The following is a 57,671-nucleotide window of genomic DNA, read 5'->3' on the forward strand; positions in this document are numbered from 1 at the left end:
GTCAATAACGTGCCTAAGGTGGATCCTAAGAAGGATGTGACCCTGACTCTAGATCCAGCCGATACCAATAACCTTGACGGTCAGAGCGTAGCGCTCAACCAAGTCTTCAACTACCGTCTGATCGGCGGGATCATTCCGGGCAACCGCTCGGATGAGCTGTTTGAGTATAACTTCTATGATGACTATGACCAGACAGGGGATCAGTATACCGGACAATATAAGGTCTATGCCAAGTCTGACATCACCCTTAAGGATGGGACTGTGATCGCAGCGGGAACGGATGTGACCGGTTATACGACGGCAGACGTCAATGAAGCTGAGGGGCTCATTGTCATCAGATTCCAGGAAAGCTTCTTGCGTTCGGTTTCGCTGGCCTCTAGTTTCCAAGCGGAAAGCTACATCCAGATGAAGCGGATAGCTGTCGGAACGTTTGCGAACACCTATATCAATACGATTAACGGTGTAACTTACAGTTCGAATACGGTTAAGACAACGACACCGGAGGATCCGGCTGATCCTACGCCGCCGGCACCAAATCGTAACCGTCTGCCGCTAACTGTGAGCTATTACCTTGAGGACGCAACACCGCAGCCAGCGAAGGCCAGTCTTTTACCACAGACGGGCAGCAAGGAGAGTGCTTATCTGCCGCTTTTAGGCTTGAGTGCGATTTTAGCTAGTCTTGGTTTGGCAGGGATGCGTCGTAAGAAGGAAGCATAATGGCTAGAAGTTATTAGGAGCTAGTCTTGGCTCATATACGATAAGACTGTATAAAAAGCCCTCGCTGGGATTAAACTCAGCGAGGGCTTTTTGGGTGTGTGTCTACTGCAGTAGGTGACCTATCTTAATATCTAGCTAGACGTAAAAAGTAGTGGGAATAAGATGAACAGCGTTCATCACATGAGATGAGATCCGGAGAACTTTTTGAGGTTAGAGAAAGGGGGTAGGACAAAAGTCCAACCTCTTTTATTCTATAATCAGCATCCCTTCCTTGATAGCGAAAGGGTCTTTTTCGTTGATACGGTCGTAGAACATAATCCCGTTAGTGTGGTCAATCTCATGTTGAACAACCATGGAATTATAGCCGCGCAATTTTATCTTTTGTTTATCGCCATTTTTATCGTTATATTCAACGGTTACGCGCGAGTGCCGAATGACATAGCCGGGAACCTCACGGTCGACAGATAGGCAGCCTTCCCCGTCAGCCAAAGCCGCATCCTGAACAGAGTGGGAAAGGATTCTCGGATTATACATAATCTCTTGGAGGCTATAGGGCTGAGCTGGTGGATTGCCTTCCTCGTCTTCTGGATTTGGCACCAAAACAGCGATGATTCGTTTGGAAATATCTAGCTGAGGAGCAGCGAGGCCAACACCTCCGCGCAGTCCCATCTTTTCGGCCATCACTGGGTCTTGGGAATTTTTAAGGAACTGCATCATCTTTTCTCCCAGAATAATATCCTCATCTGATAGGGGCAGTTCAACCTCAGCTGCCTCTTGGCGCAAGGTCGGATTACCCTCGCGGATAATATCAGACATATCAATCAAATGACTGGGTTTGATAAGTTTATCTTGTATAGACATGAAAATGTGAACCTCCTTCAAGAAAAACAGCCCCTTCTAGCTAGAGAAGGCGGTCTTTCTGACTCTTTTTAGTTAAATGAAAACCAAAACCAGATATGGCGTCAAAGTCAGCGCTAAGAAGCTAAATTAAGGCAAGAATTTTAATATCAGCCATATAGTTTTGAATTTCAAAGAATATTATGCTTGTGCCTTGATAAGATTAGTATAGCACGAAAAATTTTAGAAATAAAGCTACCAATCTGCTAGTTCTGAATCACTAGACTTTCTAACTCCAAGCGTTCTCGAATACGGTACGTTTTAAAAGCAGTCCTTTCAATGATTCCCTGATCCAGAAGCTGTTTGACCACCCGTCCTAAATGACGATAGGAGGTTCCAAAAGCATCAGCCAAGACACTGGGCTGCAGCTGGAAAAATCCCTCCTTTTCATGGCTCAGAATGTAGGTTGCTAAACGTTCCTTGACGGAGTATGAGATATTGGTTGAAGAGATAATGTTTTGCTGTTCTAATTTTTGGGCCAGCTGGCGGCCAATCTGATAGAGCAGGAGTGGATCTTGATAAACCTGCTGCCGATTCTTGAGCGGCAGTTGAACGACTCGGCTGGTTTCCAGAGCAATGACTGACGATACACTATCTTGATTGCTCATCAATTCAATATCGCCAATTAATGTAGGCTTGGTCTGCGTTTCTAGGATATGTTCTTTGCCGTTAAAGAGTCGCCTGACAATCTTTATATGTCCTTCGATAAAATAAAAAAGGTGCCCCAGTGTCTGCCCTTGCTGGCAGATGGCTTGCCCTTTCTTGTAGGTGACCAGCTGCAACTGACTGATATAGTGCTCAGGAAAGATCTGATAAAGCTTATATTTTGTTAAATAGTATTTTAGTTGATTATCTGCCACCCTAGCCTCCATTTTAGGACGGATGTCCTATTTTTTAAGTCCGCTTTTCATTATACTGGAGAGGTTAAAGTTTTTCAAGAATGGAGTTAGCATGAAATTTACGATGGAGAAAATCAGCCTTCTGGCCTTGTCCTTGATGCTGGTATCAACCTATGCCATTTCCCCAGCCTTACCGGCAATGATTAAAGCTTACGGGAGTCAGGGTATCAGTTCTGATAAAGTAGAGTTATTAATTTCTTTACCCTCCTTTGCCATTATTGCTGTTTTGCTGATGACGCCTTGGCTGAGCCGCCTTTTATTTGAACGCTTGACGATTGTAGCGGGCCTCTTATTGCTGTCCCTAGGTGGTATATTTCCCATTTTTAATCAAAATTATAGCTTAGTCTTTTTGTCCCGCCTAGTTTTGGGGGTTGGTATCGGTCTTATCAATGCGCGTGCTATCAGCATCATCAGCCAGCGTTTTACGGGGCGAGAGCGTATTAAAATGTTGGGATTGAGGGGATCTGCAGAAGTGCTAGGTTCTGCTCTTTTGACCTTTATTGCTGGTCAGCTTTTGACGCTGTCATGGTCGGCTGCCTTTGCTATCTACGCCTTGGGATTTATCATCATGGGTCTTTACCTGCTTTTTGTCGGTCCAGATAAGTCCAGCCAAGAATCAGATTTACCTAAGGAAAGAACCGCTCCCAGTTCTCCTCTCTCTTGGCGGCAGCTAATCTATATTCTCTCCCTTGCTCTTTACGCTGGCTTCGTTATTTTAATCAATTCTGCTAACACCCTGCGTATTCCAGTGATAGTGTCTGCTTTTAGGCTCGGGACTGCCCAAGATGCCAGCTTGATACTCAGTTTGATGATGCTGATGGGAATTGTAGCAGGTGCCTTGTTTAGTAGTCTGGTTGTCTATTTTAAACGGTCTCTGCTGACTCTTGTTCCTCTTGTTTTAGGGCTGGGTCTCTTGGTAATGTGGCTGTCTCACAATCTTTTCTTCCTTAGTTTAGGCGCTCTGCTGACTGGCTTTGTCTACAGTTTAGGAGTGACCTATGTCTTCAACCTCCTGTCGGAAACGATCCCTAAGCAACAGCTGCATACAGCTACGACTCTAGTGCTGCTGGGCTGTAATCTTGGCGGAGCCTGTGCCTCCCTAGCTCTGCGTGTAATCGCTTATCTGACACCTTCACTGACAGCAGCCTTTGCTGTTTTGGGTTTGCTCAGCCTGGGATTAGCGACCCTGCTGTTTCTAATAAGGCATGTCAGACCTGTAAACTAGCTCTATATGCCAATAATCTCGTATGGTTGACGCTGTCTGGCTAATTTGTTAGAATAGAGAGGTCGCAAAGACAAACTAACTTCTTCTTGGTTGTAGGAAGGCCAAAACCTACCACTCGGATGAAGCAATAAAAGGAGAAAAGATATGGCAATTTCAAAAGAGAAAAAAAATGAAATTATTGCTCAATATGCTCGTCACGAAGGTGACACTGGTTCTGTAGAAGTTCAAGTAGCAGTGCTGACTTGGGAAATCAACCACCTCAACGAGCACATTCAGCAGCACAAAAAAGATCATGCAACTTACCGCGGTTTGATGAAAAAAATCGGTCACCGTCGTAACCTTTTGGCCTACCTTCGTCGTACTGATGTTAACCGCTACCGCGAATTGATTAAATCACTGGGACTTCGTCGTTAAGATAAGGTCTTTGATCTAAAGATAAGGGTTGGGCAAAGTCCCAGCTCCTTAAAAAGTGGCTGTCTTATTCAAACCCTAACTTTAAGATAGACGCTCGGACTCTCTAGAAATAGAGGGTCTTTTTTTAACTATTTACTAAGTCTGGTCATGCTTTTGTGTTTAAACAGCTTTAAAGATGGGGCCCTAAACCACTATCGAAGGTGCTGGATTTGTTTGGCTAAAGTGCTATCTCAAAAAAATGTGATTTTTTTCACAAAAAAGCTTGACATTATTCTAAAATAAGGTAAACTTAATAAGTGAAGAAAGTCACAAACTTTTGAGAGAGTAAATTTTCAAAAAGTTTCCGAGACATTCTTTTTAGAAAAACACTAATCATTTGGAGGAGACCTTAATGGCTAAAGAAACAAAGGTAGCAGCAGAAAAAGTTGAAGAACTAGCGCAGGAATACACCAGTTCCCTCATCGACAAAGCCTTAAAAGCTGAGCAAGAATATGCGACCTACACCCAAGAACAGGTTGATAAAATTATTGCAGCGATGGCTCTTGCTGGTTCAGAAAGTTCTCTGCAACTGGCCAAAGAAGCCGTCGAGGAAACGGGTCGTGGTATCGTTGAAGATAAAGATATAAAAAACCATTTTGCTACTGAAAATATTTACGAATTAATTAAACATGAAAAAACAGTAGGCATTATCGGCGAAGATAAGGTTAAAGGTCAGGTTCACATTGCGGCTCCCCTAGGTGTTATTGCGGGGATTGTCCCAACAACAAATCCCACTTCAACAACCATGTTCAAGAGTTTGGCAGCCTTAAAGACACGCAATGCTATTGTCTTTGCCTTCCACCCATCAGCTCAAAGTTGTTCTGTTCATGCAGCTCAAATTATGTATAAAGCTGCCATCAAGGCTGGCGCACCTGAAAATATTATCCAATGGATTGAAACACCTTCTATTGCCAACACAAACGCCTTGATTACCAATAAGAAAATTGCTGCAATCTTAGCAACAGGCGGCCCTGGTATGGTCAATGCGGCTCTTAAATCAGGTAACCCTTCAATGGGGGTTGGTGCTGGTAACGGTGCAGTCTATGTTGATGCGACGGCTCATATTGACCGTGCTGTCGAAGACCTTCTTATGTCAAAACGCTTTGATAACGGTATGATTTGTGCGACAGAAAACTCTGCTGTTGTTGAAGCTCCAATCTATAAGGAATGGCTCAAGAAAATGCAAGAAAAAGGTGCCTATTTGGTGCCTAAGAAGGACTACAAGAAACTGGAAGAATGCGTCTTCAATGACCATCATGGAGTTAATGGACCAGTAGCCGGTATGTCTGCCCGCTGGATTTGTGAGCGCGCTGGTGTGGATCTACCAGAAGGCAAAGATGTTCTCTTGTTTGAATTAGACGCCAAGAATATCGGTGAAAAGCTGTCCTCTGAAAAGCTATCCCCTCTGCTTTCTGTATACAAGGCTAAAGACCGTGAAGACGGTATTGAAATTGTTGAAGCCCTTCTTGACTACCAAGGTGCTGGACACAATGCGGCAATTCAAATTGGTTCTCAGGCTGACCCATTTGTAGCTGAATACGGTGATCGCGTAAAAGCGTCCCGTGTTCTGGTCAACCAACCGGATTCCATCGGTGGTATCGGTGATATTTATACGGACGCCTTGAAGGCAAGTCTGACATTGGGAACAGGATCATGGGGGAAAAATTCATTGTCACACAATCTATCAACTGGCGACCTCTTGAATGTTAAAACAGTCGCAAAACGTCGTAACCGCCCTCAATGGGTACGCCTGCCGGAAAAAACTTACTATGAAAAGAATGCTATTTCCTATCTACAAGATGACTATGAACCAATGCGGCGTGCTCTGATTGTAGCAGACCCTGGTATGGTACAGTTCGGTTTCGTTGACACGGTTTTGGGGCAATTGGCGCTTCGCGATGAAAAGGTAGTTACCTCTCTTTATGGCACGATCAAACCAGACCCAACTCTGGGACAAACGATTGAAATCGCTAAGCAAATGCGCGACTTTAAGCCAGATACTGTTATTGCTATCGGTGGTGGTTCAGCTATTGATGCGTCTAAGATTGCCCGTTTGATTTATGAAACATCATTGGACCGCGAGCCAGACTTCTTGGATAGCTATGAGCAAGTCAGTGCCTTCTTCCTTGAGTTGCAACAAAAATTCATCGATATCCGTAAACGTATCGTTAAGTTCAAACACCAAACGGAGACCCGTCTCTTCTGTATTCCAACGACATCTGGTACAGGAGCTGAGGTTACACCGTTTGCCGTTATCACAGACGACTTTACTCATGTTAAATATCCTCTGGCTGATTACGAGCTTGTGCCACAGGTTGCTATTGTTGACCCAGAATTTGTTATGACAGTGCCTAAACGCACAGCAGCCCTCTCAGGACTCGATGCTCTCTCCCACGCTTTGGAATCTTACGTCTCTGTCATGGCTTCTGATTTTACCCGCCCATGGTCGCTTGAAGCTATTAAGCTGATCATTGAAAATCTGGAAGATGCCTACAACTACGATCCGAAAAATCCGACACTTCGTGGGGAACAAGCCAAAGAAAACATGCATTATGCGTCAACAATTGCTGGTATGGCCTTCGGTAATGCCTTCTTAGGAATCAACCACTCGCTTGCCCACAAAACAGGTGGTGAGTTCGGTCTGCCTCACGGTTTAGCCATTGCCATTGCTATGCAGCATGTTATCCGCTACAACGGTGTTGCAGGCAACGTGAAACGTTCTGTCTATCCGCGTTATGAGGAATACCGCGCTCAGCGTGACTATGCTGATATTGCCCGTGCTCTTGGTCTTAAAGGCAAAACGGATGAAGAGTTAGTTGAAGCGCTGTGTCAGCGGATTGACAAACTGATGAAGGCTATTGACGTTGAACCTAAATTGTCGGCTAATGGTGTTAGTAAGAAAGACTTTGAAGCAGCTCTTGATCGCTTAGCGAGTCTGGCTTATGATGACCAATGTACACCAGCTAATCCGCGTCAGCCATACATTGAAGATATGAAACAACTTTTGATTGATCAATTCTAATCAAAATTACTAGCACCTAAAGAAATAGCTTAAAGAATTAGTATTCCTTTTAGAAGGTCCAGTGGACCTTTTAAGGGGTTGCTAGTGAGTGCAGAAAAAAATAATAAGAGAAGCAAGGATCTTGCTCTACTCCCTCATATAGTGAATAGTGAAAATCTAAAATTCACAGGCACTCTGGGGGAGTTTTCTTATGCTCAAAAACAATGTGAGATTGAGCAAAAACGCGTCCAGTATCTCTGTCTTGGAACCAACTCTTGGTGCAGTGGTTGGGAGAAAGACTTGTTGGCGATGACAACTTAATCTTACCCTTGCATAATCCATTAAGCGCTTTAGCACCAATGAATCACTGCTGACTGGCTTCCTTTTGCCAGCAGGTTAAGACAAAAAAACGAAACGAATGGGGGCACCGTTAATCTTATTTCCATTCCCTATATCCTAATGGTATCTATTTACTGGGTGCTATAACACTGAGGTGTGCTATAATAAGTCCATGTTATTTTATTTTATAGTGGGCTTGATTTTACTGATGCCGGTTTTAGGCCTCGTTTTTATCGGTCTAGCTGTCAGCCCGAAAGTAGGTAATATCAGGTGGGTGATGCTAATTGGTTTGCTACTGTTTGCCCTGTCTTTCTATAGTCTCTACTTGAAAATTAATGTCCTCTTTTTTAGTTTCTTTGCACTAGGTCCCTTTTTATTTGGCTTGGGTCTACCCGTCAGTCTGTCGTCAAGCAAACGTCTTCAGGCCGGTCTATCCGGTCTTGGTTTGCTTCTCCTTTTTCTGGGAATGCTCCTTATTATTGCTAATATGCTTAACCATATCTAGGAGAGTGGGATTCAATCGGTAAATCGTAATAAAATTGCGATTTCGATTTTCTTCGCTCTCTCATTTTAAGGCTCAGACCTCTGACACTTTCCTGTTTTTAGGTGGCAGGCGTTTGGCAGTCTATCCCCAGACTGCCAAACGCCACTGGAACATTTTGACACTTGCAAAGTTCATGGTATTAGATAACCTGAGGTTGCGACAAAAGTTCTCAACCTTATTTATTTGGTTAATTTATTCGCTAAGCGCAGTGGTTGGTTGGATATCCTTATCCCATGCTCTACAAGTGATAGCTCCAACAGTTTGGGGAACTGTTGGAGGATATCCAATTCTATGAACGTTAGTTCAGGTCAATCCCTAACCAACTTTGCGGAGGTGGGACAACGAAAGCAAATTCTCCAAATTATTGATTTCTGTCCCACTCTCAGCTATCATTTGCGTGGTCGTTAAACAGTCCAATGGACTACCTAAGAGGTACCTGAAAATGGGACTGCGCCTCACGATAAGGACTGCCAACCGCTGCGTCAATGGAATATGCTAAAGAGTTTGGATTTTTGTCTCAGCCCTTTTTCTTCACCCTAAAAGCCTTAAACATATCGATAACCTTATCATTAGTCACTATTTGTGGTAAAATAGAAACGATTCTAATTCTGGTAAAAGAGGTACTCTAATGGCGAAACAAACCTTCCAAATGACCTTTGCAGGGCAACCCTTGGTGGTGGAAATAGGTCAGGTAGCCAAGCAGGCTAACGGCGCTGCTGTCATCCGCTATGGCGAATCAACGGTGCTCAGTGCTGCCGTCATGTCCAAAAAGATGGCAACGACAGATTTCTTTCCCTTGCAGGTTAATTATGAAGAAAAAATGTATGCGGCCGGAAAGTTTCCGGGTGGCTTTATGAAGCGGGAAGGTCGCCCGCCAGCAGAGGCGACACTAACAGCCCGCCTTATCGACCGACCTATTCGGCCCATGTTTGCGGAAGGTTTTCGCAATGAGGTGCAGGTGATTAATACAGTTCTATCCTATGATCCTGATGCTAGTGCTCCTATGGCGGCCATGTTTGGAAGCTCTCTTGCCCTGTCAATTTCTGATATCCCTTTTAATGGCCCCATTGCCGGTGTACAAGTTGCCTATATTGATGGTGAATTCATCATTAATCCTTCTGCTCAGCAGAAAGAAAATTCTTTGCTGGAACTAACAGTTGCTGGGACAAAGGAAGCCATTAATATGGTAGAATCTGGCGCTAAGGAATTGCCGGAAGAAATTATGTTAGAAGCTCTTCTTGAGGGGCATAGTGCGATTCAGGAGCTGATTGCCTTCCAAGAAGAAATTATCACTGCTGTCGGACAAGCAAAAGCTGATATCGAGCTCTTGCAGGTAGATGAGGCTCTCAAGTCTGAAATCATTAAAGAGTATAATCCTGCTCTGCAAAGAGCTGTTCAAGTAGAAGAAAAACTAGCGCGTGAAGAAGCGACTCAGGAAGTCAAAGATAAGGTTATAGCGGCTTATGAAGAGCGCTATGCAGATCATGAAGATTATGAGCGTATCATGCGGGATGTCGCTGAAGTTTTAGAGGAAATGGAACACGCAGAGGTGCGTCGCCTCATTACACAGGACAAGATTCGTCCTGATGGCCGTCGTATTGATGAGATTCGTCCTTTAGAAGCGGATATAGACTTTCTGCCGCAAGTTCACGGTTCTGGTCTCTTTACTCGCGGTCAGACGCAGGCCCTGTCAGTTCTGACCCTAGCACCTATGAGTGAGACCAAGATTGTTGACGGTTTGGATCCCGAATATCGCAAACGCTTCTTGCATCACTATAATTTTCCGCAGTATTCAGTTGGCGAAACCGGCCGCTACGGTGCTCCCGGCCGTCGTGAAATTGGCCACGGAGCCCTAGGCGAGCGTGCGCTAGCACAGGTCTTGCCTAGCTTTGAAGACTTTCCTTATGCCATCCGTTTAGTTGCAGAAGTCCTAGAGTCCAATGGTTCTTCCTCCCAAGCTTCTATCTGTGCTGGGACCTTGGCACTCATGGCTGGAGGTGTCCCTATCAAGGCGCCGGTGGCTGGAATCGCTATGGGCCTTATTTCAGATGGCAGCGATTACACAATTCTGACTGATATTCAGGGGCTTGAGGATCACTTTGGTGATATGGACTTTAAGGTAGCAGGGACGCGCCAAGGAATTACTGCCCTGCAAATGGACATTAAAATCTCAGGAATCACGCCGAAGATCCTGCAGGAAGCTCTTGCTCAAGCAAAAAAAGCCCGCTTTGAGATTCTTGATGTCATTGAGACTACTATTTCAGAACCCCGTCCAGAATTGGCACCGACAGCTCCTAAAATCGATACCTTAAAAATTGATGTGGATAAGATTAAGGTGGTCATCGGTAAGGGAGGCGAAACCATTGATAAGATTATCGAGGAGACCGGTGTTAAAATTGATATTGATGAAGACGGCAATGTTCAAATCTACTCATCAGATTTAGCAGCCATTGAGCAAGCTAAGAAAATTATTACTGATCTAGTACGTGAGGCTAAAGTTGGTGAGGTCTACCACGCTAAGGTCATCCGCTTAGAAAGCTTTGGAGCCTTTGTCAATCTTTTTGAGGGGACGGATGCCTTGGTGCATATTTCAGAGCTGGCTTGGCAGCGTACGGAAAGGGTCGAAGACGTTGTCAAACTTGGCGACGAAGTCGATGTTAAAATCATCAAAATTGATGATAAAGGGCGCGTCAATGCTTCGATAAAAGCCCTGCAGCCAAGGCCCAAAAAACAAGAAGAAGCTACTGAAAGCAAGAGATTTCACCGCAAGAAACACCGTGGTCATGAGGAACATGGTCATCCAGCCACCTCTCTCCAGTCAGCAGAAAACCGAGAACAAGAAGGTAAGCATCATGAATAAATTTAACTCAGAAATTGATTTTGCTCTGCGCAATTTCATCGCTAATCCGGAAAATTTTCTAGACGGTTTAACCTTGGTCAACAGTCTCCACTCTATTCCTGTAATTGCCAGTAGCCAGCCTTATGCTATTGCAATTGAAGGACAGAAGGTTGTTCCAGTTTTCACTAATAAGTCAGATTTGGATCGCTTTAAAAAAGAGCATCCTAGCGCCAAACAGCAGGAATGGGTTGAGCGTCTCAGTATAGAAATTTTAGAGGAAGCTGTTGTTAACCGTCTTCATGGCCTGGTTTTCAATATTAAGAAAGCTGGTGACTTTGCAAATTCAACAATCTTTAAAAGTAGCGAAATGATCCAACTGATTAACACCTACACGACCCTGCTCAACGATGTTTTAGGTGAGGAAAATCAAAGTCGTCAAGAGTTGGAGCGCCGCTACTTTGTTCCAGTAATTATTTTGGCAGATGAGACCGGCGGCTATCAGCGTAGTTATCCAGCCTTAGCTATTGAAGGAGCAGATTACATTCCAGCCTTCTCCAGTATTCCTAGCTTTGCCAAATGGTATAATAATGGTGAGTTGGGCTACCCTTTTCGCGCTGCCAAGGGGATGGTAATGACGTGGACGATAGACGAAATTGCTCACCCTGCTCAAGGAGAAAGCGGCGTGGGAAATACGCGTGGTGTAGTCCTCGATCCTCTCAATGAAATGCAAAGACTCGTGGACTGGACAAGCTGATTAGTGCTCATGAGAAGGTGCAAGGGAAAGTCTCGCTGTCTCTGTATTTAGATAGGAGATTTTGAGTGCTGTTTCTTCATATTTATTGATGAATCTGGTCAAAAGTGGCTCAGCTGTTAATGATTTTAGTACTTACAGATTGTAAGATTCTGAGATGAGCCCCTTGTCTGGATGAAAAGAAAATATTGTTGTCAAGACTCCTCCTTTTTAGGCTTGCTTGATGGTTTAGTGTCTCTATTTGAACATGTTTAAAAACTCAAAAATAAAGTGCCTTGCCTTTAGAGAGATAGTCCTGTCCCCTTGTAATCTTATTTGCTCTTTACAGGCTTTGTAGCTTGTGAAATTTAGCCTGCACTTTTTCCCTATCTGAAAAATTTATAGTTTACTCGGTAGGGATATTAGTTTTCTTTAGAGTATTTGAGGACTTAGTATCTTGTGAAAGGATGTGTTTATGGGCTGGTGGAAGGAAACTATTGATATTGTAAAGCGCCAAGACCCAGCTGCCCGAAGTTCCTTGGAAGTTCTGTTGACTTATCCTGGAATTAAGGCGCTGGCAGCTCACCGTTTATCACACTTTCTGTGGCGGCACCATCTTAGACTGCTGGCTCGTATGCACAGTCAGTTTTGGCGCTTTTGGACGCAAATTGAAATTCACCCAGGAGCGCAGATTGCCGAAGGAGTTTTTATCGATCACGGTTCTGGTTTAGTTATTGGTGAAACAGCCATTGTCGAGAAAGGTGCCATGCTTTACCATGGGGTAACCTTAGGAGGAACGGGAAAGGATGTGGGGAAACGGCATCCGACTGTCCGCGAAGGTGCTCTTATTTCCGCTCATTCTCAGCTAATTGGTCCGATTGAGATTGGTAAGAATGCTAAGGTTGGGGCAGCTGCAGTTGTTCTGTCAGATGTCCCGGCGGATGTCACTGTTGTCGGTGTCCCTGCTAAGGTCGTCCGAGTTCATGGACGAAAGGATGAGCAAGCTATCCGTACGCTCCAGGAAGCACGGGAGGCTAGCTACCATTCATCGCATTTGTAGTTGTCCATAGCGGTAAAAATGCAAATCGGCGAATTTTTAGAATTGGTCTAGTTGTTTAAATGAGCCACACTTGTTTTTATGCTAGTTCATATTAATCTTATTAGGCAAGGTTCTTGGGTTTACATGAAGCAGGTGGTAAATGGCTTTCGCTACCCTAAATTTATAACTAAAAGCGATGAGTTTGGGAATTGATAATGAAAATTCTGCGTCTATTTATATGAACAGAAAATAAGCGAAAATGAATAAAGGAGACAAGGTGATTAAAATCTATGATACTATGACCCGCAGCCTGCGGGATTTTGTGCCAATTCATGAGGATACGGTCAATATGTATGTCTGCGGTCCGACTGTCTATAACTATATCCATATCGGCAATGCCCGCTCCAGCGTAGCTTTTGACACTATTCGCCGTTATTTTGAATACCGCGGTTATACTGTCAACTATATCTCAAACTTTACTGATGTTGACGATAAGATTATTAAGGCAGCTGCAGAAGCTGACATGCCCCCTAAAGCCTTGGCGGATAAATTTATCGCTGCTTTCATGGAAGATACCAGAGCACTAGGGATTAAGCCAGCTACCCAAAACCCCCGTGTGATGGATTACATGGACCAGATCATTGAGTTTATTGAAATCCTGCTTGCTAAGGGCTTTGCTTATGAGTCCGCTGGGGATGTCTATTTCCGTGTCCAAAAGTCAGAAAATTATGCTGCCCTAGCCAATAAAACATTGGCTGATTTGGAGATTGGAGCCAGCGGTCGTACCGATGCCGAGACCGATCGTAAGGAGGATCCTTTGGATTTTGCCCTCTGGAAATCGGCCAAAGCTGGTGAGATTTCTTGGAATAGTCCTTGGGGACAGGGGCGTCCAGGTTGGCATATTGAGTGTTCGGTTATGTCAACCACGATTCTTGGTGATACAATTGATATCCATGGCGGTGGTACTGATCTGGAGTTTCCTCACCACACCAACGAAATTGCCCAGTCTGAAGCCAAGACAGGACAAACTTTTGCTAATTACTGGATGCATAATGGTTTTGTCAATGTAGACGATGAAAAAATGTCCAAATCACTTGGGAATTTTGTGACTGTCCACGATCTTTTAAAAACAGTGGATGGTCAGGTTCTGCGTTTCTTTCTTGCTAGTCAGCACTATCGCAAACCTATTAATTTTACAGATAAGGCCATCCACGATGCTGGGGTTAATGTAAAATATCTAAAAAATACTTATACACTTCCGCTTACAGATCAGGCAGATGAATCAACCCTAAAGCAATTCCAAGTAGACTTTGTAGCAGCCATGGATGATGATTTTAATGCAGCTAATGGCATTACCGTAATTTTTGATATGGCCAAGTGGATCAATTCTGGCAACTATACTCAAACAGTAAAAGTAGCATTCGGGGACATGCTGGCTGTTATGGGATTGGCTTTTGAAGAAGAAAGCCTTGACCAAGAGATTGAAGCCTTGATTGCGCAGCGTCAAGAAGCGCGTGCTCAAAAAGACTTTGCTACAGCCGATCGAATTCGCGATGAGTTGGCTGCTCAAGGAATCAGGCTTCTTGATACTAAGGATGGCGTGAGGTGGACACGTGACTAAGGTAGATGTCAAGCTTATCAACGGAATTGCCTTAGCCTTTGAAGGAGATGCTGTCTACTCGCTTTATATTCGCCGCTACCTAATTTTTCAAGGGCAGACTAAGCCCAATCAGCTCCATCGTATGGCAACCCGCTATGTCTCTGCCAAGGCTCAGGCCCAGCTGGTTCAGGCCTTACTAGATGCTGGTTTATTGACAGAAACAGAAGAAACTATTTACAAACGCGGACGTAATGCACATACGCATACCAAGGCCAAAAATACCGATATTATTACCTATAAAATGTCTACGGGTTTTGAGGCTGTGCTGGGTTACCTCCACATGACAGAACAAATCAGTCGCATGGAAGAGCTGATTGCTTGGTGCATTGCCTATATTGAAAAACAACACTAAAAGGAAGCCGCTTGTTCGGCTTCCTTTTAGTGTTGCTTATAAATTTTCATTGACATATCTGACAAAATGATTCCACCATACTTTGAGGAAGAAGCTCTTTTTAACCGGCTTTTGAGCAACAAGTGTCATTTTAGGTGGCTGATCCAGATAACCCGTACCAATGAGATCAGGGTCATCGTAGGTAAGACTACCGACTTTTCTTCCTTTTTTTAGGGCAGCTGTCACGGACTTAGTATGAATCTTGGCTCCGGGTTTTTTATCGGAACCAATTTTAGTGACAACCTTGAAATCGTCCTTAACGACAGCAGGCACAGTCTTAGACTTACCATCAACAACTTGGGCTGTGCTTTTATGATAACTGGCCCCTTCAACAGTCAGAGTGGTCATCTGAAAATTATAGGCTGCATAATTGAGCAACTGGTTAGTTGCATCAAAACGTGCATACTCATTAGTGTCAGCATTGTCAGCATTTAAAATGACAGTAATCACACGCATACCATTTTCAGTTGATGTAGCGACAAAAGATTGACCAGCCAATTCCGTCGTCCCCGTCTTGAGACCATCTACGCCATCGCGGGCATACGGCATTCCATACAACATATAATTAAAGGTATTCATGGTTGAGCCGTGAAAATCAGCGCTGGTCTTCTTGGTAATATCTAGAACCTCAGGATATTCACGAATCAAGTGCTGAGCGATGATAGCCACATCACGTGCACTCATCTGGTTCTCATCGTCACTGGAAGAACCGGGGTAAAGGTGATCTCCTAAGTAACTGTTGTTAAGGCCAGAAGCATTGACCAGCTTAGCGTCTTTAATTCCCCACTCTTTTAGCTGTCTTTGCATCATATCAACAAAAGTCTGCTCGCTGCCGCCAATTTTTTCTGCCAGCGCGATAGCTGCACTGTTAGCGCTAGAAATCATGGCAGCCTCAACTAAATCTTTAACCGTATATTCACGGGCTTCCATTGGAACATTGCTGGCCTCAGAGTTAGTTGTCAAATCATAGGCATAATCAGAAATCTTAACCTTACTGTTCCAGGATAATTTTCCCTCATCAATCTGCTGATAAACCATATAAATTGTTAAAATTTTCGTGATGGAGGCTATGCCATCAGGTGTTGTAGCATCTTTTTCATAAAGCACCTTGCCGGTGCTGGCTTCAACAGCGATAGCATGTTCAGCCGGAGCTTCAAATTTATCGGCCTGAACCAATCCGCCACTAAAAAGCAAGGCAAGGCCTAAAATCAGTCCTACAAAAAATTTTTTCATAACTGCTTCCTTAATTTAAGATATCTTTTTTATTATATCATAAAAGGTAGTTTCAAAAGAAACAATCCGATTAAGATTAAGCTTACAATTCGGTGTCAAGAACAATAAAAATTCTCAAAATAGAGCGAAAAGAGTGGAAAAAGCAATTCACCAGGATGCTTTTTCCACTCTTTTTATTCTTGCTGCTAGTGTTTAGCTATGATTTTAGGACAAGAAACGTCTCCAATTCGCACAATATTATACAAGGTTATCTTTCTCAAAGAAAGCCTTATAGATAGCGCGGACAGCAGATTTTTCCTGTTCCGACTTGATGACAAACATAACTGAGACCTCACTGGAGCCTTGCGAAATCATTTCAATGTTAATATTTTTATCGGACATGGCCTTAGTCGCAGTTGACATGACTCCGACTTGATTCTTCATGTTTTCACCAACAATCATAATGATAGAAAGATCACGTTCGATTTCGACTTCATCAACCCCTAAATTGCGCGTCAGTTGCGTCATAATCTCCTGTTCTTTAATAGGAGTCATCTCTCGTTCACGCAGGACAATGGACATATCATCAATGCCGGTTGGGATATGCTCCCAACGAATATTGAGTTCTTCCAGAATTTGTAGTACCTTACGTCCAAAACCGACCTCACGGTTCATCAAATATTTAGAGATATTAATGCTGACAAATTTATCATCGCCGGAAATTCCTACAACGGGAGTTTCTTGATGGCTGTGCTGCAAGACAATCCGAGTTCCAGGGTGATTAGGGTTGTTGGTGTTTTTGATGACCAAAGGAATACGGCCGCGATAAGCAGGGATCAGCGCTTCATCATGCAGCACAGAGAAACCAGCATAGGCCAGCTCGCGCATCTCACGATAGGTTAGCTCCTTAATCGAATGCGGCTTGTGCACAACACCAGGGTGGGCAGCAAAAATTCCATCTACATCTGTAAAATTCTCATAGAGATCAGCCTTAACCCCCGCAGCCACAATAGAACCTGAAATATCAGATCCTCCGCGCGAGAAGGTACAAATCTGATTATCAACAGTAACTCCAAAGAAACCTGGGATAACGAGAACCTCATCGCTATCACATAGCTCTTCTAATTTGTCATAACTGCCCGGTAAAATTCTGGCGTTACCCGGCTCGCTAGAGACGATAATACCAGCCTTGCCCGGATGCATATAGCGTGCAGGGACACCATTCTGACGGAAATAGGCCGCGATCAGTTTAGCGTTATTGTCCTCACCCGCTGCTAGAAAAGTATCGTAGAGAAAATCGTTTCCTTCAATAGGAAGGGTTGCCAACTCTGTGATAGCTGCAGCAATCTTATCAAGGATACTGTGGGATAATCCCAACTCATCGATGATAGACTTATAACGGTCGATAATCCAATTTTGGTCGGCCGAAACATCGGCGTCATCTGTATAAGAGCGGTAATAGCGAATTAAAGCGTCGGTAACCTTAGTATCTTCAGCGTTTCGTTTACCGGGAGCAGAAACAACAACAAAACGTCGTTCAGCATCCGCTTTAACAATATTCAATACCTTCTTTAATTGCTGTGCAGAAGCTAGCGAGCTTCCGCCAAATTTGATAACTTTCATAGCGACTCCGTCTTTTATATATAATGATTGCCTAAAATTATAGCAAAATTCAGACAGTTTTTCAATTTCATTTGGGAGAGTGTCTGATCTGTGGTATTGACCCATTATTACCTAAGAAATCTGTCTATAGTTAAAGAGCCGCTGCAAAGCGTAACAAGCGCAAGAAAACTTGCCATAAGAAGTTATGAGAAAGCTCCGAGACTGGATAGGGATTTTAGTTCAATAGAAATCTCTGTTGTATTTTATGGTAAAATAAAGCAGAGGTTTTTCATGAAGCAAGCTATTATTTTTGATATGGATGGTGTCCTTTTTGATACCGAGGAATTTTATTATACTCGCCGCGAGACCTTCTTAGCCAATCGAGGAATTTCGATTAAGCATCTGCCTCTGAGTTTTTTTATTGGTGGTAACATGAAGCAGGTCTGGGAGAAAATCTTAGGGAATGACTATGCGAATTGGGATATCGCCCAGCTCCAAGAAGATTATACGAATTATAAGACAGCCCATCCTCTCCCCTATAAGGAAGTTCTCTTTGCTGATGTTCAGATGACCCTGGAGGCACTTAAGGAAAAGGGACTGAAGATTGGTTTGGCCTCTAGCTCAACGAAATTGGATATTTTAAAGGCTTTAGGCGATACTAACTTAACAGCTTACTTTGATGTCATCTTATCAGGGGAGGAATTTCCAGAAAGCAAGCCCCATCCCGCTATCTACAATGAGGCAGCAGCTCAGCTGGGCTTCGCTAAATCAGATTTGCTGGTTATCGAAGACAGTGAAAAGGGGATTGCTGCCGCAGTTGCTGCTGGCATAGAAGTCTGGGCCATTAAGGATGAACGCTATGGCTTGGATCAAAGTCAGGCTAATCGTTTGATCAATAACTTAACAGAAGTGTTGGATTGTCTAACAACAGTAAATTAATGCAAATGCTGCTAGTTCTTTTCTTTACAAGAAAGTATTTCCTTGTCAAACGAGCATTTTTAGTTATAATGGATGAGATAGTGATAAAACAGCTTATTTTATTTGAAAAATAAAATAATTGGAGGTATCTTATGAATTTTTCAACAATTCTTTACAGCGTAGAAGATGGTGTTGCAACCTTGACCTTGAATCGACCGGAAGTGTCGAACGGTTTTAATATTCCAATCTGTGAAGAAATCATTGAGGCTATTAGTCTGGCAGAAAAGGACGATAGTGTGCGTATTTTGCTCATCAATGCTAATGGCAAGGTCTTCTCTGTTGGGGGTGATTTAGACCAAATGCAGAAGGCCGTTGATGCCGATGACGTGCAGTCTCTGGTGCGGATAGCTGAACTAGTTAATACGATTTCCTTTATGATTAAGCGCCTGCCCAAGCCAGTTATCATGAGTGTTGACGGACCTGTAGCCGGTGCAGCCTTCAATATGGTTTTAGCAGCAGATTTCACCCTTGCTTCTGAAAAAGCTAAATTCATCCAGGCCTTTGTTGGAGTTGGTTTAGCGCCAGATGCTGGTGGACTCTTCCTCTTGACGCGTTCTATAGGTATCAATCGGGCGACCCAAATTACTATGACAGGCGAAGCAGTTAGTGCTGAAAAAGCCTTGGAGTGGGGGTTCATCTACCGTTTAGTAGAATCTGAAAAACTAGAACGTGATACTGATCGCTTAATTAAACGCCTGAAGCGCAGTTCTCCTAACTCCTTTAAGGCAATCAAAGAGATGGTTTGGCAGAGTGACTTTGCTGGCTGGGAAGAGTATGCTGATCTTGAGTTGGCACTGCAAAAATCATTAGCCTTCACTGAGGACTTTAAAGAAGGGGTTAATGCCTTTAGTCAGAAGCGTCGCCCTAACTTTACTGGAAAATAGCAAGAGGTAGCCGCGTGTTTTAGTGCTGATGTGCCTTCTGTCTATAGGTCTGCCATTTCCTAAACTTGCTCTTTTCCTGTCAGTAGGTGGGCTAACAAAGCTTAAGCGATGTCCAAATAGAGAAGTTATTTCATTACTCTTGCAAACATGTTTCAGTTCTGATATACTTTGAATATCAAATTATTTGAGAATCGAGGTATGAAGTGGATTATAAGTTAGTTAATGAATATCTAACAAAAGTTTTTAACAATGTCTTAGTCATTGAGGAAATGAGTTTAAAAAACAGCCGTTTCAGGGATGTTTCTATGAAGGAAATGCATACGGTTGATATTATCGGTCATATTCCTGATGCGACACCCAGTGACATTGCTCGCGAGTTAATGGTGACCTTGGGTACGGTTACTACTAGTTTGAACAAATTAGAAAGAAAGGGCTATGTTGAACGCCACCGTTCAGAAGTTGACCGCCGTGTTGTTCATCTGAGTCTGACGAAGAAAGGGCGCCTTATTTACCGCCTGCATAACCGTTTCCATAAAAACATGGTAACCCAAATTATAAAAGGAATGAATGATATGGAGATTAAGACCTTAGAGGGCGCCCTCCACAATCTCTATCAATTCTTAGAGGATTTGAAATAATGACCTTTGCAAAAATTAGTCAGACAGCCTACTATGTACCCGAGCAAGTTGTTACAAATGACGATTTGGCTGAGATTATGGATACTAGTGATGAGTGGATTGCCAGCCGTACAGGAATCAAAGAAAGGCGTATCAGCCGCAATCAGGAAACTAGTGACTTAGCGACTGAGGTGGCTAAGCAGCTGCTGGAAAAATCAGGACTGAGTCCGTCAGAAATTGATTTCATCATCGTAGCGACCATTTCACCTGATTCTATGATGCCGACTACCGCCGCCCGTGTTCAGGCCAATATCAATGCCAGCGAAGCTTTCGTCTATGACCTAACAGCGGCTTGCAGCGGTTTTGTATTTGCCTTAGCAACAGCCGAAAAGTTAATCAAGGCGGGTAGCTATAAAAGAGGACTGGTTATTGGTGCTGAAGTGCTGTCCAAAACGCTGGATTGGTCTGATCGCAGGACAGCTGTTCTTTTTGGAGATGGTGCTGGTGGTGTACTTTTAGAAGCATCAGCACAAGAGCATTTCTTAGCAGAATCGCTCCACAGTGATGGTAGCCGAGGGCAAAAATTGACCTCGGGAGCATATGGTTTGCAGTCTCCTTATTCGGATCAAGGGGAGAACAATCCCTTTATGGGTATGGATGGCCGTGCTATTTTTGACTTTGCTGTCCGTGATGTGTCCCGCAGTATCAAGGAACTTCTAGAAAATTCAGACTTATCTGGTGATGGCATCGATTATGCCCTCCTGCATCAAGCTAATATCCGTATTTTGGATAAGATGGCTAAGAAAATCGGACTTGAACGCGATAAATTTTTAGCTAACATGATGCACTACGGCAACACTAGTGCAGCTAGTATACCTATTTTACTAGCAGAATCTGTTGAAAATGGTATAATAAGACTCGACGGTTCCCAGACCTTGTTGCTCACTGGCTTTGGTGGGGGATTGACATGGGGCAGTCTAATTGTTAAAATTTAGGTAGATAACTGTGTAAAAACAGTATTTATATATTATTTATTTTTTATCTTTAAAGGAGAATTTTAAAATGGCAGTATTTGAGAAAGTACAAGAAATCATCGTTGAAGAGCTTGGTAAAGAAACTGATGAAGTTCAAATGACAACGACTTTTGATGAGCTTGACGCTGACTCACTTGATGTATTTCAAGTTATCTCAGAAATTGAAGATGCATTTGACATCCAGATCGAAACTGAAGATGGTTTGAATACGGTTGGTGATTTGGTTGCCTACGTGGAAGAAAAAACTAAATAGATATGGTTGAGAGACTGGGAATTATTCCCAGCCTTTAAATCTTACAGATTTAGTTACGAAGGTGCAGCCCAGAGATGTCTTAATTCACATGACTATTAGGCAAGGCTGCAAGGTGGACGGGGCAACTCATCCGCCTTCTTCTTTAAACCAATACTTTGACATTCAAAGTTCTTGGACATAATTATTTAAGAAGGTAAGGATATCTATGAAATCTCGCATTACAGAATTATTAAATATTAAATACCCTATTTTCCAAGGGGGTATGGCATGGGTCGCAGACGGTGACTTAGCTGGTGCTGTGTCCAATGCTGGAGGACTTGGAATTATCGGCGGCGGTAATGCCCCTAAAGAAGTCGTTAAAGCTAATATAGATCGTGTTAAATCAATTACAGATAAGCCTTTTGGGGTTAACATCATGCTTTTATCTCCTTTTGCTGATGACATTGTGGATCTTGTAATTGAAGAAGGGGTTAAGGTAGTCACTACTGGTGCAGGTAACCCTGGTAAATATATGGAACGCTTGCATGAAGCAGGAATCACTGTAATCCCGGTTGTCCCAAGTGTAGCCCTTGCTAAGCGTATGGAAAAATTAGGAGCGGATGCTCTGATTGCTGAAGGTATGGAAGCTGGTGGTCACATTGGCAAACTGACAACGATGACTTTGGTACGCCAAGTTGTTGATGCTGTGGATATTCCTGTTATTGGTGCTGGTGGTGTAGCTGACGGGAACGGTGCTGCAGCTGTATTTATGCTAGGGGCTGATGCTATCCAAGTTGGTACCCGTTTTGTTGTCGCTAAGGAGTCCAACGCCCACCAAAACTTCAAAGACAGGTTGCTCAAGGCCAAGGATATTGATACTGTCGTGTCCGCTTCAGTTGTTGGACATCCAGTACGTGCTATCAAGAATAAATTATCCTCCTCTTATGCTCAGGCAGAAAAAGATTTCTTAGCAGGAAAAAAATCGGCTCAGGAAATTGAGGAGCTTGGCGCAGGAGCTCTACGCAATGCAGTTGTTGATGGTGATGTCCAAAATGGTTCTGTCATGGCCGGACAAATTGCAGGCTTGGTTCGTAAGGAAGAAACCTGTGAAGAAATCTTGAAAGACCTCTATTATGGTGCTGCTACAGTCATTAAAGAACAAGCTGCTCGTTGGGCAGATGTATCAGAAGATTAAAAAATAACAACAAGGAACGACCTCAGACCTTTACTTTTATAACTTAATAGTGGAGGTCTCTAGCCAAACTTGGAGGAAATAGTGTGACAAAGACAGCCTTTTTATTTGCCGGACAGGGTGCCCAAAAATCTGGTATGGCAAAAGATTTGTATGAAGCTTATCCCCTTGTCAAAGAGACATTTGATACTGCCAGTCGCATTTTAGGATATGATGTACGAAAGCTTATCGATGAGGAAGAAAACAAGCTTAATCAAACCCGCTATACACAACCTGCGATTTTAACAACTTCTGTTGCCATTTATCGTCTCCTAAAAGAAAGGGGGGTCGAACCAGATGTTGTAGCAGGCCTTTCACTTGGGGAGTACTCAGCCTTGGTTGCTGCAGGAGCTCTATCATTTGAAGAAGCGGTAGCTCTCGTAGCTAAGCGTGGTGAATTTATGGAGACAGCTGCTCCAGCAGGCACTGGCAAAATGGTTGCGGTCATGAATACACCTGTAGAGGTTATCGAAGAAGCTTGTCAACAGGCTTCTGATAAGGGGTATGTCAGACCTGCCAACTATAATACGCCAGCGCAAATCGTTATTGGTGGCGATGCTGCAGCGGTAGATGCTGCTGTTGAAAAATTGAAAGAGGCGGGTGCTAAGCGATTGATTCCGCTCAAGGTTTCAGGCCCCTTCCACACGGCTCTCTTGGAGCCAGCAAGTCAGCAGTTGGCGCAGGAACTTAAGAAAGTCGACTTTTCAGAATTTCAGATCCCTTTGGTTGGTAACACAGAAGCCAGAGTTATGGCGTATGCTGATATCAGATCTCTTTTGGCTCGTCAGGTGAAAGAGCCTGTACGCTTCTACGAATCAATTGCAACTATGCAGGAGTTAGGAGTAACAGACTATATTGAAATCGGGCCGGGTAAGGTTCTCAGCGGTTTTATGAAGAAAATTGATAAGACAGCCCCTGTTTCTCCCGTAGAAGATGTGGCTAGTCTGGAGACTCTTTTAGAAAAATAGGAGGCCCCATGGAATTAACTAATAAAAATGTTTTTATTACAGGTTCAACCCGCGGCATCGGTTTGGCCGTTGCGCATAAATTTGCCAGCCTAGGTGCTAATTTAGTGCTTAATGGCCGTTCAGAAATATCAGAGGACCTACTAGCACAGTTTGCAGGCTATAATGTTAAGGTTGTTGCGATTTCAGGTGATGTCTCTGATTTTACAGATGCAAAACGCATGGTCGATGAGGCTATTGAAGCGCTCGGTTCAGTAGATATTCTTATCAATAATGCTGGCATTACTAATGATAAGCTCATGCTTAAGATGACAGCAGGTGACTTTGAACGTGTCCTAAAGATTAACCTGACAGGTGCTTTTAATATGACACAAGCTGTCCTTAAACCCTTAACTAAAGCGCGTCAGGGTGCTATTATTAATATGTCATCAGTCGTTGGTCTTATGGGAAATGTCGGTCAAGCTAATTATGCTGCGTCTAAAGCAGGTCTTCTTGGCTTCACCAAATCTGTTGCACGTGAAGTGGCTGCTCGAGGTGTCCGAGTAAATGCTATTGCTCCAGGTTTCATCGAGTCAGATATGACAGATGCAATTCCTGATAAAATGAAGGATGCTATGATTGCTCAAGTCCCAATGAAGCGCATGGGGCAAGCCGAAGAAGTTGCGGACGTTGCAGTTTTTCTGGCCAGCCAAGAATATTTGACAGGTCAGGTTATCGCTATTGATGGTGGGATGACTATGCAAGGGTAACCTTGGCCTAGTTCTACCTAGTTGTTAAGATCGAAAATTATCTAAGAAAACAGAGGAAATATTATGACTTTTAATCGTGTAGTTGTAACGGGTTACGGTGTCACATCACCAATCGGACATACACCAGAGGATTTCTGGAAGAGCCTTGAGAATGGTGAAATCGGTATCAAACCGATAACGAGGTTCGATCCATCAGAAATCCCAGTTCACAATGCTGGTGAAATCCAAGACTTCCCCTTTGATAAATATTTTGCGAAAAAGGACACCAATCGTATGGATACCTATTCGCTGTATGCTATTTATGCAGCTATGGAAGCCCTTGAAAATGCTAATCTTGATATGGAGGCCGTAGATCGCGACCGCACAGGTGTTATTGTCTCATCTGGTATCGGTGGACTCCAAGAGTTGCAAGATCAGATCATCCGTATGCATGAGCGCGGTATGAAGCGCATTAGACCGATGTTTATCCCTAAAGCCCTTTCCAATATGGGAGCTGGTAATATTGCCCTCAAGATTGGTGCTCAGGGGGTATGTAAATCCATCACAACAGCCTGTGCCTCTGCCAATGATGCCATTGGGGAAGCATTCCGTGAAATCAAGTATGGCTTCCATGATGTTATCCTAGCTGGCGGTTCCGAAGCTTCCATTACTAAAATTGGTATTGGCGGATTCAATGCTTTGACAGCTCTTTCAACAACAGAAGATCCAACTCGCTCAGCTATTCCATTTGATAAAGATCGCAATGGTTTTGTCATGGGTGAGGGTGCCGGTGTTTTAATTGTTGAAAGCTTAGAGCATGCCCAAAAACGTGGCGCTAATATCTTGGCTGAAATTGTCGGCTATGGCAGCAACTGTGATGCTTATCATATGACAACACCAACGCCAGACGGATCAGGTGCTGCTAAAGCAATGAAGCTGGCCATCAAAGAAGCAGGGATCACACCTGAAGAAGTAGGATACGTCAACGCTCATGGTACGTCAACACAAGCCAATGAAAAGGGTGAAAGTCAGGCTATCGTAGCTGTTCTTGGTAAAAATGTTCCTGTATCATCTACTAAGTCGTTTACAGGGCACTTGCTCGGAGCAGCCGGTGCCGTTGAAGCTATTGCTACAATCGAAGCTATCCGTCATAGCTTCCTTCCGATGACTGCAGGGACCAAGGAGTTGTCAGAGGACATTGAAGCTGACGTTATCATGGGTGAAGGACGTCAAGCTGAGGTTGAGTACGCCATCTCAAACACTTTTGGATTTGGCGGTCACAATGCTGTTCTTGCATTTAAACGCTGGGAGGCTTAGGCATGAACATTTCAGAAATCAAAGATTTGATGAGCCAATTTGATGGGTCTAGTCTGCGTGAATTCTCTTATAGCAGTAACGGCGAAGCTCTAGTCTTTAGTAAGAATGAGGGACAAACAGCTTCTGTAGTAGCTCCAGTAGAGCCAAGTTCAGCTGGGACGGTGCCGTCAACTGTGACAGAGTCAGCGGCATCACAGACAACCAGCGAACCAACGGCTCCAGCAGAGCCAGCCGCAATAGCGGCCGAGGGCGACCTTGTAGAAAGTCCCTTGGTTGGCGTGGCTTATCTTGCACCAGCGCCTGATAAACCAGCCTTCGTTTCTGTCGGAGATAGTGTCAAAAAAGGACAGACTCTCTTGATTATTGAAGCGATGAAGGTTATGAATGAGGTTCCTGCACCAAGAGATGGTGTTGTAACTGAAGTTTTGGTCGCGAATGAAGAAGTTGTTGAGTTTGGAAAAGGATTGGTGCGGATCAAATGATCGATATTACAAAAATTCGTGAGTCCCTTCCCCATCGCTACCCTATGCTTCTAGTCGATCGCGTCTTGGAGATGTCAGATGATGAGATTGTAGCGATTAAAAATGTTACGATTAACGAGCCCTTCTTCAATGGTCACTTTCCTGAGTACCCAGTGATGCCAGGTGTTCTTATTATGGAGGCTCTAGCTCAAACGGCTGGTGTCTTGGAATTGTCCAAGGAAGAAAATAAAGGAAAGCTAGTCTTTTATGCTGGTATGGACAAGGTTAAATTTAAAAAACAGGTTGTTCCGGGTGACCAACTGGTTATGACAGCTAAGTTCGTTAAGCGCCGCGGCACCATCGCAGTGGTTGAAGCCAAGGCAGAAGTTGATGGTAAACTGGCTGCCAGCGGGACCCTGACCTTTGCCCTAGGAAACTAGCTTTATGCTTATTAGATGGCTAGTTTAAAATTTTGCAGGAGAAAGACAGATAAATGTTTAAGAAAATTTTGATTGCCAATCGTGGTGAAATCGCAGTGCGTATCATCCGTGCAGCACGTGAACTGGGTGTTGAAACCGTTGCAATCTACTCAGAGGCTGATAAGGAAGCTCTGCATGTCCTCCTTGCTGATGAGGCAATCTGCGTTGGGTCAGCCCGTTCAACAGATTCTTATCTTAATATGAATGCTGTCCTGTCAGCAGCCATCGTTACAGGAGCACAGGCTATCCATCCAGGTTTTGGATTCTTAAGTGAGAACTCAAAATTTGCCACTGTGTGCGAGGAGATGAACATTAAGTTTATTGGACCTTCTGGTAGTGTCATGGATAAGATGGGCGATAAAATCAATGCACGCGCTGAAATGATTAAGGCCAATGTTCCGGTTATTCCGGGATCAGACGGTGAAGTTGTTACGGCCGAAGACGCCCTTAAAATCGCTGATAAAATTGGCTATCCTGTTATGCTCAAAGCTTCTGCTGGCGGCGGTGGAAAAGGAATTCGCAAGGTAGAAAAGGCTGAGGATCTAGTTTCAGCCTTCGAATCAGCATCGCAAGAAGCCCTAGCTGCCTTTGGTAACGGTGCGATGTACATCGAAAAGGTTATCTACCCAGCCCGTCATATTGAAGTTCAAATCTTGGGAGATGCTTACGGTAATATTATCCACCTAGGGGAACGTGACTGCTCACTCCAGCGCAACAATCAGAAAGTACTAGAGGAAAGTCCTTCTATTGCTATCGGAGCCACCCTGCGTAAAGAAATGGGGGCAGCGGCCGTTCGTGCTGCCAAGGCTGTTCAGTATGAAAATGCTGGCACAATTGAATTTTTACTGGATGAAGTGACAGGTCATTTCTACTTCATGGAAATGAATACGCGGATTCAGGTCGAGCATCCTGTAACCGAGTTTGTAACCAGTGTCGATCTGGTCAAAGAACAGATCCGCATTGCTAGCGGTGAAGAACTTTCTCACCATCAAGAAGACATTCAGATTACGGGGCATGCTATTGAATGTCGCATCAATGCAGAAAATCCTAAGTTTAACTTTGCGCCAAGTCCAGGTAAGATTACCGATTTGTACCTGCCTGCAGGCGGTGTCGGTATACGTGTGGATTCTGCTGTTTATCATGACTATACGATTCCACCTTATTATGATAGTATGATTGCTAAGATTATTGTCCATGGTGAGAACCGTTTTGATGCCTTGATGAAGATGCAGCGCGCTTTGTATGAGTTAGAAATTGATGGTGTACTAACCAATGCTGATTTTCAACTGGACTTGATTTCAGATAAGCATGTGATTGCTGGAGATTACGATACAGCATTCTTGATGGAGACCTTCTTACCAGCATATAATCAAGAAGATTAGGAGAATTTATGGCCTTATTTGGAAGAAAAGACAAGTACATCCGTATCAATCCCAATCGTTCGTTAAGGACTCCTGAACAGACCAAGCCTGAGGTGCCGGATGAATTATTTGCTAAATGTCCAAGCTGTAAGCATGTTATCTATCAGAAGGACCTAGGGGCAGAGAAAATCTGCCCTTCTTGTGGCTATAATTTCCGTATCTCGGCACCTGAACGCTTAGACTTGACTGTAGATCAAGGTAGTTTTGAAGAAATGTTCACAGGTATTGATACCAAGGATCCCCTGAATTTCCCAGGCTATAGCGATAAACTAGCAACAGTTAAGGAAAAGACAGGACTTGATGAGGCTGTTATGACTGGGACTGCTGAGATTCAAGGGCGTAAGATTGCTCTTGGAATCATGGATCCTAACTTCATCATGGCCAGTATGGGGACGGTTGTTGGTGAAAAATTGACGCGACTCTTTGAGTATGCAACAGAGCATAGTTTACCCGTTGTTGTCTTCACGGCTTCAGGTGGTGCCCGTATGCAAGAAGGTATCATGAGTCTTATGCAAATGGCTAAGATTTCTGCTGCCGTCAAACGTCATTCTAATGCTGGTCTCTTTTATCTAACGGTTCTGACAGATCCTACAACTGGTGGTGTCACAGCTAGTTTTGCCATGGAAGGGGATATAATTATTGCTGAACCACAGACTTTAATTGGTTTTGCTGGCCGCCGTGTGATTGAGACAACGGTGCGTGAACAGCTGCCTGATGGTTTTCAAAAGGCAGAATTCCTTTTAGAACACGGCTTTGTAGATGCTATTGTCAAACGTACAGAAATGAAAGAAACCATTGCTAAACTCGTTGCATTTCACGGAGGGGCCAAATGAGTGATGTTGCACGTATTTTAAAAGAAGCGCGTGATCAAGGTCGTTTGACAGCTCTTGATTATGCCGAACAGGTATTCGATGATTTTATGGAATTACATGGAGACCGTTATTTTGCAGATGATGGAGCGATTATCGGTGGATTGGCTCGTTTGGATGGTCGACCTGTCACTGTAATCGGTATCCAAAAAGGGAAAAACCTCCAGGACAATCTCAACCGCAATTTCGGTCAGCCTAATCCTGACGGTTATCGCAAGGCTTTGCGCTTGATGAAGCAGGCTGAAAAATTTGGGCGTCCAGTGATTACCTTTATTAATACAGCAGGAGCATATCCAGGTGTTGGTGCTGAAGAGCGCGGACAGGGTGAAGCTATCGCTCGCAATCTGATGGAAATGAGTGACCTCAAAGTTCCTATCATTGCTATCATCATTGGCGAGGGAGGGTCTGGCGGAGCCCTAGCTCTTGCTGTAGCTGATAAGGTTTGGATGCTGGAACATACCATCTATGCTATTCTCAGCCCTGAAGGTTTTGCTTCAATTCTTTGGAAAGATGGCTCCCGTGCTACGGAAGCTGCTGAGCTCATGAAACTAACTGCTGGTGAACTTTACAATATGGATATTGTTGATAAAGTTATTCCTGAGCATGGTTATTTTTCAAGTGAAATTGTTGAGATGATCAGGAATAACCTCATCGAAGAAATTAAACATCTCAGTCAGCTCCCTCTTGAAGATTTGTTGGAGCAGCGCTATCAGCGCTTTAGAAAGTACTAGTAAAAGCCCTTGAATAGGGCTTTTTGACTATTATACAGAAAAAAGGGAAAAACGATGTATGAAAAACTAAATGCCTACCTCGTCTACCAAGGCTTTAAATACGTTAAACCAGAAAAAGCTGGTCCTCTAGCCGGTGAAATGACAGAGCTCAAAGTGCTGGGGCAAGGCGCCCGCTCAGAATTTACAGGTATTGCTAAACATCTGGCTGATAAAGTAGCCCCTTTTGAAATGACTCGAGTCAGTAACTGGGCTAATCAGGCTCAAGTTGCCAGACCGCATTTTTGGTGCTATTTTAAACAACCTCAGGATAATCCAGATGATGTAGGTCTTGCTATCCGCCTTTATGGACAGAAAGACGATTTTGGCATCTCGGTTGAAGTCAGCTTTGTAGAGCGTAAAAAATCAGAAGATACCTTGTCCAAACAAAACAAGGTCTTGGCAGTGCCAATTGCTGAACCTCTTTACTATTTTGCCCAAGAAGATGGTGTTAGCCGTAAAGTAGAGGGAAATGAAGAAAACCGATCCAAGCTGCAAGAGACTGTCGAATCAGGAACCGTCCGAAAGGTACTGGTCAAATATGATATCCCTATAGAAGTAGGACTGTCCTTGGATTCACTAACTGATCAGCTGGCTCTGGGGTTTGACCGCGTTCTACCTTATTACGACGCAACGAAAAACTAGAATTTAAGGAGGAATAAATGGATTATAAAGAATTAAAGGCTCTTTTTGAAGCCCACCAAGACCCTGAAAATGCCCTTGCCATGGCTAAATACATGCGCAATCAGTTTCGTTTTTATGGTTTGAAAACAGCTGATCGAAGGGCACTTTATAAGGGCTTTCTTAAAGAAGCAAAGAAAAACAAATACCAGACTGGCAGCTCTTGGATCAATGCTACGAGGATAGCCACCGAGAACTCCAGTATTTTGTTTATGACTACCTGCTGGCACTGAACAAGTATTTAACCTATGAGGATATTGCGCATGTCCGTTACAATATCAAAACCAAGCCGTGGCGGGACACCATTGATTTTCTGTGCAAGGTAATCGGCAGTATTGGCTTGAGAGATGACAGGTGGCTCCTCTAATGTTAAATTGGTCGCAGGATGAAGAAATTTGGATCAGAAGGACGTCCATCGAGCATCAGCTTAGTCTAAAAGAAGAGACCGATAGAAACCTACTGGAAAAAATTCTCCTTAACAATTTCGGCGGCCAGGAATTTTTCATCAATAAAGCTATAGGCTGGGCCTTGCGGGATTATTCGAAGACCAATCCAGATTGGGTCAGGCGGTTCATCGAGAAATATGGAAATCAAATGTCTTCCTTAAGCGTAAAAAAAGGCAGACGGTTATTAGGATGTCTGGCTTTTTCCCATGTTCATAGCTAGTAATAATATCGACAGTTTTTCATTAATAGCAGAACTAGCATAATCTGTGGTATTATCTTCATTTGAAATTAAAAATTCTTTTTCTTTAAGGGGCAGTAACGTAAGTATTTAGTTTCATTAACAATGACCCTTTAGGGGTTCACAGGCCAGCTAAAAAAATTTATAATAACGACTGTCAGGTAAAAAACTGGCAAATAAAAATAAAAGAGGTATAATCTTATGACAACTCAAACATTGGAACAATTTGACGCAATGACTACTCAAGAACTGGCTGCTATTGAAGGTGGCGGTTGGTTAAAATGTGGACTTGGTACAGTTGGAGGAGCACTAACTGGAGGAGTTGCTGGCGGTGCTGTGGGAACCGTTACGTTACCTATTGTTGGCACGGTATCTGGATCTGCTGCTGGTTTTTGGGGTGGTGCAGCAACCGGTGCAGCCACATTCTGCTAAAATTTCTCATAATCCATGAAATGGAATTATTTGGAGTAGGGTAATTATTATGGATAAGAAAAAAGTAGTTTCAACTATCATATCTACAGGATTTCTTATAGTGTCTGTATCTAATTTTTTTAGAGAGTTAACCCCACTACTTTTCACTTTGAATATTATTGGATTTTCCTGTTTCCTGTTATTGGTATCTGTCAATATTAAAAGAATTGTTTTAAAAAAGTGATTTTATCCGAACCAGTCAGGTAATGCTGTACAAGGTTGCCTTGCAACAGCAGGAGGTATAGTTTATCTTGGGTATGTTTTAGAACAGATGCCCTTGAGTGGAAGTGTCTGGTGGTAATGCTGCCCTGCATTGACTATTAAAACTGGTATTAGCTAAGTTTTCAAAAAATTAGATTTATTCAGTAATACCGTTTGGCAGAATTGACTTACAAAGCAAAGAGAGAATAGTAATGCTATCTCTCTTTTTTAACAATAACTATCCACAGTAAAGATTATGGTAAAGGGAGTTAATTTGTATGAAGAAAACCTATTTAAAAAGAGTATTATTAGTATCTGCGCTTGTCTTGAGCGTTTCTACAACAGCGGCTTATGCGGATGAAACGACCGCAGATAATGCCCCTGCTTCCCCAGCATCGGCTGCTCAGCAGAGTAGGCCTGTGGCTGATGCGGCAAAACCTGCCGATTCAACACCGGCAGAAAAGGAAGAGTCAGAAGCACAAAACCCTGACGTCCAAAAAGCATCGGATGCTAACAAGTCTGACGCTAATCCTGCGGCAAATAATGCAGCTGCAAATACCACCAGTGCTGATAACACAGCCGCTGCACAGGAACAGGGAGCTGCAGGCAATCCTCAGCCTCAAACCCCTGCGCCTAATACAGCTGCTGCAGAAAATGAAGAGGAGATTACCTCGATCACACCAGAGCAGTACGAAGCTAATGTTGCTAACTTCAACAAGGTTTCAATGGCCGATGTCTACCAAATGTTTACGCAGGACAGTAAAGAGCATACTCTCTACCTTGGCCGTCCTACCTGTCCTTACTGCCGTCGTTTCTCACCAGAGGTTAAAAACTTCAATGACCTCATTGGCGGGCAGTTAGAATATTTTAATACAGATTCTCCTGATTATGATGACGCTGCCCGTAATTATATCCGTAATACAGTCGGTGTCCCAGGTGTTCCAGCGGTTCTGTATATCAAGGATGGTAAACTGATCTCAGGAGTAGCAGACAGTACCTTGACTGCTCAAGAAGTTTATCAGCGTTTGTATGTAGATCCTCAGCAGCAAAACAATAATAATGCTCAGCAGCAAAACAATAGTAATGCGCAACCAGCTGGTGATCCTTCTCTAAACAATCGTTCTAGCCAAAGTGGTCAGTCTAGCATGCTAGATCCTGTTTCGGTCTCTTCTCAAAAAGCGGCCGTGGCTTCTCAGACTAGCCGCTCTGCCTCAACTGATCCAAAGGCAGCAGCTAATCTTCCTAAAACAGGTCAAGCTCAAAATCATCTTTCCTTTTATGGTTATGTGATGCTTTTACTGGCAGCCCTAGCAACAATTGTTATCAAGAAAAAAGAAAACGACTATTGATAATTCTATGGCAGAACCAACCCAACTTTCTTAAAAAACTAGTTAGTTGTCGTATAAAATGCCTTTTATTGAAAGAAAAGAACCGGTTATTGCAAAAAAAGCGGACTTGTAGCAACCGGACTTACTCTATCAGACAGATGGTTTATGATGCAACAACAATACTATCAGTCTTAGGACTATTATTATAAAGGATAAGAATAGTGAAAAGACAGATATTTAATTTAGACAAGCATTTCAATTCATTAACAGAATCTGAACTGTCTAATATTATTAGCGGAAGGGGATGGGATACTTGCCTAGATTAAGAGGCTATCAGAAAAAAGACATCATTTATCTTGATTCTAGAGAACAGCACAGATTTTCAACAATGTAAATACTAGGCTGTGTTACGAAGAGTTTCTATAAGAAAAGTAAAGATGGAGCAGTTGCTTGCTCCATCTTTTTATAAACTTTATTAGCGCTTGCTTAAAAAAACAGATCTCCAAATTTGGAAATCTGCTTGAACTAGCTTATTAATGGTTATCAGCAATAAGTTCAACACCACCCATATAAGGTCGGAGAACTTCGGGGATAGTGACAGAACCGTCTTCATTTTGATAATTTTCAAGGATAGCTGCGACGGTACGCCCAACAGCCAATCCTGAACCATTGAGGGTGTGGAGGAGCTTAACCTTGCCATCAGCTTCGTCGCGGTAGCGAATCTGTGCACGACGCGCTTGGAAGTCTTCACAGTTAGAGCAGGAAGAGATTTCCCGATAGGTATTTTGCGCTGGAATCCAGACTTCAAGATCATAGGTCTTAGCAGCTGAGAAGCCCATGTCGCCAGTGCAAAGTGTAATCACACGATATGGGAGTTCCAATTTCTGAAGGATGTTTTCGGCATTAGCCACCATCAGCTCTAATTGATTATAAGAATCCTCTGGTTTAGCAAATTTCACCATCTCAACCTTATGGAATTGGTGCAGACGAATGAGACCACGGGTATCGCGACCAGCAGAACCAGCTTCTGAGCGGAAGGATGGACTCATAGCGGTAAATTTAACAGGCAGCTCCCTACCGTCGATGATCTCGTCGCGGTAAAAGTTGGTCAAGGGCACCTCAGCTGTCGGAATTAGGACATAATCCGTATCGGCTAGCTCAAACGTATCCTCTTTGAATTTCGGATACTGGCCAGTACCAAACATAGAATCGTGGTTGACCATATATGGTGGAATCATTTCGGTGTAGCCTTCTTTGGAATGTTCATCCAACATGAAGTTATAGATAGCACGTTCTAAGCGGGCCCCCAGACCTTTATAGAAAAGAAAGCGTGACCCGGTAACTTTAGCACCGCGTTCCCAATCTAGAATATTAAGGTTTTCACCAAGATCCCAGTGAGCCTTGATATCAAAGTCAAAATCACGCGATGTCCCCCAGCGGCGAACCTCGACATTGTCATCTTCATCAGCTCCTACAGGAACGTCATCAGCAGGAATATTGGGAAGAGTCGTGATAAATTCATCGACCTTACTGTCAAACTGAGCTAATTCAGCATCAATAGCTTTGATGTTAGCTGAGACCTTTTGCATGGCGGCGATTTGCTCCTGAGCATCTTCCTTATTGCGCTTGGCCTGTGCGATAGCAGCAGAAGCAGTGTTACGTTCAGCTTTGAGCTCTTCAGATTTAACAATAAGAGCCCGGCGTTTAACGTCCAGCTCGTGCAGCTGGTTTAAGGTTTCTTGAGCCACTCCGCGGCTGGCCAGTTTCTCAGCTACGGTGTCGAAATCAGTACGAATGCGTTTTAAATCTAACATAATCGATCCTTTCCAGAAATAAAAACACCAAATGCTTGGGGCTGGGGCGCTTGCGCGCGGTTCCACCCAGCTTCACATTCAGTGCACTTTTAATATTAACAAAATTCATAAACGGTAGAATTTCAGACTATTCCCTTGTCTGCTCGCAGCAAGCGCAGACTCTCTGCAAAGATCCTAATCCTACTTATCCGTTGCCCTTATTATATAAGAAAATAGCTGAAAAGTAAACTTAAACTTTGTAAAGCCTTTGATAAATGTCTTAAATGAACTTATGCTAGAATATCTTACATGAAGTTGAAACAAGAAAGAAATTTGGGAATTGATCTCCTGCGGATTTTTGCCATGCTCATGATTATTGTGACTCATATCCTAGGCAAGGGTGGTATTCGGGATGAAGTTGATGGATCAACAGATATTTACTATTGGACGACTTGGTTGATTCAGGTGACAGCCTATGGGGCTGTTAATTGCTATGCTCTTATCAGTGGCTATGTCGGAATCCATTCTCATTATAGATACTCCAAGGCGGTCTTGTTATGGCTGCAGGTTATTTTTTACACTCTGGGCTTTGGACTCGTATTCACTCTGACTGGTCAGGATGTTACTAAGCAAGATTGGCTGTCAGCTTTTTTTCCAGTTATCAAAGGGCAATATTGGTATATCACAGCCTACTTCGGCCTATTGGTATTTATGCCTTTGCTCAATATTGGTTTATCAAAGATTAGCAATCGAGATTTAAAATACATTGTTATTGTTGCTATCTTTTTCTTTTCTGTTATGCCTGCTCTTTTCAATACTAGGGTTGATGAATTTTCTTTCGACCGTGGTTTTAGTATGAACTGGTTGACGGTACTTTATATTATTGGTGCTTACCTCAAACGTCTTGATCTTGTTCGCCTATTTAAGGAACGAACACTTGCTCTCATCTTTGCAGTATCTATCGCTGTAACTTTTGTGATGAAATTTATTATGGGGGATATATGGTATTGGTACACCTCGCCTAGCCTATTAGCTGGATCACTTGCCATTTTTATTTGGTTTGAAACACGCTCCATCAAACGAAAAGGCCACTTTGCTAGACTCATTCAATTTTTTTCTCCAACGACTTTAGGGATCTATCTCGTCCATCTCAACCCTCTTTTAGTAAGGTTTTGGCTCAAGGATATTTTTGTTCCTTTTGTTGATTTCCCCATTGTCTTATTCCCCCTGATTATTTTAGGAACAGCTCTTCTAATTTTTGTCGTGTCAGGCCTTATTGAAAAACTGCGCTTGCATTTATTTCAATCTCTTAAAATTCCAAAGCTAGTTAATAAAATAGACAGCCTCTTTCCCTTCGCCCGTTATTACTAAAAAAAACGCTCCAGTGGAGCGTTTTTTCATGAGCTTGGAAATGAGAGAGCGAGTCAGCTCCAGTGGAGCGTTTTTTCACGAGCTTGGAAATGAGCAAGCAGTTCAACAAGCGAACGCAAAGTCCGCAGTATCCAATCACTGATAGTTCAAAATAAAAGTAACGAAAACTATTTCCGTTACTTCTTACGTGATACGAGATTTTTGAGGTTGGATCCAATCTTTTGCAAGAGGGTTGGTAATCTGACGATTTTGTCGTTACCGACCTGTTCACGAGCGATTTTAAGAATTTTACCCGAATCTTTTGATGCAAAGAGGAATTTTCCCTGCTCGGTAAAAACTTGAAAGTGACGACTAATTTTTTTACCAGAGACATTGGCCCCTATTTTATCGACCGACGTCCAAGGAATCTGGATATAGTCCTCGGGATTTTTATCATTGTAAAACTCTAAAGCTTTATCGCCGATAAGATACTTGCCGACCTTGTTTCCCATGCCGAGATAGAAGACCCCAGTGGTCGCTAGTTCGACCTTTGTATTAAGTGATTGTGCCATCTTTTCTACCTTAAGAATTTTTCTATATTATACCAAAAAAGGAGGACTTACGCCATGTATGGTCTAGAGCTTTTTATATAGGGCTTAAACTAATCGGATAGCTGAAGCCCGACTGTCTTTTAGTCTAATAGTGGCATCCTTTATAATGGTTCGTAATTTTTTGGGTTTATTTCTTAGATTGGCGTATAGGTTAAACTTCTATTTTTAAGCCAGTTTTAACTTAACAAATGGTAAGTAAGGATTTATAATAGCCACCGTTAGCTCATAAAGCTGATAAAAATAAAAAGAAAAACGAGATTATTATTGTGACAAAAGAGACACTTAATTAATTTTCAACAATAGACACAGAAGTACTTTCCTAAGTCACTAAGACTTCCGCGCAAGACTTGACTGATGTTATTGTTAATAGTTGGATTTCAGGCATTGCAAATTTTGTTGCTTATTGATAATTAAGGTATAAACTTTATTGTATTAAACTACTTTTATTAGGCTTGCCTAATGGTGTTCTGAGAGGCTCTATAACTTCTGGTAGAGCTCTCACCCATTACAGTAATTACAGAAGCCAAAAGTTAAGCGAGACGAAAAATTCTATTTTGATAAGCTCTTAAAAAAGTTGAACACAAGCTCCAACCTATCTAGTCCCCATGCTTTTGAATAGACTCCAAGGCTTTAATAACAATAAGATACTGAAATAGAAGGTCAGTTTTTACTTGTTCAATTTTTGATTAACTGACTATGCCATAATACTTGGTTTATACATTTTTCTATTATTCCATAAGAAAAAGAGAGCCAAAGCTCTCTTTGTTTTCTTGCTTACATCAATCCGGCAACATGGGCAATGATACCTACCGCAAAAAGTGCAAGAATCATAACAATAGGTGACACTTTCTTTCTAAGCAACCACATACATAATAGAGTTAACAAAAGTCCCATTAGGCCTGGAATCAATGAATCTAGCTGCCCTTGAAGGCTGTTTGTTTTGATAGGACCAAGATTTAAGTTGTCATTAAAGCCTTCAATAGCTTCCTTTAACTTGCCTCCGGTAACGGCACCATTAGGTAGAGTGACAAATGTTTTACCATTATCGTTGCTAAGCTTAGTTGTTGGTAAATCTACAGCAAATTTAACACTAACCCAACGCTCAACCAAGGCTGCTAAGATGAACATACCAAGAATAGACGCTCCCTTAGTAATCTTTTGGAGGATACCCCCTGAAAGGTCTTTGGTAATTTCGGAACCAGCTTTAAATCCTAACTCTTGTGTATACCAGAGGAAGGCCATACGGATGATATTCCACCCGAAGAAGAAAATCAGCGGGCCAACAATATTACCTGCTTGTGCAAGTGAAGCGCCAAGAGCACCAAGGATCGGACGGAGCGTAAACCAGAAAACAGGGTCACCGATACCGGCCAAGGGTCCCATCATACCGATTTTAACCCCTTGGATAGCAGCATTATCGATTTCAGCTCCATTAGCTTTTTCTTCTTCCAAAGCTAATGTTACCCCAAGGATAGGGGCAGCTACGTAAGGGTGGGTATTAAAGAACTCCAAGTGACGTTCCAAAGCTGCAGAACGATCTTCCTCAGAAGTATAAAGCTTTTTAATCGCTGGAATCAGTGAGTAAGCCCAACCCAAGTTTTGCATCCGTTCATAGTTCCAAGATCCTTGTAAGAATGTTGAGCGCCACCAAACTTTACGACGATCAGATTGTGTTAATTGAATTCTTTCTGCCATTGTTTTGCTCCTTTCTAATAGTCTTCCAAGATATCGCCAATTGGATCTCCGGAACCGCCAGAGCTACCAGCAGATCCGCCTCCATTACCAGCCATATCTGACAGGTTGAGGTAGATAAGAGCAGCTGCGACACCAATTGTACCAAGAGCAACTAAAGTAAGATCGGTAACGGCAGCAAAAGCAAAACCAAGGGCAAAGAATGGCCAAGTTTCACGGGTTGCCATCATATTGATAACCATAGCATAACCAACAGCAACAACCATACCACCACCAATGGTCATACCGTCTTTTAGCCAAGATGGAATCGCATTTAACAGCTCTTGTACAGTATGGGTAGGCAGAGCAAGAAGGAGGGCTACAGGCAACATAATACGTAAACCTTGAAGAATCAAGGCCGTAAAGTGAGCCCGTTCGACAGCGCGGATATTCCCTTTTGTTGCAGCTGTATCAGCTCCGTGAACAATCCCAACAGAGATAGTACGTACCAACATGGTCAATGCAAGTCCGGCAACAGCGAGTGGAATAGCCACTGCTTGGGCAACACCAATACCAGATTTAGAGAAATCTCCCCCTTTAACCATGATAACTGCTGCAGCCGTTGCTGCTAAAGCAATATCTGGCGCTACAGCCGCTCCGATATTTGCCCAACCGAGAGCAATCATTTGCAGTCCACCGCCGAGAACTAACCCAGCTTCTAAGTGTCCTGTAGCCAACCCAATCAAGGTACATGAAACCAATGGTTGGTGAAGTTGGAATTGGTCCAAGATACCATCAAGCCCTGCAAAGAAGGCGATGATGAGGACCAAAATAATAGAAATAACTGACATTATTCTAGTTCCTTTCGTTTATGACATAAAAATTATTGAATATGTGCCTTCTCGATAAGATCAAACAAATCTTTCTGAGAATCATTTGGGACCTTACGCACGTCGAATGTAACCCCGAGATCGCGAAGTTTCTCAAAGGTTGCAACATCGTCCTTGTCCATGGATAGGACGTTGTTGACAACGGTCTTACCAGTCGAGTGAGCCATAGAACCAACATTAAGTTCTTTAATTGGCACCCCGCCTTCAATGGCTTCCAGAGCCTCTTGCGGTGTCTCAAACAGGATGAGCGCATGTGTATCGCCAAAGCGAGGGTCCTTGGATGCTTCAACCAATTTCTTGATTGGCACAACATTAGCCTTAACACCGTTAGGTGCCGCTTGTTTGATCAGACTCTTACGCAGTTCATCTTTTGCGACAGTGTCTGAAGCAACGATGATCCGATTGGCTTTAGAGTTTGGTGTCCATCCAGTTGCCACCTGTCCGTGAAGCAGACGTGTATCTACGCGTGCCAAGTTGATTTTGAGCTTACCGTCCCCGATAACAGTACCTTCGGGGATCGCACCCTGTCTAGGACCTGCAGAACCAGTTTCAGCAGCTGGCGCTTCCTCAGTGGGATTAAGTTCTTCAGGAAGCACTTTAACACCGTCTTTGGCCTCCTTAATGATATTTGCCGCTACTTGTCCAACACCCGCATCAGCAGCCATTAAGCGCTCAGTGTAGGCTTGGATCAGCATTGGCAGATTAAGTCCTGTAATAATGGCCATTTTGCGATCAGGATTTTCACCCATAACGCGGCTGGCTTGGTTAAATGGTGAACCAGACCAAAGGTCGGCTAGGACTAGGATTTCATCGTCAGCCTCGAATTGTGCGATAGCATCGTTGAAATGGCTATAAAGGTCATCAGGTCCTTCATTTGGCATAAAAGTGACCACTTGTACCTTCTCTTGCTCACCGAAAATCATAGAGCCAGATTGGTGGATACCTTCAGCGAATTTACCGTGGCTGGCAATAATAATACCGATACCCATTCTTGAATTTCCTCCTTTTTATTTAGTTACCTCTACACTCCTTACTAATCTCTCCCGTGGACTTTTCTTTTGGAGTTTAGGGGCAGTCAAGAACAAGTCTATTGTAAAACGCTTTCAGATAAAAGTCAAGATAAATTTCTGGAAAACCCCATCTATTTTCAAAAGAATGCAAAAACTTTCATTTGCTTCTTTATACAAGATACTAAGGGCGACCGCAGATAAAGCAAAAATAGGAGGTTTGACAAAGACGCTTGCGTTTAGGAAAAAATCTATCTTTTTTGCACAATCTGCAGCCCGAGTTCAATTTACAAGATACTAAGGGCGACCGCAGATAAAGCAAAAATAGGAGGTTTGACGAAGACGCTTGCGTCTAGGAAAAAAACTATCTTTTTGACCCTATCTGCTGCTTGTGCGTCCATTCTAGATTATCAATCTTGTTTGAGAGTGGGACTCAATCGGTAAATCATGATGAAATTGCGATTTTGATTTTCCTCGCTCTCTTATTTTAAGGCCCAGGCCTCTGCCACTTTCCTGTTTTTAGGCGGCAGGATTTGGCAGTATATCTCCAGACAGCCAAACTCCACCGGAGTATTTCAATCCCACCTTTGCATAGTTGATCTTGGTTTTCTCAAACAGTCCAGTGAACTGTTTAAGAGGTTATCTGAAAATGGAACTATGCCCCAAGATAAGGACGTTCAATCAATTACTGCGTCAAACTGTCATATCTCAAATAATTTATGGAGGCAGGATTTTTGTCTCAGCCCCAAAGTTGAAAATGAGGATCAGACTGGTAGGTAGCTTTTACAGTGACAAAGTCTTAAAGGAAGCGATGTATCTGTTTGCAAAAGGTGTGTAATTTTAAGCCGATTGCAAACACATAAAAACCAGTCAGCTTCTTATTTAAAGGTGACTGGTTCTACCTATATTATTATGATCGTTTTTGAGTGTTAAAGGAATATTTCCGCCAGCTGTCTAGCAACCCCGTCTTCATCGTTGCTGTATTTTGTTATAAAATTTGCAAAAGGCAAGAGGGTATCACTGGCGTTTTTCATAGCATATCCTGTACCAGCAAAAGCCAGCATTTCTGTATCATTGTGTTCGTCACCAAAAGCGATAAGATCCTGTTTATCTTTGCGCAACCGTTCCAGCAAGTGCTTTAGGGCAAAGGCCTTGTTTACTCCTTTAGGTGAAAATTCTAAGATATTGAGCGGTCCTCCCCAAGAGTCAACCTCTACTTCGTTTTTAAAGTGCTGCTGAATTTGATCTGCCAGCAGGTATTTGTCCTCAGCATGAGTCTGCATAAGCAAAGCATTAGGATCCCGTGTAATTTTTTCAGGAATTAAGGCCATTTGGTCAGTAATCTTAGGAACACCGAAAATTTCTGGCGGGATCAATTGACGATTCTCCATTGTAATATAGAAGTTTTTGCGGTATTCACTGGCTAAGAAGTCTGTCTCAAAGGCGTCATAATTAGCAAGGGCTTCAAATAAGTAGTCCTTGTCTATCCTCATATTCAACTCGCCTGACCATTTCTTTTCAGGAATGTGGGTCAGTGCACCATTGAAATTGATCATAGGTCCTGTGAGTTCGAGTTGCCGATAGGCCTCTTGTGCCATGCGGTAGGGACGTCCTGTCACAATAATAATCTGGTGTCCCAGTGCTTTAATCTTTTTTAATGTATCTAAGGTATACTTCGAGATAGTATTGTCGCTGCGCAACAAGGTACCATCTAAGTCCAATGCAATAATTTTCTGAGTCATATTTCCTATTATAACAGAAAAAAATAAGGAATCTAACAAGAGGAGCTATATGGGGGGATCGATAGGTAATGAAAGATAAAATATAAAAGCGATTGATTTTAATTTTTAGCACTAGAAAGTGAACTAAATTTAGCTTGTTTCGGCTGTTTTTGGATAAATAGAGTTGTTTTCCGAACGATTATAGGGTATAATCAAATTATTGTTCTTTAAAATTAAGGATGATGAAGTATAAGAAAGGAATGCTTCCATAAAATGGAAAAATTTTTTAAACTGCAGGAACGCGGAACAGACCTCCGCACAGAGATCATGGCAGGGCTAACTACCTTCTTTGCCATGTCCTATATTTTATTTGTCAATCCAGCCATGCTAAGCCAAACAGGAATGCCCCAGCAGGGTGTTTTCCTAGCAACGATTATTGGAGCAGTTGCAGGAACACTCATGATGGCCTTTTATGCCAATCTGCCTTATGCTCAAGCACCTGGTATGGGACTTAATGCTTTCTTTACCTATACAGTTGTCTTCTCATTGGGCTACAGTTGGCAGGAAGCTTTAGCTATGGTCTTCCTTTGTGGAGTTATTTCGCTGATCATCACGGTCACCAAGGTTCGTAAGATGATTATTGAATTTATTCCAGCAACCCTTAAATCAGCTATTTCAGCTGGTATTGGTATCTTTTTAGCCTATGTTGGTATCAAAAATGCCGGCTTTCTTCACTTTGCCATTGATCCTCACACCTATACAGTGTCAGGTAAAGGAGCTGGCAAAGCCGCCGCCTCTATTACTGCAGATGCTTCAGCAACACCAGGCTTAGTGCCTTTTAATAATCCGGCTGTTCTTCTTGCGCTCATTGGTTTAGCTATCACAATTATCCTCATCGTTAAAGGAATTCGTGGTGGAGTCATTATTTCCATTGCCTTAACCACCCTTGTCGGAATTCTCCTAGGGGTCGTTAAACTTGGGGCGATTGATTGGCAGGCAACAAGTCTAACCGCCTCCTTTCACGACTTGAAAAGTATCTTTGGAGTAGCTCTTGGCAGTCAGGGACTGGGTTCTCTTTTTGCCACTCCTTCGCAGGTTCCAGGTGTCCTCATGGCAATTTTAGCCTTTTCTCTGACTGATATTTTTGATACAATCGGTACTTTAATTGGTACAGGTGAAAAGGTTGGGATTGTAGCAACTACCGGTGAAAACAAGGAGTCAGCAGGGCTAGATCGTGCTTTATTTTCAGATTTGGTAGGGACATCAGTTGGTGCAATCGCTGGAACCTCCAACGTAACGACTTACGTTGAATCAGCAGCAGGCATTGGTGCAGGTGGACGAACAGGCCTGACTGCCTTGGTTGTGGCGATTCTCTTTGCCGTTTCTAGTATCTTTAGTCCTTTGGTATCTATTGTACCAACACAGGCTACCGCTCCGATTTTGATTATTGTTGGGATCATGATGCTATCTAATCTGAAAAATGTCCAATGGGATGATCTCTCAGAAGCTGTACCTGCCTTCTTTACGTCCATTTTTATGGGATTTGCTTATAGTATTACTTATGGCATTGCTGCTGGTTTTATCACCTACACTCTGGTAAAAATTATCAAGGGAGAAGCCAAGGATGTTCATGCCATTCTCTGGATTTTGGATCTTCTCTTTATACTGAACTTCATAAGCTTAGCAATTCTTTAGTTTCTCTTGCAAAAAGGCTGTTGCGGCAGTCTTTTTTGCAGAACAAAAGACCAGATGGGCAGAAAAAATTGGACGGAAACTGCTTTTTTGATATAATGGCTTTATGTTTTATAGTCATAGTGAAGATGAGCTAATAGCTATTGGAATTAAAATCGGACAAGCTCTACAGGCACAAGATATTCTTGTGCTGAAGGGGGAACTCGGAGCCGGTAAGACCACGCTGACTAAGGGAATTGCTAAAGCATTAGATATTGATCAAATGATTAAAAGTCCGACCTACACGATTGTGCGCGAGTATGAAGGGAGACTTCCGCTCTACCATCTGGATGTTTATCGCATTGGGGATGATCCGGATTCTATTGACTTAGATGATTTTCTCTTTGGTAATGGAGTAACTGTTATTGAATGGGGAGAGCTTCTAGCCGGTAGCCTACCGGCTGACTATTTAGAAATAGTCATTGCTCTAACTAATGATGGTCGTCAGGTCTCTCTTAGGGGGACTGGACAGCGTTCCCGCGACTTAGTGGAGAAGCTTAATGACTAGCCAAGAGATTGTTTTTGAAGAGGCCAGAGCTCAGGAAGCTGTTTATGTGAGTCAATTTTTAAATGAGCTTACAGCGGAGACTGACTTGATTATTAAGGATAGGCCTAGTCTGGCACCAGAACAAATGGCAGAATTCTTATTGAAGCAGTCTAAAAGTGAGCGTGATATTTGCCTGCTTGCCAAGTCAGGAAGCCAGGTCCTTGGCCTCTTGAATTTGGTCAGCTTTCAGATGGCAACAGGTGGTTGGTCAGGTGATATATTCCTAGCTGTTGCTAAAGATTATCGCGGCTATGGTCTAGGTCAGACCCTGCTGGAGTTAGTCTTAGATTGGGCGCAGGAAACTCAATTATTGGAACAGTTAGAATTGACTGTTCAGGTTAGAAATAAGCCTGCTCTTCATCTTTACCGAAAGTTTGGTTTTGAGATTGTCAGCAGACAGAAGGCTGCTGTGCTAAGTAGAGATAATCAGTATCTTGATATCTACTCTATGAGTAGAGCACTATAGTAAGGATAGATATGAAACTAGGAAGAAAAATTTTTTTAATGTTGTCTGCCATTATCGTGACAACAGTTGTTGCAGGTCTTGCTTATGGCGGGAGTGCCCTTAGCTTTTCTAATAATCAATTAGCCAAGACCTTTAAGCAGTACGGAGCATCCAGCAATGCCATCGAGCAGACTGAGCCTTTCTCGATTTTGCTCATGGGGGTGGATACCGGTGATTCTCAGCGTAAGGAAACATGGGAAGGTAACAGTGATACTATGATTCTGGTCACCGTTAATCCTAAAACAAAGAAGACCACCATGACTAGTTTGGAGCGCGATGTTTTAGTTAACATGTCTGGAGACTCAGATTCTGAAAATCAGGCTAAATTAAATGCAGCTTATGCTAGTGGTGGTACCAAGAAATCCTTATCGGTCATTGGGGATCTCCTTGATATTAATATTGACTATTATATGCAGGTCAATATGCAGGGGTTGGTTGATTTGGTTGATGCCGTTGGTGGTATTAAAGTTACTAATAATTTTGATTTTCCCATCTCTATTGCTGAAAATGAACCTGAGTACACAGCAACTGTTGAACCAGGAACCCACCATATTAATGGTCAGCAGGCTCTGGTTTATGCTCGGATGCGTTATGATGATCCAGAAGGCGATTATGGCCGTCAAAAGCGCCAGCGGGAAGTTATCCAAAAGGTTGTTGCCAAATTGCTCAATATGGGTAGCAGCGTTAGTAATTATCAAAGAATCCTCAAAGCTGTTAGTAAAAATATGCAGACAGACATTGACTTATCCTCCAACAACCTAACCAACCTTCTAGGCTACAAAGACGCTATTAGCAATGTCAAAACCTACCAGCTTAAAGGGACAGATGCTATGATTGACGGTGGTTCTTACCAGTTGGCGGATGCTGATGGTATTCTTAAGATTCAAAATCGCATTAAAAAGGAATTAGGATTGAAAAAAGGAACAGCTTCTAATTTAAAAACGAATGCAGTTCTCTATGAAGACATCTATGGTGATGGCAGCTTTTCTTCAGACGCTAGCTCTGACAGTGGTTATAGCGATTATGGTAGTGGTAGTGGTAGCAGCTATAGTGACGGTGGCTATGCCCCAGGAGCTGGTTCTAGCGGCGGTGATACGGGCGGCGCAGTAGGCGGATATGGCAATGATGTGGGTGCTTATAGTAATTCTGGTGAAGCAGGCTCCAATGGTAACTATGGTAGCAATAGTATCCCTAGCTATTAATGGTAACCTGCGGCCAGTTACGACGTGAGCAGAAATTTCATGATCAATCCAATCTAGTGAGGGACTAAAGAAGCCAATGATGGTTGCTATTAGTAAATGGGATGCTTCGCTGTTTTTATGACTTCAAAGCAGCGACAAAATGAGCTTTCCCTAGATAACCTTTTAACCACTTTAACTTCACCACCTTGTCTCATTTGATTTTGGTATAAATAAAAAGGCCAGCTCGACAGTGATGCAGAGTTGGCCTTTTGAGATAGGATAAGAATTGCTTTTTTAGAGCTTATGATTGATGGATAAGCAAGCAGCTCAAGACTGAGTAAAGTGGCAGGGGAAAGCAGTTTAGAAGCCGTTTATAAGACCTTGTTCAAGCTATTCGGCAAATATATTTAGGACTAATAAAAGCTCTTTAATCATTATTGCCTTGCCATTTATTCATCCGTTGCTGGATCTCATGCAGACGTCCCTCGGCCTCCTGCTCAAAAATATTGAACTGGTAAGTCAGATCTGTCTTATAGTTTTTAATCTGTTTCAGCTCTTGCTGAATAATTTGTAAATTATCTTTGATATTGGTGACATCGGTCTGAGCTTTTTCCCAGATTTGAGCAGTTTCTATGAGAGTTCTTTTAATGGTATAGCGATGATAGTAGGCTTGATAAGCACCGTAGCCAGCTAGGCCCGAAAGTAAAAAGGTTTTCAGTCTCATTTAGTCACCTCACTTGCAATCGCTTGAGCCAGCTGCCCTAGTGCTTCAAAATCAGGTTCATGTTCAGTAAAGGTAATACCAATTTCATCTTGGTTGCTGTAACGAGGGATAATATGAACATGAGCGTGAAAGACACTCTGACCGGCGATTTCCTCATTATTATTGAGAATATTCAGCCCCTTAGCTCCTGTAGCAGTTTTAACAGCGCGTGCCAATTTTGGCAAGCGTTTAAATAAATCCGTTGCCACCTGCTCAGACATATCAAGCATATTTCGAACATGCTTTTTTGGAATAATCAAGGTGTGTCCCTTGGTCGTCTGCGAAATGTCCAGAAAGGCCAGAACCTTATCATCTTCATAAATCTTTGATGATGGGATTTCTCCCGCAATAATTTGGCAAAAAATACACTTGTCCATTTTAAATCCTCTCAATCTATAAGTACGTAAACTAGGCAGCTGCAGCAAAAGAAAAGATTGCATTAAGGTGGCAGAACCATTTTGCAGCCCTTTAGTCTCCAATTTGTTCATCAAATGATGTTTTTGTTATAATGATTATATCAAAAATTAGAGAGAACATTATGCTGAAAATAGAGAAGATGACCGGCGGTTACTTCAATCTGCCTGTCCTTAAGGAAATTTCTTTTGATGTACCGGATGGTCAATTGATTGGTCTGATCGGCCTCAATGGTGCTGGGAAATCAACAACTATTAAAGAAATTATCGGCCTTTTAACCCCTTATCAAGGTAGCGTCACGATTGATGGCTTGAGCCTGAATCAGGATCAGGCAGCCTACCGTCGAAAAATTGGCTTTATCCCTGAGACTCCCAGTCTGTATGAGGAACTGACCCTAAAGGAACATTTGGAAACGGTTGCTATGGCTTATGATATTCCGACTGACCAAGCGATGGAAAGAGCTGAGAAGCTTTTGGACCTCTTTCGTCTCACTGATAAGTTAGATTGGTTTCCAGTGAACTTTTCTAAAGGAATGAAGCAGAAGGTTATGATTATCTGTGCGCTTATTGTTAAACCGCGTCTACTGATTGTTGATGAACCCTTTCTTGGGTTGGACCCTGTGGCTATCAATGATTTAACTGATTTGTTAGCAGAAGAAAAGGCTAGGGGGACAGCCATCTTAATGTCTACTCATGTCCTAGACTCCGCTGAGAAAATGTGTGACTCCTTCGTTATTCTTCATCAAGGACAGATTCGTGCACAGGGGACTTTGGCAGATTTGCGGAAGAATTTTGGTCAAGATGGTGCTAGTCTCAATGATATCTACATGACATTGACAAAAGAGGTTTAGGATGAAGGATATATTTGCCAAACGTCGCTTTGACTTTAACCAACAATGCATCAAGTACCTACGTTATGTCTTCAATGATCATTTTGTTATCGTATTGTTTGTTCTTTTGGGCTTTCTTTTGGTCCAATACAGTAACCTCCTGCAGCACTTCCCTAAAAATCACTGGCCTATTCTGGTAGGATTAGGCGTATCCAGTGTATTGCTGCTGTGGTCAGGAAGAATAGCGACCTATCTAGAGCCAGCTGACCAGATTTTTTACCTACCTAAGGAGAAACAAATAGTTGGTCATATCAGGCAGGCTAGGCTACGCTCCTTTATACTTTGGGGGAGCGTGCAGACACTGTTTTTAGTACTCCTAGCTCCTCTTTTTCTAGCTTTAGGTCTTTCTAAACTAAGCTTTAGCATTTTCTTGATTCTCATGCTGCTGATCAAGGCAATCGTTCTAGCTTTCAAAAGCCGGAAATTAGTCAATCAAAATCGCCTCAATTGGACCGAAGCCATCCAGCAGGAGCAGGGACGTCGCCAGTCCATCCTTAAGTTTTACTCTCTTTTTACTAGAGTCAAGGGAATTTCCAGTCGAACAAAACGCCGTGCTTATCTAGATGGGCTGCTGGCTCGGCTACCCCGAAAGCACAGCAGTCTCTGGTCCAATCTCTACCTGAGAGCTTACCTACGCAGCGGTGATTACTTAGGACTTAGTCTACGTTTGCTGGCTCTCAGCCTTCTTAGTATAGGATTTATCCGAACAGGACTGATAGGGGTTGTTCTGTCACTTCTTTTCAATTATCTGTTACTCTTTCAATTATTGGCCCTCGCCAACCACTATGACTATCAGTATCTTACTCAGTTATTTCCCTTAGAAGCTGGGTTGCAAAAGCGTAATTTCAAGCAAGTTTTGAGAGGAATCCTTTATGTCATTTCTTTGATAGAAGTACTTGTTTTTCTAACTTTTGCTTTTTCTTGGCAAGGGTTAGTGCTCTTGTGCGGGCTGACCCTCTTCTTGGTAGAACTTTACTTGCCTTATAAATTGAAGAGGATGATTGACGAGGCTTGATAAAACAAGTAAAATAAGAAGACAATTAAGGCATCGAAATAAGCATTAATAGAAAGGGAGCTATTGTGACAACTACAGATTCAGATTTAACTTTAAAACCCTTGCGCGGTAAAAGCGGCAAGGCCTATGTTGGGACTTATCCCAATGGCGACCGCGTCTTCGTCAAAATGAATACAACACCAATCTTGGCTGCTCTGGCTAAGGAACAAATTGCCCCCCAGCTTCTATGGGCTAAGCGGATGTCGAATGGTGATGTTATGAGTGCACAAGAATGGCTGAATGGTCGCATTCTTAATAAGCAAGACATGGGCAGTAAACAAATCATCCAGATTCTTTTGCGTATGCACCGGTCAAGAACCTTGGTTAATCAGCTTTCCCAGCTTAACTATAAAATTGAGACGCCGAGAGATTTAGTCATTGATTGGGAAAACAATGTACCTGAGCAGCTGCGAGCGAATTCTTTTCTCCAGTCTATTGCTCAAGAACTCAAGGATGATTTGCCTGAGTTTGACCCTGAAAAAGCAACAATTGTCCATGGTGATTTACGCCACAGCAATTGGGTCATTACGACCAGTGGTTTAATCTATCTTGTCGACTGGGATTCTGTGCGCCTGACTGACCGTATGTACGATGTTGCTTACATGCTCAGCCACTATATTCCTTATACCCACTGGAGTGAATGGCTCAGCTACTATGGCTATAAAAATAATGACCTCGTCATGAAAAAAGTAGCCTGGTTCGGACAGCTGTCCTATTTGACCCAAGTGCTCAAGTGTTATGATGAAAATGATATGGAGCATGTTAATCAAGAAATTTACGATTTGCGTAAGTTTCGCGAGATAGTTGGTAAAAAGTAAAATGCGAGTAAGAAGACGTAAGGGTGCCGAGGAGCATCTCGCTAATAATCCTCAGATTGTTGTTTTAAGGCCTCAGGATGCCAAGGGAAACTGGCATAAAATTTTTGGCAATGCTAATCCCATCCACATTGAGGTAGGCTCAGGCAAGGGAGCTTTTATTGCAGGCATGGCGGCTGCTCACCCTGATATTAACTACATTGGAATTGATATTCAAGTATCAGTTCTCAGCCATGCCTTGGACAAGGTATTAGAGAGCAGGGCGGACAATATCCGCTTACTACGAGTCGATGGCTCCAGCTTAACTAATTATTTTGATGAGGAAGAAATTGACCTCCTTTACCTCAATTTTTCTGATCCTTGGCCCAAGAAAAAGCATGAAAAGCGCCGTCTAACCTATAAGAATTTTTTGGATTCCTACAAGCAGATTTTACCACCGCATGGCGAGATTCATTTTAAAACAGATAATCGTGGATTATTTGAGTATAGTCTCGCTAGCTTTTCGCAGTATGGCATGACCTTGCAAAAGGTTTGGCTGGATTTGCATGCCAGCAATTTTGAGGGAAATATAATGACTGAATATGAAGAAAAATTTTCTCAAAAAGGTCAGACTATCTATCGAGTTGAGGCTAGGTTTTAAAAAGTTTTTATGTTATAATGTCACTTGTGTGACATTTATAATGGAGAAGTCGCATAGTGGCCGAGTGCGCACGCTTGGAAAGCGTGTAGTCCTTAACGGGGCTCGGGGGTTCGAATCCCCTCTTCTCCTTGTTTTTAGGGTACGCCAGTGGCTTGTTATCTAAGTGCGGAGCACTTGATAACAAGGGTCAATCACTAGAGTGAATTAGAATTAGATTTCCCCTCTTGCTAACTCCGTTTGGTTAATAAGAGTGGCTATCCAAACTTCGTGTTGCTACAGTTCTAAAAATAAAAAGCGATTGGAATTTTAAGGGGTCTAATGCCGTTTGTTTGAAAGCAAGGCGCCCCACCTAAATGTTGAGCTTTTGGGCTGACTTTAGATAACAAGAGGCAAGGAGCCAGCGGATACAGTCAAAATGGAGATGTTAATGCAGAGCTTCCAAAAGCTCTAAGAATAGTAATTTTAGAGAAGTTAGTCTGCGTTTGAATACCCAGTAAGAGAAAGTGATATCCTTTCTGTTTAAGATTGAGCAGCCAGATATAGAGCCGTTGCGCTATCGGCATTCTACGGGCCCCTGAGATAATAGATGAGAAATCTAGATATTATCAGATTAATCCTGCTGCAGAAGCAGGTTTTGCTGTGAGATTTGAAAAAATTGGTTAAATATGGGCCTAAAGTGCATATTATCCTTGCAATCAAGGGGTTAACATGCTATACTATGCTCAAGAATACGAAAAGAAGGAGGCGGAGTTATGACTTCGCCTCTTATGTATTGATTTTGTTTTCCTTTGAAAACTAGAAAGAAGAGGAAGTTACTATCGCCAATCAAACTATTGTAGATACCGTGAGTGACTTGGTTAAACCAGTTATTCCTGAGCCTTTTGAACTGGTTGATGTGGTCTATGAAAAGATGGGTTCTGATTATGTTCTATCTATCTTGGTAGATAAGCCTGAAGGAATCACTGTAGATGACACGGCTGCCTTGACCGATATTATCAGTCCCCTGCTGGATACGATCAAACCAGATCCCTTTCCCAACCAGTATATGCTAGAGATCTCCAGCCCTGGCTTAGAGCGCCCTCTTAAGACCGCTGACAGTCTCAAGAGTGCTATTGGTTCTTATATCAATGTCAGTCTTTACAAAGCTATTGATAAAGTAAAAATTTTTGAAGGGGATTTAATTGCTTTTGACGGTGAAACTCTGACGATAACTTATATGGATAAGACTAGGCAAAAGACAGTCGAGATTCCTTATCAGACAGTGGCCAAGGCTAGGATGGCTGTTAGGCTTTAGGCTTAAAAGTGTTGAACCAACTATAAACGCGTTAAATTATACAACTAGAAAGGATAAGAGCTCGGCTAAAACAGCGAGCAACTATTGTTATGAGCAAAGAAATGCTAGAAGCCTTCCGTATTCTGGAAGAAGAAAAACATATTGATAAAAAAGATATTATCGACGCCGTCACAGAGTCATTGAAATCAGCCTATAAACGTCGCTATGGTCAGTCTGAGAGCTGTGAAGTAGAGTATAATGAAAAAACTGGTGATTTCCAAGTCTACAGTGTCCGCGAAGTCGTTGAAGAAGTCTTTGACAGCCGCTTGGAAATCAGTCTTGCCGAAGCTTTAAAGATTAGCTCTGCTTATGAACTAGGCGATAAAATTCGCTTTGAAGAATCTGTAAAGGAATTTGGACGTGTAGCTGCCCAGTCAGCTAAGCAAACCATCATGGAGAAAATGCGCCGTCAAATGCGTGAGATCACTTACAGTGAGTATAAAGAGCACGAAGGTGAAATTATGACAGGTACGGTTGAACGTTTTGACCAGCGTTTCATCTATGTCAATCTTGGTTCGATTGAAGCCCAATTATCTCATCAGGACCAAATTCCGGGTGAAACTTTCAAATCTCACGACCGCATTGAGGTTTACGTTTACAAGGTTGAGAATAACCCGCGCGGTGTTAACGTTTTTGTAAGTCGCAGCCATCCCCAATTCATCAAACGCATCATGGAACAAGAAATTCCCGAGGTTTTCGACGGTACTGTCGAAATCATGAGTGTCTCTCGCGAAGCAGGTGACCGTACCAAGGTTGCTGTCCGCAGTCACAATTCCAATGTTGATGCTATCGGTACCATCGTAGGTCGCGGTGGTGCTAATATCAAAAAGGTTATTAGTAAATTTCACCCAGTTCGTGTGGATACTAAGACAGGACTCGAAATTCCAGTGGAAGAAAACATTGATGTGATTCAGTGGGAGGAAGATCCAGCAGAATTTATCTATAATGCTATCGCCCCTGCTGAGGTGGATTATGTGATCTTCGATGATGAAAACAGCAAGCATGCCACTGTTGTGGTTCCTGATAACAAACTGTCACTAGCAATCGGACGTCGTGGACAAAATGTCCGCTTGGCTGCCCACCTAACTGGTTACCGTATTGATATCAAGTCAGCCAGTGAGTACGAAGCAATGGAAGGTGAAAGTGAACAAACAGAAGAACTTTATGATCTTGATGCAGATTCTCTACTTTCGGATGGTGAAAGTTCGGCAGAAGATCTATCAGCTGAAACTGCTGCTCCAGTTGAAGTGATCGAAGAAGATCTATCGGCCGAAGAGCTGGAATAGGGATAGCTAAAGGATACAGATTAAAAAGTAAAGGAAGGTGTTTTATGCCAAAAACAAGAAAAATACCTTTGCGAAAATCAGTTGTTTCAGGGGAAGTTATCGATAAGCGGGATCTCCTTCGTATTGTTAAAAATAAGGAAGGAAAAGTTTTTATCGACCCGACAGGCAAACAAAACGGCCGTGGAGCCTATATTAAACTGGACAATGAGGAAGCCCAGTTAGCTAAGAAGAAGCGAGTCTTTAACCACAGTTTTTCTATGGCCGTTTCTGAGGAATTCTACGATGAATTGATTGCTTATGTAGATCACAAAGTCAAAAGAAGAGAGTTGGGCCTTGAATAAGCTAGAAAAATTAACGAACTTAGTTGGGATAGCTCAACGGGCTGGCTGTATTATCTCAGGTGAGGAACTAGTTATCAAAGCGTTGCAGAAGCACCAGACTAGACTAGTTTTTCTAGCTAATGACGCTGCCCCCAATCTTGAGAAAAAAATAACTGATAAATGTCACTACTACGATATAGAATTCTCCACAGTGTTTTCGGCACTGGAATTAAGCGTTGCTATCGGCCGTTCTCGTAAGGTTTTGGCCATCACAGACGCTGGATTTGCAAAGAAAATGAGGACTCTTATGGATTAAAGAATAGGAGGACAAGATTTGTCTAAGAAAAGATTATACGAAATTGCCAAGGAACTTGGCAAACCAAGTAAAGAGGTTGTTGAAAAAGCCAAAAGCTTGGGTTTGGATGTTAAGAGCCATTCCTCAAGCTTAGAAGAGGCGGATGCCCAACGCTTGACCAGCAGTTTTACCTCATCGGCTCCCAAAAGTGTAGCCCAGCAAGCTGCTTCAACTCAACCAGCTGCAGCAAAAGCTGATGACAAAGAAACCGCTGCAGAGAAGTCAGCGCAAGCGACGACCGCACCAGAAGCTCAAAGACTTGCTACTAAAACAGCTCAGGACAAGAGCGCTTCCAAACCTGCTGCCAAGCCTAAAATCCGTAATTTCAAGGCTGAGCGTGAAGCTAGAGCAAAAGCAGAGGCAGAGCGCCGCCAAAACAAACAAAACGGCCGCAACAAAAACAATCGCCGTGATGGTCAAGACAATGAACGCCGCCGTGACAATCGTCAGGGAAATCGCGAAAATAACAATCGTCGCGATAATAATCGTAAGCAGCAAAATCAAGGGCCGCGTATCGACTTCAAAGCTAGAGCTGCTGCCTTAAAAGCTGAGCAAAATGCAGAGTACTCGCGAGAAAGCGAGAATCGTTTCCGTCAGGAACAGGAAAATAAGCAGCGAGTGGCTCAACAACAAGAGCAGGCTCGTCAAAGGAGACAGGCCAAAGAGGAAGCTTCTGCAATCGTAGCTCCTCCCATTCAGGCTAGTCCAGCCCCTGCTGCTGTGACTAAGCCGGCTCCTGCCAAGGATAACCGCCGTAAGAAGGGAAATCGGCCTGATAAATCGCGCGATTTTGCTAGCGAGAATGAAGACGGACCAAAGTCAAATAAAAATAAAAAGTGGAATAATCAAAACCAAGTGAGAAATCAACGAAACAGCAACTGGAACACTAATAAGAAAAATAAAAAAGGTAAGAATAACCGCAATAACAATACGGCTCCTAAGCCAGTAACAGAGCGGAAATTCCACGAATTGCCTAAGGAACTTGAGTATACAGAAGGGATGACTGTTGCAGACATCGCTAAACGTATTAAGCGTGAACCAGCTGAAATTGTCAAGAAGCTCTTCATGATGGGCGTGATGGCTACTCAAAATCAATCTTTGGATGGTGATACTATCGAGCTACTGATGGTTGATTATGGCATCGATCCGAAGAAAAAGATTGAAGTGGATGATGCAGATATTGAGCGTTTCTTTGTTGAAGAAGATTACCTCAATGAAGATCAGATGGTCGAACGGGCTCCTGTTGTGACTATTATGGGACACGTTGACCATGGTAAAACAACCTTGCTTGATACCCTGCGTAATTCACGTGTTGCTACAGGCGAAGCTGGTGGGATCACCCAGCATATCGGTGCTTACCAGATCGAAGCTGGTGGCAAGAAGATTACCTTCTTGGATACACCGGGACATGCTGCCTTTACTAGTATGCGGGCACGCGGTGCTTCTGTTACTGATATTACTATTTTGATTGTGGCAGCTGATGATGGTGTCATGCCGCAGACCATCGAAGCCATCAACCATTCCAAGGCTGCTGGAGTACCAATTATCGTTGCCATTAACAAGATTGATAAGCCAGGTGCTAATCCTGAGCGCGTTATTGGGGAATTAGCTGAGCATGGTGTCATTTCTACGGCTTGGGGTGGTGATTCTGAATTTGTTGAAATTTCAGCGAAATTCAATAAAAATATTGATGAACTTTTGGAAACAGTACTCCTCGTTGCTGAAATTCAAGAGCTGAAGGCTGATCCGACAGTTCGCGCTATCGGTACGGTGATCGAAGCGCGTTTGGATAAAGGAAAAGGTGCTGTTGCCACCCTTCTGGTTCAGCAAGGAACGCTACATGTGCAAGATCCGATCGTTGTTGGTAATACGTTCGGTCGAGTTCGCGCTATGGCTAATGACTTAGGCCGCCGTGTCAAGTCTGCCCTGCCTTCTACACCAGTTTCTATCACTGGTCTTAACGAAGCGCCGATGGCTGGTGATCATTTCGCCGTCTATGCAGATGAAAAAGCTGCCCGTGCAGCTGGAGAAGAGCGTGCCAAGCGTGCCCTGCTTAAGCAACGTCAAGTTAATCATCGCGTTAGTCTGGAAAATCTCTTTGATACTCTTAAAGACAGTGAAGTTAAATCTGTTAATGTGATCATCAAAGCAGATGTTCAAGGATCTGTTGAAGCCCTCGCCTCGTCACTGCAAAAGATTGAAGTTGAGGGAGCTAAGGTAACGATTGTCCATTCGGCTGTCGGTGCTATCAACGAGTCGGATATTACATTGGCAGAGGCGTCTGATGCCGTCGTTATCGGATTTAATGTGCGTCCAACACCGCAGGCGCGTATGCAGGCAGAAAGTGATGAAGTTGAAATCCGTCTCCACAGCATCATCTACAAGGTAATTGAAGAAATTGAAGATGCCATGAAAGGCATGCTGGATCCTGAATATGAAGAAAGAATTATGGGAGAAGCGATCATTCGTGAAACCTTTAAAGTCTCTAAGGTTGGTACCATTGGTGGCTTTATGGTGACGAGCGGTAAAGTCACCCGCGAGTCCAGTGTTCGTGTGATTCGTGATGGTGTCGTTATTTACGATGGCAAATTAGCCAGTCTTCGTCACTTTAAGGACGATGTCAAAGAAGTTGGCAATGCCCAAGAAGGTGGCCTCATGATTGAAGGATATAATGATATCAAAGTTGATGATACCATTGAAGCCTATATCATGGAAGAAATTGAGCGCTAAGCCTCCAATCATTTAGAGAAAGGAGTGGGCACATGGCTAATTCATTTCGTACCGATCGGGTAGGTATGGAAATCAAACGTGAGGTCAATGAAATTCTGCAAAAGAAAGTACGGGATCCTCGTGTCTCTGGTGTAACCATCACCGATGTCCAAATGCTAGGAGATTTATCTATGGCCAAGGTCTACTACACCATTATGAGTGATCTAGCTTCGGATAATCAAAAGGCCCAAACTGGTCTGGAAAAAGCCAAGGGAACCATTAAGAGGGAACTTGGTAAGAACCTCCAAATGTATAAAATCCCAGATCTAACCTTTATCAAGGATGAATCTATCGCTTATGGGAATAAGATCGATCAGATGCTGCGCGATCTGGAGAAAAAAGGTTAAGCAAAAAAGTTTTGGGATAATTTTCCACGATGGCCTGGCCTCAGCCACAAAAGCATGTAATCCACAAAATTACGCATAAAAAATGATAGACTCCCCTCGTAGTGGACAGTGAAAAAACAAAAATTTCACTAGTATCCGCATCTATGAAGGGAGTTTTTGCGGTTTAAAGCATCAAATCGGTGGAAAAACTATCCCGGCTTTTAATTTTTAAGCACTCGGTTTAGAAGAGATAAGAGCAAAAGGTTGTTTTACCAGACTAAATTGTTAATGATGTATGTGTATCTTATCATGTAGATGATCAAATGAAAGAAATTTCCCAGTCTTGACGCCTGATATCTTTGAAAATTTTATTAGTTGCTTCAAATCTAGCGTTTGAGTAACTTAGCTCGAGCGGAAATCCTTTATCTTCAGGACAATTTAAACCATTGGCATTTTCATTTATCCTACGTTGGCAAGAGGTTCAGAGAAATAGACTTCTAGGCTGAGTTCTTATGTTAGTCTCTGATATTGTAGCAAAAGGGAAATCAGCCAACCGCTATGCATTAAAGGGAGGATTAAAGTATGAAAACTGGCTGTTTTTTTCCTAGCCCTTCTCTTATCCAGCGGATGATTTGACCCGAGTCCCAAAATAGAAAGAGGAGGGAAGTTGGTTTCTGGGAAATTGTGATTTTTATCCTATTCCTATTTTATAGGTGATAGCATTGCTACCATGTGTTCTTGCTTTCCTATTTTCTCTGGAATGTTGGCGTGCCATCGATAGATTGTTGCTGAATTTTTCTTTTT

Annotated in this window: 55 protein-coding genes, 1 tRNA gene and 1 pseudogene; 45 read left to right on the forward strand and 12 right to left on the reverse strand. The window is 42.8% G+C overall.

The genetic code is table 11. The features are described from left to right. Window positions 1-717: LPXTG cell wall anchor domain-containing protein (locus tag AC4HAO_RS06900; RefSeq protein ID WP_491134966.1), on the forward strand; the 717-nt coding region annotated here is incomplete at its 5' end. 246 nt (window positions 718-963) lie between these two features. Here the strand turns inward: AC4HAO_RS06900 and def are convergent. Both def and AC4HAO_RS06910 read right to left on the reverse strand, forming a co-directional pair. Next, window positions 964-1,578 carry a peptide deformylase gene (gene def / locus AC4HAO_RS06905; RefSeq protein ID WP_491093947.1) on the reverse strand — a complete coding sequence of 205 codons (615 nt, stop codon included), beginning with the start codon at window positions 1,576-1,578 and terminating at the stop codon, window positions 964-966. Window positions 1,579-1,820: 242 nt separating this feature from the next. Beyond that, complete coding sequence (locus AC4HAO_RS06910) at window positions 1,821-2,474, reverse strand: Crp/Fnr family transcriptional regulator (RefSeq protein WP_491134967.1); 654 nt, start codon at window positions 2,472-2,474, stop codon at window positions 1,821-1,823. Window positions 2,475-2,565: 91 nt separating this feature from the next. Here AC4HAO_RS06910 and AC4HAO_RS06915 point away from each other — a divergent pair, with 91 nt between their 5' ends. The 10 genes from AC4HAO_RS06915 (at window position 2,566) to AC4HAO_RS06960 (ending at window position 14,695) form a co-directional block, all read left to right on the forward strand. Further along, the gene (locus AC4HAO_RS06915; protein ID WP_491134968.1) at window positions 2,566-3,738 is read left to right on the forward strand and encodes an MFS transporter; all 1,173 of its coding nucleotides are present in this window, start codon (window positions 2,566-2,568) and stop codon (window positions 3,736-3,738) included. A 144-nt stretch (window positions 3,739-3,882) separates the two neighbouring features. Next, entirely contained in the window at window positions 3,883-4,152 is a 270-nt protein-coding gene (gene rpsO, locus AC4HAO_RS06920) for a 30S ribosomal protein S15 (protein ID WP_447453090.1), read from the forward strand. Window positions 4,153-4,543: 391 nt separating this feature from the next. Then, complete coding sequence (gene adhE, locus AC4HAO_RS06925) at window positions 4,544-7,213, forward strand: bifunctional acetaldehyde-CoA/alcohol dehydrogenase (protein ID WP_491093950.1); 2,670 nt, start codon at window positions 4,544-4,546, stop codon at window positions 7,211-7,213. A gap of 84 nt (window positions 7,214-7,297) precedes the next feature. Next, entirely contained in the window at window positions 7,298-7,513 is a 216-nt protein-coding gene (locus AC4HAO_RS06930) for a hypothetical protein (protein WP_491093951.1), read from the forward strand. Between the two features lie 190 nt (window positions 7,514-7,703). Continuing rightward, the gene (locus tag AC4HAO_RS06935) at window positions 7,704-8,036 is read left to right on the forward strand and encodes a hypothetical protein (RefSeq protein ID WP_491093952.1); all 333 of its coding nucleotides are present in this window, start codon (window positions 7,704-7,706) and stop codon (window positions 8,034-8,036) included. Window positions 8,037-8,703: 667 nt separating this feature from the next. Continuing rightward, window positions 8,704-10,935: a polyribonucleotide nucleotidyltransferase gene (gene pnp / locus AC4HAO_RS06940; protein ID WP_491093953.1), complete on the forward strand. Its 2,232-nt coding sequence runs from the start codon at window positions 8,704-8,706 to the stop codon at window positions 10,933-10,935. Then, entirely contained in the window at window positions 10,928-11,668 is a 741-nt protein-coding gene (locus AC4HAO_RS06945) for an SseB family protein (protein WP_491093954.1), read from the forward strand. The genes pnp and AC4HAO_RS06945 overlap by 8 nt, the downstream gene beginning before the upstream one ends. Before the next feature lie 451 nt (window positions 11,669-12,119). After that, window positions 12,120-12,704 (forward strand): serine O-acetyltransferase, encoded by a 585-nt coding sequence (cysE, locus tag AC4HAO_RS06950; RefSeq protein ID WP_491093955.1) that lies wholly within the window; start codon window positions 12,120-12,122, stop codon window positions 12,702-12,704. A 256-nt stretch (window positions 12,705-12,960) separates the two neighbouring features. After that, window positions 12,961-14,304, forward strand: a complete 1,344-nt coding sequence (cysS, locus tag AC4HAO_RS06955) for a cysteine--tRNA ligase (protein ID WP_491093956.1) — start codon at window positions 12,961-12,963, stop codon at window positions 14,302-14,304. Then, window positions 14,297-14,695 carry a Mini-ribonuclease 3 gene (locus AC4HAO_RS06960; protein ID WP_491093957.1) on the forward strand — a complete coding sequence of 133 codons (399 nt, stop codon included), beginning with the start codon at window positions 14,297-14,299 and terminating at the stop codon, window positions 14,693-14,695. Before cysS ends, AC4HAO_RS06960 begins: the two co-directional genes overlap by 8 nt. Window positions 14,696-14,731: 36 nt before the next feature. On the opposite strand, the gene pbp3 is transcribed toward AC4HAO_RS06960, so the two are convergent. Next, window positions 14,732-15,967 (reverse strand): D-alanyl-D-alanine carboxypeptidase PBP3, encoded by a 1,236-nt coding sequence (pbp3, locus tag AC4HAO_RS06965; RefSeq protein ID WP_491134969.1) that lies wholly within the window; start codon window positions 15,965-15,967, stop codon window positions 14,732-14,734. Window positions 15,968-16,204: 237 nt separating this feature from the next. Then, entirely contained in the window at window positions 16,205-17,569 is a 1,365-nt protein-coding gene (locus AC4HAO_RS06970) for an aspartate kinase (RefSeq protein WP_491093959.1), read from the reverse strand. Window positions 17,570-17,839: 270 nt separating this feature from the next. On the opposite strand from AC4HAO_RS06970, the gene AC4HAO_RS06975 reads away from it, so the two are divergent. The 18 genes and pseudogenes from AC4HAO_RS06975 to AC4HAO_RS07060 all read left to right on the forward strand — a co-directional run bounded on the left by AC4HAO_RS06975 (window position 17,840) and on the right by AC4HAO_RS07060 (window position 32,917). Beyond that, window positions 17,840-18,487, forward strand: a complete 648-nt coding sequence (locus tag AC4HAO_RS06975; RefSeq protein ID WP_491093960.1) for an HAD family hydrolase — start codon at window positions 17,840-17,842, stop codon at window positions 18,485-18,487. A 131-nt stretch (window positions 18,488-18,618) separates the two neighbouring features. After that, a complete protein-coding gene (gene fabM / locus AC4HAO_RS06980; RefSeq protein ID WP_447453079.1) occupies window positions 18,619-19,410 on the forward strand; it encodes a trans-2-decenoyl-ACP isomerase in 792 nt (263 codons plus the stop codon). 203 nt (window positions 19,411-19,613) lie between these two features. Further along, window positions 19,614-20,048 (forward strand): fatty acid biosynthesis transcriptional regulator FabT, encoded by a 435-nt coding sequence (gene fabT, locus AC4HAO_RS06985; RefSeq protein ID WP_491093961.1) that lies wholly within the window; start codon window positions 19,614-19,616, stop codon window positions 20,046-20,048. Then, window positions 20,048-21,022, forward strand: a complete 975-nt coding sequence (locus AC4HAO_RS06990; RefSeq protein ID WP_491093962.1) for a beta-ketoacyl-ACP synthase III — start codon at window positions 20,048-20,050, stop codon at window positions 21,020-21,022. Before fabT ends, AC4HAO_RS06990 begins: the two co-directional genes overlap by 1 nt. A gap of 67 nt (window positions 21,023-21,089) precedes the next feature. Continuing rightward, window positions 21,090-21,314 (forward strand): acyl carrier protein, encoded by a 225-nt coding sequence (locus tag AC4HAO_RS06995; RefSeq protein WP_447453076.1) that lies wholly within the window; start codon window positions 21,090-21,092, stop codon window positions 21,312-21,314. 205 nt (window positions 21,315-21,519) lie between these two features. Then, window positions 21,520-22,488 (forward strand): enoyl-[acyl-carrier-protein] reductase FabK, encoded by a 969-nt coding sequence (gene fabK, locus AC4HAO_RS07000; protein WP_491134970.1) that lies wholly within the window; start codon window positions 21,520-21,522, stop codon window positions 22,486-22,488. 83 nt (window positions 22,489-22,571) lie between these two features. Further along, window positions 22,572-23,492 (forward strand): ACP S-malonyltransferase, encoded by a 921-nt coding sequence (gene fabD, locus AC4HAO_RS07005; RefSeq protein ID WP_491093964.1) that lies wholly within the window; start codon window positions 22,572-22,574, stop codon window positions 23,490-23,492. An 8-nt stretch (window positions 23,493-23,500) separates the two neighbouring features. Next, the gene (gene fabG, locus AC4HAO_RS07010) at window positions 23,501-24,238 is read left to right on the forward strand and encodes a 3-oxoacyl-[acyl-carrier-protein] reductase (protein WP_491093965.1); all 738 of its coding nucleotides are present in this window, start codon (window positions 23,501-23,503) and stop codon (window positions 24,236-24,238) included. Between the two features lie 63 nt (window positions 24,239-24,301). Next, on the forward strand, window positions 24,302-25,534 hold the full coding sequence (gene fabF / locus AC4HAO_RS07015; RefSeq protein WP_491093966.1) for a beta-ketoacyl-ACP synthase II: 1,233 nt from the start codon (window positions 24,302-24,304) through the stop codon (window positions 25,532-25,534). Window positions 25,535-25,536: 2 nt separating this feature from the next. Beyond that, entirely contained in the window at window positions 25,537-26,016 is a 480-nt protein-coding gene (gene accB / locus AC4HAO_RS07020) for an acetyl-CoA carboxylase biotin carboxyl carrier protein (protein WP_491134971.1), read from the forward strand. After that, entirely contained in the window at window positions 26,013-26,435 is a 423-nt protein-coding gene (gene fabZ / locus AC4HAO_RS07025; RefSeq protein WP_491134972.1) for a 3-hydroxyacyl-ACP dehydratase FabZ, read from the forward strand. Before accB ends, fabZ begins: the two co-directional genes overlap by 4 nt. 53 nt (window positions 26,436-26,488) lie before the next feature. Next, window positions 26,489-27,856, forward strand: a complete 1,368-nt coding sequence (locus AC4HAO_RS07030; protein WP_491093969.1) for an acetyl-CoA carboxylase biotin carboxylase subunit — start codon at window positions 26,489-26,491, stop codon at window positions 27,854-27,856. An 8-nt stretch (window positions 27,857-27,864) separates the two neighbouring features. After that, window positions 27,865-28,728 carry an acetyl-CoA carboxylase, carboxyltransferase subunit beta gene (gene accD, locus AC4HAO_RS07035; RefSeq protein WP_491093970.1) on the forward strand — a complete coding sequence of 288 codons (864 nt, stop codon included), beginning with the start codon at window positions 27,865-27,867 and terminating at the stop codon, window positions 28,726-28,728. Beyond that, a complete protein-coding gene (locus AC4HAO_RS07040) occupies window positions 28,725-29,495 on the forward strand; it encodes an acetyl-CoA carboxylase carboxyl transferase subunit alpha (RefSeq protein ID WP_491134973.1) in 771 nt (256 codons plus the stop codon). Before accD ends, AC4HAO_RS07040 begins: the two co-directional genes overlap by 4 nt. Before the next feature lie 54 nt (window positions 29,496-29,549). After that, on the forward strand, window positions 29,550-30,176 hold the full coding sequence (locus tag AC4HAO_RS07045) for an HI_0552 family protein (RefSeq protein WP_491134974.1): 627 nt from the start codon (window positions 29,550-29,552) through the stop codon (window positions 30,174-30,176). A gap of 17 nt (window positions 30,177-30,193) precedes the next feature. Then, window positions 30,194-30,878, forward strand: a pseudogene (locus AC4HAO_RS07050) (DNA alkylation repair protein). A gap of 219 nt (window positions 30,879-31,097) precedes the next feature. Beyond that, the gene (locus AC4HAO_RS07055) at window positions 31,098-31,328 is read left to right on the forward strand and encodes a Blp family class II bacteriocin (RefSeq protein WP_491093973.1); all 231 of its coding nucleotides are present in this window, start codon (window positions 31,098-31,100) and stop codon (window positions 31,326-31,328) included. 518 nt (window positions 31,329-31,846) lie between these two features. Further along, window positions 31,847-32,917: a DUF6568 family protein gene (locus tag AC4HAO_RS07060; protein WP_491134975.1), complete on the forward strand. Its 1,071-nt coding sequence runs from the start codon at window positions 31,847-31,849 to the stop codon at window positions 32,915-32,917. Window positions 32,918-33,429: 512 nt separating this feature from the next. Here the strand turns inward: AC4HAO_RS07060 and serS are convergent. Then, window positions 33,430-34,710, reverse strand: coding sequence for a serine--tRNA ligase (gene serS / locus AC4HAO_RS07065; protein WP_491134976.1), 1,281 nt, complete (start codon window positions 34,708-34,710; stop codon window positions 33,430-33,432). Window positions 34,711-34,998: 288 nt separating this feature from the next. On the opposite strand from serS, the gene AC4HAO_RS07070 reads away from it, so the two are divergent. Then, a complete protein-coding gene (locus AC4HAO_RS07070) occupies window positions 34,999-36,060 on the forward strand; it encodes an acyltransferase (RefSeq protein WP_491134977.1) in 1,062 nt (353 codons plus the stop codon). Window positions 36,061-36,236: 176 nt separating this feature from the next. Here the strand turns inward: AC4HAO_RS07070 and AC4HAO_RS07075 are convergent, their stop codons facing one another. From AC4HAO_RS07075 to AC4HAO_RS07095, 5 genes are all read right to left on the reverse strand, one after another. Further along, entirely contained in the window at window positions 36,237-36,611 is a 375-nt protein-coding gene (locus AC4HAO_RS07075; RefSeq protein ID WP_491134978.1) for a DUF956 family protein, read from the reverse strand. Between the two features lie 813 nt (window positions 36,612-37,424). Next, entirely contained in the window at window positions 37,425-38,345 is a 921-nt protein-coding gene (locus AC4HAO_RS07080; protein WP_491094067.1) for a PTS system mannose/fructose/sorbose family transporter subunit IID, read from the reverse strand. A gap of 14 nt (window positions 38,346-38,359) precedes the next feature. Next, entirely contained in the window at window positions 38,360-39,172 is an 813-nt protein-coding gene (locus tag AC4HAO_RS07085) for a PTS mannose/fructose/sorbose transporter subunit IIC (RefSeq protein WP_491134979.1), read from the reverse strand. A 32-nt stretch (window positions 39,173-39,204) separates the two neighbouring features. After that, the gene (locus AC4HAO_RS07090; RefSeq protein WP_447453059.1) at window positions 39,205-40,200 is read right to left on the reverse strand and encodes a PTS sugar transporter subunit IIB; all 996 of its coding nucleotides are present in this window, start codon (window positions 40,198-40,200) and stop codon (window positions 39,205-39,207) included. Window positions 40,201-41,147: 947 nt separating this feature from the next. Next, a complete protein-coding gene (locus AC4HAO_RS07095) occupies window positions 41,148-41,960 on the reverse strand; it encodes a Cof-type HAD-IIB family hydrolase (protein ID WP_491094065.1) in 813 nt (270 codons plus the stop codon). 252 nt (window positions 41,961-42,212) lie between these two features. On the opposite strand from AC4HAO_RS07095, the gene AC4HAO_RS07100 reads away from it, so the two are divergent. From AC4HAO_RS07100 to lytR, 4 genes are all read left to right on the forward strand, one after another. Next, window positions 42,213-43,634, forward strand: a complete 1,422-nt coding sequence (locus AC4HAO_RS07100; protein ID WP_491134980.1) for an NCS2 family permease — start codon at window positions 42,213-42,215, stop codon at window positions 43,632-43,634. A gap of 103 nt (window positions 43,635-43,737) precedes the next feature. Further along, the gene (gene tsaE, locus AC4HAO_RS07105; protein ID WP_491094063.1) at window positions 43,738-44,178 is read left to right on the forward strand and encodes a tRNA (adenosine(37)-N6)-threonylcarbamoyltransferase complex ATPase subunit type 1 TsaE; all 441 of its coding nucleotides are present in this window, start codon (window positions 43,738-43,740) and stop codon (window positions 44,176-44,178) included. Next, window positions 44,171-44,683, forward strand: a complete 513-nt coding sequence (locus AC4HAO_RS07110; RefSeq protein ID WP_491134981.1) for a GNAT family N-acetyltransferase — start codon at window positions 44,171-44,173, stop codon at window positions 44,681-44,683. Before tsaE ends, AC4HAO_RS07110 begins: the two co-directional genes overlap by 8 nt. Window positions 44,684-44,694: 11 nt before the next feature. Continuing rightward, the gene (lytR, locus tag AC4HAO_RS07115) at window positions 44,695-45,924 is read left to right on the forward strand and encodes a glycopolymer--peptidoglycan transferase LytR (RefSeq protein WP_491134982.1); all 1,230 of its coding nucleotides are present in this window, start codon (window positions 44,695-44,697) and stop codon (window positions 45,922-45,924) included. 406 nt (window positions 45,925-46,330) lie between these two features. Here the strand turns inward: lytR and AC4HAO_RS07120 are convergent, their stop codons facing one another. Both AC4HAO_RS07120 and AC4HAO_RS07125 read right to left on the reverse strand, forming a co-directional pair. Next, the gene (locus AC4HAO_RS07120) at window positions 46,331-46,627 is read right to left on the reverse strand and encodes a hypothetical protein (protein ID WP_491094060.1); all 297 of its coding nucleotides are present in this window, start codon (window positions 46,625-46,627) and stop codon (window positions 46,331-46,333) included. After that, a complete protein-coding gene (locus AC4HAO_RS07125; protein WP_491134983.1) occupies window positions 46,624-47,043 on the reverse strand; it encodes an HIT family protein in 420 nt (139 codons plus the stop codon). The genes AC4HAO_RS07120 and AC4HAO_RS07125 overlap by 4 nt, the downstream gene beginning before the upstream one ends. A gap of 161 nt (window positions 47,044-47,204) precedes the next feature. Here AC4HAO_RS07125 and AC4HAO_RS07130 point away from each other — a divergent pair, with 161 nt between their 5' ends. The 11 genes from AC4HAO_RS07130 (at window position 47,205) to rbfA (ending at window position 56,888) form a co-directional block, all read left to right on the forward strand. Beyond that, the gene (locus AC4HAO_RS07130) at window positions 47,205-47,930 is read left to right on the forward strand and encodes an ABC transporter ATP-binding protein (protein ID WP_447452734.1); all 726 of its coding nucleotides are present in this window, start codon (window positions 47,205-47,207) and stop codon (window positions 47,928-47,930) included. A 1-nt stretch (window position 47,931) separates the two neighbouring features. Beyond that, window positions 47,932-48,984, forward strand: a complete 1,053-nt coding sequence (locus AC4HAO_RS07135) for an ABC transporter permease (RefSeq protein ID WP_491094058.1) — start codon at window positions 47,932-47,934, stop codon at window positions 48,982-48,984. Between the two features lie 65 nt (window positions 48,985-49,049). Beyond that, window positions 49,050-49,841 carry a cell cycle regulator CcrZ gene (gene ccrZ / locus AC4HAO_RS07140; RefSeq protein ID WP_491094057.1) on the forward strand — a complete coding sequence of 264 codons (792 nt, stop codon included), beginning with the start codon at window positions 49,050-49,052 and terminating at the stop codon, window positions 49,839-49,841. 1 nt (window position 49,842) lies between these two features. Next, the gene (trmB, locus tag AC4HAO_RS07145) at window positions 49,843-50,478 is read left to right on the forward strand and encodes a tRNA (guanosine(46)-N7)-methyltransferase TrmB (protein WP_491094056.1); all 636 of its coding nucleotides are present in this window, start codon (window positions 49,843-49,845) and stop codon (window positions 50,476-50,478) included. 42 nt (window positions 50,479-50,520) lie between these two features. Further along, window positions 50,521-50,607: transfer RNA gene (locus AC4HAO_RS07150), tRNA-Ser, on the forward strand. Window positions 50,608-51,295: 688 nt separating this feature from the next. After that, window positions 51,296-51,772 (forward strand): ribosome maturation factor RimP, encoded by a 477-nt coding sequence (rimP, locus tag AC4HAO_RS07155; protein WP_491094068.1) that lies wholly within the window; start codon window positions 51,296-51,298, stop codon window positions 51,770-51,772. A gap of 89 nt (window positions 51,773-51,861) precedes the next feature. After that, the gene (gene nusA, locus AC4HAO_RS07160; RefSeq protein WP_491134984.1) at window positions 51,862-53,097 is read left to right on the forward strand and encodes a transcription termination factor NusA; all 1,236 of its coding nucleotides are present in this window, start codon (window positions 51,862-51,864) and stop codon (window positions 53,095-53,097) included. 44 nt (window positions 53,098-53,141) lie between these two features. After that, the gene (rnpM, locus tag AC4HAO_RS07165; RefSeq protein ID WP_447452729.1) at window positions 53,142-53,438 is read left to right on the forward strand and encodes an RNase P modulator RnpM; all 297 of its coding nucleotides are present in this window, start codon (window positions 53,142-53,144) and stop codon (window positions 53,436-53,438) included. Continuing rightward, window positions 53,431-53,733: a YlxQ-related RNA-binding protein gene (locus AC4HAO_RS07170; protein WP_491094054.1), complete on the forward strand. Its 303-nt coding sequence runs from the start codon at window positions 53,431-53,433 to the stop codon at window positions 53,731-53,733. The genes rnpM and AC4HAO_RS07170 overlap by 8 nt, the downstream gene beginning before the upstream one ends. Before the next feature lie 18 nt (window positions 53,734-53,751). Beyond that, window positions 53,752-56,502: a translation initiation factor IF-2 gene (gene infB / locus AC4HAO_RS07175; RefSeq protein ID WP_491134985.1), complete on the forward strand. Its 2,751-nt coding sequence runs from the start codon at window positions 53,752-53,754 to the stop codon at window positions 56,500-56,502. A 32-nt stretch (window positions 56,503-56,534) separates the two neighbouring features. After that, window positions 56,535-56,888, forward strand: coding sequence for a 30S ribosome-binding factor RbfA (gene rbfA, locus AC4HAO_RS07180; protein ID WP_491094052.1), 354 nt, complete (start codon window positions 56,535-56,537; stop codon window positions 56,886-56,888). Window positions 56,889-57,671 lie beyond the last annotated feature (783 nt).

The sequence above is a fragment of the Streptococcus sp. ELY_137 genome, assembly GCF_058314515.1.

Bases quoted from the DNA above. Each gene is read 5' to 3' on its own strand.
- AC4HAO_RS07060 (WP_491134975.1), top strand. From the start codon at position 31,847: ATGAAGAAAACCTATTTAAAAAGAGTATTATTAGTATCTGCGCTTGTC.
- AC4HAO_RS07120 (WP_491094060.1), bottom strand. From the start codon at position 46,627: ATGAGACTGAAAACCTTTTTACTTTCGGGCCTAGCTGGCTACGGTGCT.
- pbp3 (WP_491134969.1), bottom strand. From the start codon at position 15,967: ATGAAAAAATTTTTTGTAGGACTGATTTTAGGCCTTGCCTTGCTTTTT.
- adhE (WP_491093950.1), top strand. From the start codon at position 4,544: ATGGCTAAAGAAACAAAGGTAGCAGCAGAAAAAGTTGAAGAACTAGCG.
- lytR (WP_491134982.1), top strand. From the start codon at position 44,695: ATGAAACTAGGAAGAAAAATTTTTTTAATGTTGTCTGCCATTATCGTG.
- AC4HAO_RS07080 (WP_491094067.1), bottom strand. From the start codon at position 38,345: ATGGCAGAAAGAATTCAATTAACACAATCTGATCGTCGTAAAGTTTGG.
- AC4HAO_RS07055 (WP_491093973.1), top strand. From the start codon at position 31,098: ATGACAACTCAAACATTGGAACAATTTGACGCAATGACTACTCAAGAA.
- fabG (WP_491093965.1), top strand. From the start codon at position 23,501: ATGGAATTAACTAATAAAAATGTTTTTATTACAGGTTCAACCCGCGGC.
- AC4HAO_RS07045 (WP_491134974.1), top strand. From the start codon at position 29,550: ATGTATGAAAAACTAAATGCCTACCTCGTCTACCAAGGCTTTAAATAC.
- tsaE (WP_491094063.1), top strand. From the start codon at position 43,738: ATGTTTTATAGTCATAGTGAAGATGAGCTAATAGCTATTGGAATTAAA.
- cysE (WP_491093955.1), top strand. From the start codon at position 12,120: ATGGGCTGGTGGAAGGAAACTATTGATATTGTAAAGCGCCAAGACCCA.
- AC4HAO_RS06975 (WP_491093960.1), top strand. From the start codon at position 17,840: ATGAAGCAAGCTATTATTTTTGATATGGATGGTGTCCTTTTTGATACC.
- fabZ (WP_491134972.1), top strand. From the start codon at position 26,013: ATGATCGATATTACAAAAATTCGTGAGTCCCTTCCCCATCGCTACCCT.
- rbfA (WP_491094052.1), top strand. From the start codon at position 56,535: ATGGCTAATTCATTTCGTACCGATCGGGTAGGTATGGAAATCAAACGT.
- AC4HAO_RS07075 (WP_491134978.1), bottom strand. From the start codon at position 36,611: ATGGCACAATCACTTAATACAAAGGTCGAACTAGCGACCACTGGGGTC.
- AC4HAO_RS07030 (WP_491093969.1), top strand. From the start codon at position 26,489: ATGTTTAAGAAAATTTTGATTGCCAATCGTGGTGAAATCGCAGTGCGT.
- AC4HAO_RS06915 (WP_491134968.1), top strand. From the start codon at position 2,566: ATGAAATTTACGATGGAGAAAATCAGCCTTCTGGCCTTGTCCTTGATG.
- AC4HAO_RS07095 (WP_491094065.1), bottom strand. From the start codon at position 41,960: ATGACTCAGAAAATTATTGCATTGGACTTAGATGGTACCTTGTTGCGC.
- AC4HAO_RS07130 (WP_447452734.1), top strand. From the start codon at position 47,205: ATGCTGAAAATAGAGAAGATGACCGGCGGTTACTTCAATCTGCCTGTC.
- AC4HAO_RS07135 (WP_491094058.1), top strand. From the start codon at position 47,932: ATGAAGGATATATTTGCCAAACGTCGCTTTGACTTTAACCAACAATGC.
- accD (WP_491093970.1), top strand. From the start codon at position 27,865: ATGGCCTTATTTGGAAGAAAAGACAAGTACATCCGTATCAATCCCAAT.
- AC4HAO_RS07070 (WP_491134977.1), top strand. From the start codon at position 34,999: ATGAAGTTGAAACAAGAAAGAAATTTGGGAATTGATCTCCTGCGGATT.
- rpsO (WP_447453090.1), top strand. From the start codon at position 3,883: ATGGCAATTTCAAAAGAGAAAAAAAATGAAATTATTGCTCAATATGCT.
- accB (WP_491134971.1), top strand. From the start codon at position 25,537: ATGAACATTTCAGAAATCAAAGATTTGATGAGCCAATTTGATGGGTCT.
- AC4HAO_RS07110 (WP_491134981.1), top strand. From the start codon at position 44,171: ATGACTAGCCAAGAGATTGTTTTTGAAGAGGCCAGAGCTCAGGAAGCT.
- def (WP_491093947.1), bottom strand. From the start codon at position 1,578: ATGTCTATACAAGATAAACTTATCAAACCCAGTCATTTGATTGATATG.
- AC4HAO_RS06995 (WP_447453076.1), top strand. From the start codon at position 21,090: ATGGCAGTATTTGAGAAAGTACAAGAAATCATCGTTGAAGAGCTTGGT.
- AC4HAO_RS07090 (WP_447453059.1), bottom strand. From the start codon at position 40,200: ATGGGTATCGGTATTATTATTGCCAGCCACGGTAAATTCGCTGAAGGT.
- rnpM (WP_447452729.1), top strand. From the start codon at position 53,142: ATGCCAAAAACAAGAAAAATACCTTTGCGAAAATCAGTTGTTTCAGGG.
- nusA (WP_491134984.1), top strand. From the start codon at position 51,862: ATGAGCAAAGAAATGCTAGAAGCCTTCCGTATTCTGGAAGAAGAAAAA.
- AC4HAO_RS07085 (WP_491134979.1), bottom strand. From the start codon at position 39,172: ATGTCAGTTATTTCTATTATTTTGGTCCTCATCATCGCCTTCTTTGCA.
- trmB (WP_491094056.1), top strand. From the start codon at position 49,843: ATGCGAGTAAGAAGACGTAAGGGTGCCGAGGAGCATCTCGCTAATAAT.
- AC4HAO_RS07125 (WP_491134983.1), bottom strand. From the start codon at position 47,043: ATGGACAAGTGTATTTTTTGCCAAATTATTGCGGGAGAAATCCCATCA.
- AC4HAO_RS06990 (WP_491093962.1), top strand. From the start codon at position 20,048: ATGACCTTTGCAAAAATTAGTCAGACAGCCTACTATGTACCCGAGCAA.
- serS (WP_491134976.1), bottom strand. From the start codon at position 34,710: ATGTTAGATTTAAAACGCATTCGTACTGATTTCGACACCGTAGCTGAG.
- AC4HAO_RS07100 (WP_491134980.1), top strand. From the start codon at position 42,213: ATGGAAAAATTTTTTAAACTGCAGGAACGCGGAACAGACCTCCGCACA.
- fabM (WP_447453079.1), top strand. From the start codon at position 18,619: ATGAATTTTTCAACAATTCTTTACAGCGTAGAAGATGGTGTTGCAACC.
- pnp (WP_491093953.1), top strand. From the start codon at position 8,704: ATGGCGAAACAAACCTTCCAAATGACCTTTGCAGGGCAACCCTTGGTG.
- AC4HAO_RS07040 (WP_491134973.1), top strand. From the start codon at position 28,725: ATGAGTGATGTTGCACGTATTTTAAAAGAAGCGCGTGATCAAGGTCGT.
- AC4HAO_RS06935 (WP_491093952.1), top strand. From the start codon at position 7,704: ATGTTATTTTATTTTATAGTGGGCTTGATTTTACTGATGCCGGTTTTA.
- AC4HAO_RS06945 (WP_491093954.1), top strand. From the start codon at position 10,928: ATGAATAAATTTAACTCAGAAATTGATTTTGCTCTGCGCAATTTCATC.
- fabF (WP_491093966.1), top strand. From the start codon at position 24,302: ATGACTTTTAATCGTGTAGTTGTAACGGGTTACGGTGTCACATCACCA.
- fabK (WP_491134970.1), top strand. From the start codon at position 21,520: ATGAAATCTCGCATTACAGAATTATTAAATATTAAATACCCTATTTTC.
- AC4HAO_RS06970 (WP_491093959.1), bottom strand. From the start codon at position 17,569: ATGAAAGTTATCAAATTTGGCGGAAGCTCGCTAGCTTCTGCACAGCAA.